General features: G+C 49.5%; 50 protein-coding genes (2 of these 50 only partly in view). 32 read left to right on the top strand and 18 right to left on the bottom strand.

Annotated features, from left to right (window positions below; all coding sequences use genetic code 11):
- Window positions 1-719, top strand: the 3' portion of a protein-coding gene (locus tag BMW93_RS21755; RefSeq protein ID WP_143061701.1) for a serine hydrolase. 1,021 nt of this gene lie to the left of the window's left edge; 719 of the gene's 1,740 nt are visible here — the last part of the coding sequence; its start codon lies beyond the left edge, outside the window; it ends in the stop codon at window positions 717-719.
- 59 nt (window positions 720-778) lie between these two features.
- Here BMW93_RS21755 and BMW93_RS21750 read toward each other — a convergent pair whose 3' ends face one another.
- The 3 genes from BMW93_RS21750 to BMW93_RS21740 form a co-directional block, all read right to left on the bottom strand.
- Window positions 779-2,296 carry a YgcG family protein gene (locus tag BMW93_RS21750; RefSeq protein WP_143061700.1) on the bottom strand — a complete coding sequence of 506 codons (1,518 nt, stop codon included), beginning with the start codon at window positions 2,294-2,296 and terminating at the stop codon, window positions 779-781.
- Between the two features lie 223 nt (window positions 2,297-2,519).
- A complete protein-coding gene (locus BMW93_RS21745) occupies window positions 2,520-3,284 on the bottom strand; it encodes a DUF72 domain-containing protein (RefSeq protein WP_229240669.1) in 765 nt (254 codons plus the stop codon).
- Window positions 3,285-3,363: 79 nt separating this feature from the next.
- Window positions 3,364-3,555, bottom strand: a complete 192-nt coding sequence (locus BMW93_RS21740) for a hypothetical protein (RefSeq protein WP_090381247.1) — start codon at window positions 3,553-3,555, stop codon at window positions 3,364-3,366.
- A 183-nt stretch (window positions 3,556-3,738) separates the two neighbouring features.
- Here BMW93_RS21740 and BMW93_RS21735 point away from each other — a divergent pair, with 183 nt between their 5' ends.
- The 4 genes from BMW93_RS21735 (at window position 3,739) to BMW93_RS21720 (ending at window position 8,134) form a co-directional block, all read left to right on the top strand.
- Complete coding sequence (locus BMW93_RS21735) at window positions 3,739-4,452, top strand: DUF3891 family protein (protein ID WP_177194165.1); 714 nt, start codon at window positions 3,739-3,741, stop codon at window positions 4,450-4,452.
- A 106-nt stretch (window positions 4,453-4,558) separates the two neighbouring features.
- On the top strand, window positions 4,559-5,716 hold the full coding sequence (locus BMW93_RS21730) for an alcohol dehydrogenase catalytic domain-containing protein (protein WP_090381240.1): 1,158 nt from the start codon (window positions 4,559-4,561) through the stop codon (window positions 5,714-5,716).
- A gap of 74 nt (window positions 5,717-5,790) precedes the next feature.
- Window positions 5,791-6,948 carry a glycosyltransferase family 1 protein gene (locus BMW93_RS21725; RefSeq protein ID WP_090381238.1) on the top strand — a complete coding sequence of 386 codons (1,158 nt, stop codon included), beginning with the start codon at window positions 5,791-5,793 and terminating at the stop codon, window positions 6,946-6,948.
- Window positions 6,938-8,134: an amine oxidase gene (locus BMW93_RS21720; protein WP_229240667.1), complete on the top strand. Its 1,197-nt coding sequence runs from the start codon at window positions 6,938-6,940 to the stop codon at window positions 8,132-8,134. The genes BMW93_RS21725 and BMW93_RS21720 overlap by 11 nt, the downstream gene beginning before the upstream one ends.
- A gap of 21 nt (window positions 8,135-8,155) precedes the next feature.
- Here the strand turns inward: BMW93_RS21720 and BMW93_RS21715 are convergent, their stop codons facing one another.
- Together BMW93_RS21715 and BMW93_RS21710 are read right to left on the bottom strand one after the other, a co-directional pair.
- Window positions 8,156-8,656, bottom strand: coding sequence for a cupin domain-containing protein (locus BMW93_RS21715; RefSeq protein ID WP_090381236.1), 501 nt, complete (start codon window positions 8,654-8,656; stop codon window positions 8,156-8,158).
- Between the two features lie 24 nt (window positions 8,657-8,680).
- On the bottom strand, window positions 8,681-9,586 hold the full coding sequence (locus BMW93_RS21710) for an AraC family transcriptional regulator (protein WP_090381235.1): 906 nt from the start codon (window positions 9,584-9,586) through the stop codon (window positions 8,681-8,683).
- 186 nt (window positions 9,587-9,772) lie between these two features.
- Here BMW93_RS21710 and BMW93_RS21705 point away from each other — a divergent pair, with 186 nt between their 5' ends.
- The 14 genes from BMW93_RS21705 to BMW93_RS21635 all read left to right on the top strand — a co-directional run bounded on the left by BMW93_RS21705 (window position 9,773) and on the right by BMW93_RS21635 (window position 25,359).
- The gene (locus BMW93_RS21705) at window positions 9,773-11,356 is read left to right on the top strand and encodes a carboxylesterase/lipase family protein (protein WP_090381513.1); all 1,584 of its coding nucleotides are present in this window, start codon (window positions 9,773-9,775) and stop codon (window positions 11,354-11,356) included.
- Between the two features lie 143 nt (window positions 11,357-11,499).
- Window positions 11,500-12,366: an aldo/keto reductase gene (locus BMW93_RS21700; RefSeq protein ID WP_090381511.1), complete on the top strand. Its 867-nt coding sequence runs from the start codon at window positions 11,500-11,502 to the stop codon at window positions 12,364-12,366.
- A gap of 107 nt (window positions 12,367-12,473) precedes the next feature.
- Complete coding sequence (locus BMW93_RS21695) at window positions 12,474-12,875, top strand: nuclear transport factor 2 family protein (RefSeq protein WP_090381232.1); 402 nt, start codon at window positions 12,474-12,476, stop codon at window positions 12,873-12,875.
- Between the two features lie 128 nt (window positions 12,876-13,003).
- Window positions 13,004-13,723: a carboxymuconolactone decarboxylase family protein gene (locus BMW93_RS21690; RefSeq protein WP_090381230.1), complete on the top strand. Its 720-nt coding sequence runs from the start codon at window positions 13,004-13,006 to the stop codon at window positions 13,721-13,723.
- A 15-nt stretch (window positions 13,724-13,738) separates the two neighbouring features.
- Complete coding sequence (locus tag BMW93_RS21685; RefSeq protein ID WP_090381228.1) at window positions 13,739-14,215, top strand: (2Fe-2S)-binding protein; 477 nt, start codon at window positions 13,739-13,741, stop codon at window positions 14,213-14,215.
- Between the two features lie 23 nt (window positions 14,216-14,238).
- Window positions 14,239-14,892, top strand: coding sequence for a hypothetical protein (locus tag BMW93_RS21680; RefSeq protein ID WP_090381225.1), 654 nt, complete (start codon window positions 14,239-14,241; stop codon window positions 14,890-14,892).
- 7 nt (window positions 14,893-14,899) lie between these two features.
- Window positions 14,900-17,056, top strand: a complete 2,157-nt coding sequence (locus tag BMW93_RS21675; protein WP_090381223.1) for a molybdopterin cofactor-binding domain-containing protein — start codon at window positions 14,900-14,902, stop codon at window positions 17,054-17,056.
- Between the two features lie 9 nt (window positions 17,057-17,065).
- On the top strand, window positions 17,066-18,064 hold the full coding sequence (locus BMW93_RS21670; protein ID WP_090381220.1) for an aldo/keto reductase: 999 nt from the start codon (window positions 17,066-17,068) through the stop codon (window positions 18,062-18,064).
- A gap of 550 nt (window positions 18,065-18,614) precedes the next feature.
- Window positions 18,615-18,827, top strand: coding sequence for a hypothetical protein (locus tag BMW93_RS21660; RefSeq protein WP_090381216.1), 213 nt, complete (start codon window positions 18,615-18,617; stop codon window positions 18,825-18,827).
- A 335-nt stretch (window positions 18,828-19,162) separates the two neighbouring features.
- Window positions 19,163-19,618: a (2Fe-2S)-binding protein gene (locus BMW93_RS21655; RefSeq protein WP_090381213.1), complete on the top strand. Its 456-nt coding sequence runs from the start codon at window positions 19,163-19,165 to the stop codon at window positions 19,616-19,618.
- A 30-nt stretch (window positions 19,619-19,648) separates the two neighbouring features.
- On the top strand, window positions 19,649-21,901 hold the full coding sequence (locus BMW93_RS21650; protein WP_090381210.1) for a xanthine dehydrogenase family protein molybdopterin-binding subunit: 2,253 nt from the start codon (window positions 19,649-19,651) through the stop codon (window positions 21,899-21,901).
- 274 nt (window positions 21,902-22,175) lie between these two features.
- The gene (locus BMW93_RS21645; RefSeq protein WP_229240665.1) at window positions 22,176-22,868 is read left to right on the top strand and encodes an HAD family hydrolase; all 693 of its coding nucleotides are present in this window, start codon (window positions 22,176-22,178) and stop codon (window positions 22,866-22,868) included.
- A gap of 137 nt (window positions 22,869-23,005) precedes the next feature.
- Window positions 23,006-24,085, top strand: coding sequence for a zinc-binding dehydrogenase (locus BMW93_RS21640; RefSeq protein ID WP_229240663.1), 1,080 nt, complete (start codon window positions 23,006-23,008; stop codon window positions 24,083-24,085).
- A gap of 11 nt (window positions 24,086-24,096) precedes the next feature.
- Complete coding sequence (locus tag BMW93_RS21635) at window positions 24,097-25,359, top strand: MFS transporter (protein WP_090381205.1); 1,263 nt, start codon at window positions 24,097-24,099, stop codon at window positions 25,357-25,359.
- A gap of 50 nt (window positions 25,360-25,409) precedes the next feature.
- Here BMW93_RS21635 and BMW93_RS21630 read toward each other — a convergent pair whose 3' ends face one another.
- Window positions 25,410-25,982: a helix-turn-helix domain-containing protein gene (locus BMW93_RS21630; protein WP_090381203.1), complete on the bottom strand. Its 573-nt coding sequence runs from the start codon at window positions 25,980-25,982 to the stop codon at window positions 25,410-25,412.
- 197 nt (window positions 25,983-26,179) lie between these two features.
- On the opposite strand from BMW93_RS21630, the gene BMW93_RS21625 reads away from it, so the two are divergent.
- The 4 genes from BMW93_RS21625 to BMW93_RS21610 are packed head-to-tail and all read left to right on the top strand — an operon-like array spanning window position 26,180 to window position 33,016.
- Entirely contained in the window at window positions 26,180-29,347 is a 3,168-nt protein-coding gene (locus BMW93_RS21625; protein ID WP_090381200.1) for a TonB-dependent receptor, read from the top strand.
- 18 nt (window positions 29,348-29,365) lie between these two features.
- Complete coding sequence (locus BMW93_RS21620; RefSeq protein WP_090381198.1) at window positions 29,366-31,129, top strand: RagB/SusD family nutrient uptake outer membrane protein; 1,764 nt, start codon at window positions 29,366-29,368, stop codon at window positions 31,127-31,129.
- Window positions 31,130-31,135: 6 nt separating this feature from the next.
- On the top strand, window positions 31,136-32,032 hold the full coding sequence (locus tag BMW93_RS21615; protein WP_090381197.1) for a metallophosphoesterase: 897 nt from the start codon (window positions 31,136-31,138) through the stop codon (window positions 32,030-32,032).
- Window positions 32,033-32,044: 12 nt separating this feature from the next.
- Window positions 32,045-33,016, top strand: a complete 972-nt coding sequence (locus BMW93_RS21610) for a metallophosphoesterase (protein ID WP_090381196.1) — start codon at window positions 32,045-32,047, stop codon at window positions 33,014-33,016.
- A 222-nt stretch (window positions 33,017-33,238) separates the two neighbouring features.
- Here BMW93_RS21610 and BMW93_RS21605 read toward each other — a convergent pair whose 3' ends face one another.
- Together BMW93_RS21605 and BMW93_RS21600 are read right to left on the bottom strand one after the other, a co-directional pair.
- Window positions 33,239-34,075, bottom strand: a complete 837-nt coding sequence (locus BMW93_RS21605; RefSeq protein ID WP_090381192.1) for a hypothetical protein — start codon at window positions 34,073-34,075, stop codon at window positions 33,239-33,241.
- Between the two features lie 36 nt (window positions 34,076-34,111).
- A complete protein-coding gene (locus tag BMW93_RS21600; RefSeq protein ID WP_090381190.1) occupies window positions 34,112-34,840 on the bottom strand; it encodes a hypothetical protein in 729 nt (242 codons plus the stop codon).
- A gap of 353 nt (window positions 34,841-35,193) precedes the next feature.
- Between BMW93_RS21600 and BMW93_RS21595 the strand changes: the two genes are divergently transcribed.
- Window positions 35,194-37,692, top strand: coding sequence for a mechanosensitive ion channel family protein (locus BMW93_RS21595; RefSeq protein WP_090381188.1), 2,499 nt, complete (start codon window positions 35,194-35,196; stop codon window positions 37,690-37,692).
- A gap of 60 nt (window positions 37,693-37,752) precedes the next feature.
- On the opposite strand, the gene BMW93_RS21590 is transcribed toward BMW93_RS21595, so the two are convergent.
- The 5 genes from BMW93_RS21590 to BMW93_RS21570 all read right to left on the bottom strand — a co-directional run bounded on the left by BMW93_RS21590 (window position 37,753) and on the right by BMW93_RS21570 (window position 42,610).
- Window positions 37,753-38,439 (bottom strand): hypothetical protein, encoded by a 687-nt coding sequence (locus tag BMW93_RS21590; RefSeq protein WP_090381185.1) that lies wholly within the window; start codon window positions 38,437-38,439, stop codon window positions 37,753-37,755.
- Window positions 38,440-38,466: 27 nt separating this feature from the next.
- A complete protein-coding gene (locus BMW93_RS21585; protein WP_090381183.1) occupies window positions 38,467-40,329 on the bottom strand; it encodes a hypothetical protein in 1,863 nt (620 codons plus the stop codon).
- Window positions 40,330-40,331: 2 nt separating this feature from the next.
- Window positions 40,332-41,339 carry a S41 family peptidase gene (locus tag BMW93_RS21580; RefSeq protein WP_090381180.1) on the bottom strand — a complete coding sequence of 336 codons (1,008 nt, stop codon included), beginning with the start codon at window positions 41,337-41,339 and terminating at the stop codon, window positions 40,332-40,334.
- 2 nt (window positions 41,340-41,341) lie between these two features.
- Window positions 41,342-42,283, bottom strand: a complete 942-nt coding sequence (locus tag BMW93_RS21575) for a hypothetical protein (protein ID WP_143061699.1) — start codon at window positions 42,281-42,283, stop codon at window positions 41,342-41,344.
- 63 nt (window positions 42,284-42,346) lie between these two features.
- Entirely contained in the window at window positions 42,347-42,610 is a 264-nt protein-coding gene (locus BMW93_RS21570; RefSeq protein ID WP_090381173.1) for a hypothetical protein, read from the bottom strand.
- A 265-nt stretch (window positions 42,611-42,875) separates the two neighbouring features.
- Here BMW93_RS21570 and BMW93_RS21565 point away from each other — a divergent pair, with 265 nt between their 5' ends.
- Window positions 42,876-43,511, top strand: coding sequence for a hypothetical protein (locus BMW93_RS21565; RefSeq protein ID WP_143061698.1), 636 nt, complete (start codon window positions 42,876-42,878; stop codon window positions 43,509-43,511).
- 113 nt (window positions 43,512-43,624) lie between these two features.
- On the opposite strand, the gene BMW93_RS21560 is transcribed toward BMW93_RS21565, so the two are convergent.
- The gene (locus tag BMW93_RS21560) at window positions 43,625-44,623 is read right to left on the bottom strand and encodes a 2-hydroxyacid dehydrogenase (RefSeq protein WP_090381168.1); all 999 of its coding nucleotides are present in this window, start codon (window positions 44,621-44,623) and stop codon (window positions 43,625-43,627) included.
- Window positions 44,624-45,084: 461 nt separating this feature from the next.
- Between BMW93_RS21560 and BMW93_RS21555 the strand changes: the two genes are divergently transcribed.
- From BMW93_RS21555 to BMW93_RS21530, 6 genes are all read left to right on the top strand, one after another.
- Complete coding sequence (locus BMW93_RS21555; RefSeq protein WP_177194163.1) at window positions 45,085-47,175, top strand: HAMP domain-containing sensor histidine kinase; 2,091 nt, start codon at window positions 45,085-45,087, stop codon at window positions 47,173-47,175.
- A gap of 104 nt (window positions 47,176-47,279) precedes the next feature.
- Window positions 47,280-47,897, top strand: coding sequence for a response regulator transcription factor (locus BMW93_RS21550; RefSeq protein ID WP_090381164.1), 618 nt, complete (start codon window positions 47,280-47,282; stop codon window positions 47,895-47,897).
- Window positions 47,898-47,908: 11 nt separating this feature from the next.
- Window positions 47,909-48,547: a response regulator transcription factor gene (locus BMW93_RS21545; RefSeq protein WP_090381162.1), complete on the top strand. Its 639-nt coding sequence runs from the start codon at window positions 47,909-47,911 to the stop codon at window positions 48,545-48,547.
- A gap of 101 nt (window positions 48,548-48,648) precedes the next feature.
- Window positions 48,649-49,815 carry a tail fiber domain-containing protein gene (locus tag BMW93_RS21540; protein WP_090381159.1) on the top strand — a complete coding sequence of 389 codons (1,167 nt, stop codon included), beginning with the start codon at window positions 48,649-48,651 and terminating at the stop codon, window positions 49,813-49,815.
- Between the two features lie 31 nt (window positions 49,816-49,846).
- Window positions 49,847-51,343, top strand: a complete 1,497-nt coding sequence (locus tag BMW93_RS21535; protein WP_090381157.1) for a T9SS type A sorting domain-containing protein — start codon at window positions 49,847-49,849, stop codon at window positions 51,341-51,343.
- A 257-nt stretch (window positions 51,344-51,600) separates the two neighbouring features.
- Window positions 51,601-51,990, top strand: a complete 390-nt coding sequence (locus BMW93_RS21530) for a putative immunity protein (RefSeq protein ID WP_218147722.1) — start codon at window positions 51,601-51,603, stop codon at window positions 51,988-51,990.
- A gap of 90 nt (window positions 51,991-52,080) precedes the next feature.
- Here BMW93_RS21530 and tatC read toward each other — a convergent pair whose 3' ends face one another.
- Together tatC and BMW93_RS21520 are read right to left on the bottom strand one after the other, a co-directional pair.
- Complete coding sequence (gene tatC, locus BMW93_RS21525) at window positions 52,081-53,019, bottom strand: twin-arginine translocase subunit TatC (RefSeq protein WP_090381154.1); 939 nt, start codon at window positions 53,017-53,019, stop codon at window positions 52,081-52,083.
- A gap of 363 nt (window positions 53,020-53,382) precedes the next feature.
- Complete coding sequence (locus tag BMW93_RS21520; RefSeq protein ID WP_090381502.1) at window positions 53,383-54,483, bottom strand: alkene reductase; 1,101 nt, start codon at window positions 54,481-54,483, stop codon at window positions 53,383-53,385.
- A gap of 99 nt (window positions 54,484-54,582) precedes the next feature.
- Between BMW93_RS21520 and BMW93_RS21515 the strand changes: the two genes are divergently transcribed.
- Entirely contained in the window at window positions 54,583-54,915 is a 333-nt protein-coding gene (locus tag BMW93_RS21515) for a helix-turn-helix domain-containing protein (RefSeq protein WP_218147720.1), read from the top strand.
- A gap of 165 nt (window positions 54,916-55,080) precedes the next feature.
- Here BMW93_RS21515 and BMW93_RS21510 read toward each other — a convergent pair whose 3' ends face one another.
- Window positions 55,081-57,144, bottom strand: a complete 2,064-nt coding sequence (locus BMW93_RS21510) for a sensor histidine kinase (protein WP_090381152.1) — start codon at window positions 57,142-57,144, stop codon at window positions 55,081-55,083.
- A gap of 298 nt (window positions 57,145-57,442) precedes the next feature.
- Window positions 57,443-57,671: the 3' end of a response regulator transcription factor gene (locus BMW93_RS21505; protein ID WP_090381149.1), read on the bottom strand. Its footprint extends 419 nt past the window's final position; the window shows 229 of its 648 coding nt (coding positions 420-648); its start codon lies off the right edge, out of view; the stop codon is at window positions 57,443-57,445.

Raw genomic sequence — 57,671 nt, 5'->3', positions numbered from 1 at the left:
CGAATGATAACTCGCATATGATGGGCAGGATTGTTGATTTTATCGCTGACTATTACCACTGGGAGGGATTTCCTGTAAAAACTAAACCGGCCGCGGTAGCTGTGAATTCCAAAACTTTAAAGGCTTTCGAAGGTCGATATGAATTATTTAATAATCGAATTGTCACTTTTGAGGCTGTGGATCAGCGGCTCTTTACTTTGGAAGATGGTTTCGTTGATGAAGAATTTGTGCCGGTCGCCGATAATACGTTTACATCGACCGACCGTAATGTTTCTGTGATCTTCACTGCCGACGCCAATGGAAATGTGACCGGCTTCACACTTAAAGACAAAGGCCAGGGCTATGAGCGAAAAGTACCACGTATCGGGCCACTTGCCGATGCCCATCAAACCAATGCAGATCCTGATCCGTCGCGCACACCCAAAATCATGGCGGCTTTGCAGGCTATGGTAAAAGGGGGTAAAACATTGGAAGAAGCATCAGGCCTCACTTCGGGGGCCAAACGCGATTTTGCGGGAGGAATGCGGGAGCCGGAAACTTTGAAATCATTAACTTTTATCCATTCGGAAAACGTCGCAGGCCGGGGAATTCAACGTTATGACAGCGAGGTAAGCGAAATAGTGACCTACCAATTGAAATCCAATCAACCGGACACCTATATAATCGTCCATCTGACCTCCGACGGCCTGGTTACGGATTGCGATCTCGTTGAAAAATAGTTATTTGAAGCCAATAATGCGGCTTTGAACCTGGCGCGTGCGGCCAGCACGGTGATCAGCTACCAGCTGCTGCCCGCGCCACCACCGCCAGACGATCCACCTCCCCAACTGCTGCTTGACGAGCTGCCCGACGACCCGCTCGATGAACTGCTGCCGGACGACGAATAGGTTTGGGAGGAATTGGTGTTTGATGGACTGGTCACGACAATGACCGGAATGCTGTAACCTGTTTCGCGGTGGTGACCGCAGGCCTTACAGGTGTAGTCTTTCGTGCCGCTCCCTTCCTCATCTTTCGTTGCTTGCTTCACAATGCGGGTTCCAGTAAAGTGCATGGCTTTTGAATTACACCTGTCGCAGCGTTCGTACTTCGTCATGGACACGTTTTCATACCCCACTATCTGCATAATATGTTGGCTTTCATTCCGCCACACATCATAGTCTACGGTTTTCAGCCCCTGTTCTACCTTCTGATAGTCAGAGAGAAATGCTTCCCGCTCCTTATTTTCTATTTTGGTTAGTGCAAAGCCGTCTGATGTTTGGCGGGGATGATTCCGCATTTGATGGAGTACCTGGTTATCGAGGATTTTCTGCCAGATAAAAGGTATTGGAAAAACTACCATGTTCAGCCAGTTGTTCAGGCCGGACGCTTTCTGAAAGGAGTACCGTTCAGGTTCGGTAGCGTTCGAAAAGAGCTTCTCAAATGCATTTTTTCTTCTCCTGCGACCATCCCAGGCAACCGCACCGGCGTAGACATACATGATCGTTAATATTTGCCAGCCCTGCAACGACAATGGCCCACGCAATTCGATCACTATCCAGCCAAGAATTAACGGCATTACCATACGCAGCGTCAGCGCCCGGACCCATCGCCCTTTCGCTTGCGACACAGCCTTTTCGATCTGATCAGCAACCGGGTTTCTTTTTCTCGCTAAAAACGCAATTCCCCTGAACGCAAACAGGCAGGGAACGAACAGCAGGAAAACGACAAATACGCCAGAATCTTCGAGCGGCTTGCCGGGATCATATTTTGAGTTGTCGTATACCTCCGCTTTGGCCTCTGGTTCACTGATCAACCGTGCGATCTCTCTGGCTCCTTCGATGACCGCACCGTCGAAATTGCCGGCCTTGGCCTGTGGGACCATTTTTTCAACCTGTATCCTTTTGCAAACAGCGTCAGGTAGAATGCCTTCCAGGCCATAACCCGTTTCCATCTCTATCCGGTGCTGATCATTGACGAGCAACACGAGAAGTCCATTGTTTTTCTGCCGGTAGCCCAGTCCCCATTTTTTGAATAATGCTGTGGCAAAATCCTTGGGAACCGCCTCACCGATCGAATTGACACATACGACGGCCACTTGTGCCGTAGTGGAATCTTCCAAAGTCCTGAGTATCGAGTTGATCTGCGTGACTGCGTCGGCACTCAGGATTTGGTCAGGGTTGCTGACGTAATCCGGGCTGCTGCTTGTCTTAGGATTGGGAATTGTTTCAATCGAGTAGGTCTGTGCATAGCCGTGAACTCCCGACAGCAAAAACAGAAACAACAAACAGATCCGGGTCAGTGTAGTAGTTTGATTCATGCAGACATTTTTTTGCCGCGGCGGGCGGGCATATTGTTGATATTGTGTGATTTCCGGATCAAAACTGGCATAAAAAGTCAAACTTGTTTTGGAAGTTTGATAAACGGGGAGAATCGAATGAAAGCTGGTCGAATTGGGTTTGTATGGAGTGAAGATAAACAATTCTGAGGAGGTAGAGTGCGCCAACAACGCGTCGTAAGTGGCGGATGGATTAAAGCCGGCATCAATCCAGATTAAAATCGCTGTTCAGAAATTTTCCCAAAGTTTGAAGATTGTGCAAGGCTTCCCCCATCGTATTGTTAAAATAAACATATACGGTCTTGCCTGTACTCAACCATTGGCTGATATAACCCGCATATTCATAAAGAAGCCCCTCATCGTAGCTTCCTTTGTAATTGCCGCCAGGGCCGTGAAAGCGCAGGTATATTACATTTGCGGCAAGTTCCGGTTGCGAAGAAGGGCTACTGGCCTTGTCGTGATAAACCATCGCAAATTTGAATTTGTCCAGAAGGGCATACGTGCCCTCTTCATACCAGGAGGTATTCCTGAACTCGACTGCTACCGGCCATTTGCCGCCCGTTTCTTCTTGTAGTATCGAAAACAGCAGGGATACGCGCTCAAACGATGGTCGTTTCACGGAAGGGGGAAATTGCACCAGAATGCATCCGATTCTGGGCTGAGCAGCATTAATCACCCTCACAAACGCGGCCACATCTTCGGCCGCGAAATTTAGCCCGGTACTATGCGTGATCTGTTTCCAAAGTTTAAAAGTAAACCGGAAGTCATCGTTCACCGACTCGCGCCATTGCGCGATGGTAGCAGCCCTGGGGAGCTTGTAAAATATGGAATTGACCTCGATCGAATTAAAGATGCTGCCATACACCTGCAACCGGCTTTGTCCTTCAAATTCAGGCGGGTAGGCCGCGCTGTTCTTGTAGGGTAACACCAGTCCGCTGGTGCCCATGTAGAGGTTTTGTTGATATTTCATCGGGAAACAAAAAGCTTACTGCATTCGGGAATTTGAAGGACCGGTGGGCAATCTGAGCCAATCGGGGAAGTCAGACGGTTCACGATGGCAGGCCCGAGAGCGTATCCCTGATCTGTTGCTCGGTACCTTCGACGAAATGCTTTTCACCATTCCGCAAAATGACGAGGCTAAACCGCATGTCGGCATCCGGGACAATTTCTTCGATTTCATCACCGGAAAGCTGTACGTCCAGCGAATCATCGTCTTTTAGTTTAAATTTTGCTTTTGACATCTTATCTATCGGGTCCATTTGAAATTCCAGTGTTGTACAATTCTCATGCCGATAGCTGTCGTCGCATGGCTTAATCCTTTTGCTGGCATGCTTTCTTTACTTTCAAAGAACGCGGGCGCTTTGAATGGTAATCGGTCCCGAACCTGTGTCGGGCGTTTCTGCGCAATAAAAACAGCAAATTGTATGATCGTCAATTATACTCAACAGGGATGGTCCATCATTCTCCAACGCTCGCACGGCCTGCTCGCTGCGCAAATCTGTGCGCATTGGCGCAAAACGGATCAGCCCGCGCGTTGGGTTGAAACCTTGATCGCTACCGCAGAGCACGACGACGGGCGCGATGAGCTGGCGTTTCCGGAATTAAATGCAGCCACTGGCGGACCCAGGAATTTCAAAATGAAAGAGTTTGAACGTGGGCAATGCGACCGTTTGCTTGAAATGGCTTTTGCAAAAGGCCGGTTTGTGGGTCTTTTGACAGCCCGGCATATCCGGTTTTTGTATTCGAACGAGGCAGCCGCAAAAAGCTATTGCAGAAGCCTGAAAAGAAAAGAACTTATGTGGTGCAAGCAGGCCCAGACCACCGACAAGGAAATAGCTGCCAGTTACGAGCTTCTGGAATTTTGTGATGCGTTTTCGCTGATCATTTGCCAGGGGCTAATGCAGCCGGAAGGTCGGACGATGGAAATCAGTTCGGGGCCGGGCGGGACAAAATATCAGTTGAGCATGTCGGATGAACAGACTCTTAAAGTAACGCCCTGGCCATTTGAGGTAAAGTCTTTTCAGGTCAGTTACGAAAGCCGGTGTGTCGCGCAATTGTCTTTCAAAAATGTCGGCGAGTTCAAAGAGAAATTGCTAAATGCTGACGTGAAGCTGCATAAACTTCATATCGCTTCGTGAACGGTCAAGGCTTTGGCGACAGTTGCACCTGTTCCTCAGTGTTTATGTGAGAATTGGGCGGGTACGATAATTTTCAGGATGGGCGCTTTCACTAAACATCAGCAATATGAAAGCCCTGGTTTTTCATGGTAAAAAGGAGGTAAGTGTCGATGACGTGGCGGACCCGCGCATCGAGAACCCGCGGGATACGATCCTGCGCGTTACATCCACCGCTATTTGCGGGTCGGACCTGCATATTTATAACGGACTTTTCCCGCAGCCGCGCGATCTGGTATTGGGGCATGAATTTATGGGGATCGTCGAAGAAGTGGGGGCGGGGGTCAGCAACCTGAGAAAAGGAGATAGGGTAGTGGTCCCGTTTCCGATCGCCTGCGGGCACTGCCATTTTTGTAATATGGACCTGCAAACGCATTGCGAGAATTCGAACCCGGAGCATTACGGCCCGGAAGGCGGTCTGCTGAAAGGAAAGGGCGGCGGTCTTTTTGGGTACACCGACCTTTACGGCGGGTACAGCGGAGGCCAGGCTGAATATGTGAGGGTACCCTATTCGGACGTTGGCCCACGGGTCGTGCCCGACAGCCTCAGCGACGAACAAGTGCTATTTCTGACCGATATTTTCCCCACCGGCTGGGCTGCGATCGACTGGGCCAACCTGAAAGGAGGAGAAGTAGTGGTAGTGTTTGGCTGCGGACCGGTAGGGATCATGGCCATGAAAGCGGCCTGGATCCGGGGTGCAAGTCGGGTAATCGGCGTAGATATTCTTCCCTACCGGCTCGAAATGGCCAAGAAGGCGGCCAATGTCGAGATCATTAACTCTTCCAAAACCGATGCGGTTGAGCAGATACGTCAGATGACAGGTGGCTATGGTGCGGACGTATGTGTGGATGCGGTGGGGATGGAAGCCGATCGCAGCTTCGTGGAAAAGGCAATGGGGGTTGTCCGTGCCGAGGTGGGTACGATGAAAACGCTCCGCTACTGCCTGGACGCCGTCCGAAGAGGAGGCGTGGTAAGTGTTGTCGGCGTATATGGAACCCCGTTTGATAATTTTCCTTTGCACCAATGGTTCGACAAGGGGATTCAGATGAAAGGCGGACAGGCAACCGTACATAAATATATCGACCATTTGATTTCGCTGATAACGGACGAAAAAGTGGTACTTCATGACATCATCACGCATCAGGTGCCTCTCGCGGACGCCGGCAAGATGTATGAAATCTTCAATAACAAGGAAGATAATTGCGTGAAAGTGGTGCTAAAACCGTGAAAGTAAGGCCTTCTGACGCCTGATTATGCCAGACAAATTCACAACAAACTATTTTATTTTGACACTGATTACTCATGAACATCAACTTACAAAAAGACCTGCTTTGCTTTTCGCACCTCAGGTGGGATTTCGTTTTTCAGCGCCCGCAACATCTTATGACGCGGTTTGCACAACACAGCAATGTGTATTTCCTGGAAGAGCCTTTCCTGGATGCGCCGGATAAGCCGTTTATACAGTTTGAACGCAAACTTCCCGGCCTCTGGCTTTGCGTACCGCATTTGCCGGCAGATAGTTCGCCCGACGAGGTGATTGAACTGATGAAGGGGCTATTGCATTCATTTTTCGAAGGCCGCGATAGCTCCAATTTTATTTTTTGGTACTACACGCCGATGGCTTTCGAATTTTCGAGGGACTTTAAATCGGCCCAGGTAGTTTATGATTGTATGGACGAGCTTTCGGCCTTTAAGTTTGCGCCTGCCAGGATCAAGTTTATGGAGCAACAGCTTTTTACCCGTGCGGATATTGTGTTCACGGGCGGGGTTACGCTGTACGAAGCCAAGAAAGAGAGCCATTCCAATGTGCATCCGTTCCCCAGCAGCATCGATAAGGAGCATTTTCAAACGGCAAGGGGACCATTGGCCGAACCGTGGGACCAGGCGGGGATTACCGGTACAAAAGTGGGTTTCTATGGCGTGATCGATGAACGTTTTGACCAGGATCTGATCAGGGAGATCGCTGCAAAGCGGCCCGACTGGCAGATTATCCTGATCGGTCCGGTAGTAAAGATCGATCCCGCAATGCTTCCGCGTGCCGGTAACATTCATTACCTGGGCTCGAAAAGCTACCAGGAGCTACCTGCGTACCTGTCGGGCTGGAATGTCGCCCTGATTCCCTTCCTGCTTAACGAATCCACACAATTTATCAGTCCTACCAAAACGCCGGAGTACCTCGCCGCGGGACGGCCCGTGGTTTCATCAGGCATCCGGGACGTTATAGATCCGTATTCAAAGGCGAATCTGGTGAGCATTGCGCAGGGAACTGATGAATTTATTTCGGCGATCGACTACGAACTGGGCAATTTTGCTAACCCCGATTGGCTGCAAGCCGTGGATGAGTTCCTGTCGGATAAATCATGGCAAAATACTTTTTCGGCCATGCTGGCATTGATGCAATCGGCCAAATCGCAGAAAAAGGAAGTTGTTTTAACCGGCGAAATGAAAAATGCGAGTTGAAGAACCCGGAAAATGGAATAGGGCGTTTTCATCTGCCTCGCCATTCAGAACTTTCTGGATGGCCGGTTTTGAATGCGCCGATCAGCTCAATGCCAGCGGTAACCGGGTAGATATGCTGGAAATGACCGCCCATCTGGAACTGATTCACGATGACTACGCCCGGATTTCTGCATTGGGCTTGAAGACGGTTCGAGAGGGGATCAGATGGAGTGTTGTTGAAAAAGAGCCGTTCCGTTACGATTTCAGCTATGTTTTGGAAATGATCCATGCTGCAAGGGCTGGCGGGATACAGCAGATTTGGGATATTTGCCATTTTGGCTTCCCCGACGACCTGACTCCCTTCCATCCGCAGTTTACAGATCGGTTTGTGGCGCTTTGCAAAGCTTTCACGACCTTTTACATCAGGCATAACCCTGGTGAAATATTGTATGTGACACCGATTAACGAGGTGAGTTTTTTGTCCTGGCTGGGAGGAGAGGTCGGAGGGACGGTACCGTATTGTCACAACAGCGGCTGGCAGGTTAAATACGCATTGATGAGGGCTTACATCGCAGCTGCTATCGCCATGAAGGAAATCAGCGACCTGGTTAAGATAATCACAACCGAGCCGCTTGTGAACATGGTACCAGTCACCGACCCTACGCCGGAGGAACAGTTGCTTGCCGACGCCGAGCATGAGCAGCAGTTCCAATCGGTGGATATGCTTTGCGGGCGGATTTGTCCGGAACTGGGTGGGAATCCGGGGCTGGTCGATATTCTTGGTTTCAATTATTATTACAATAACCAATGGATCGTCGGGGGCTATGCATTTCTTGACTGGAATGATCCGCTGCCCGATCCGAGATGGCAACCGCTGGCCAATTTGCTCGAAGCGGCCTACCTGCGTTACGGTAAGCCGATTCTGCTATCGGAAACGAGCCATCCCGGTGAAGACAGGCCCCTGTGGATCAGGATGGTCGCAACGCAATGCGCGGATGTGATTACCCGGGGGGTACCATTGGTGGGCATATGCCTGTACCCGGTGATCGACCGGCCCGACTGGGACCATCCTCATGTATGGCATCACTCCGGCATTTGGGATACCGATAGTTCCGGAAAGTCGGCCCGCGTTCCTCATTCTGAATCAGTTGCGGCCTTGTTACTCGGGCAGCAGTTGATCAATACTTTGTTTAGTTGGAAAATTTAACGGTACATACATCAGTTGATCTCATTGTTTTTTGAGGCTTCTGTACTCCTGATCGGTCACTGGCCGTAGCCAGGTGACCCTGCCCCTGGCGGTATTGGGCGTAACAGCGATTTGCACAAACCCGACCTCGGGAGAAGCGCCGTGCCAGTGCTCGGTGTCGGGCGGACATTTTACCGAATCTCCCTTCCGAAGTATCTGAATGGGTTTGCCTTTTTCCTGGTAGTAGCCGATCCCGTCGATCGCGATCAGTCCCTGCCCGCCTGCATGCGTATGCCAGTGCGTTCTCGCGCCCGGCTCGAAAGTGACGCTGGCGACGGGGATGTTGAAGATGCTATCCGGGTCGATTAAGGGGTGTACAAAAGCAGCGCCCGTAAAATTGCTTTCCGGTGCAGGTCGTCCCTTTGGGAAAATCGCTTGCTGATCAGCGGTGACAGCCGGCTTGTCCTGGGCGCTGGCAATGAAGCCGGTGAAAACACAAACTATGCCCAGGAGTAATTTGGCCGAATTTAGCTGATATCTCATACCTACAATCTCCGTAATAATGCTCTAATTCAAATGGTTGAAGACGCGGTACTCGTTGGGTGTCTGGCCGACACGTTGTTTGAAAACCCGGCTGAAATGTTGGGGGTATTTAAAACCCAGTTCAAAGGCAACTTCGTTGATGGTTTTGCTGCCGTCGAAGATTTTTTCTTTCGCTACTTCGATTACCTTAAACTGAATATATTCCAATGCAGATTGGCCGGTTTCCTTTTTGATCAGATCGCCAAAGTATTTGGGTGACAGGTTGAGCTCGCCCGCACAGTAAGCCACCGTCGGCAGACCGATCGTCTTGGGTTTGTCCGACATAAAATAGCTTCCCAACAGCTCTTCAAACCGGCTTAGCACGCCTTTGTGGACCGTTTCGCGTGTGAGAAACTGCCGGTCGTAAAAGCGCAGGCAGTGATCGAGCAGCAATTCAATATTGGAGACGATGAGCCTTCTGCTGTGTTTGTCGATGGCGCGTTCGAGCTCGTATTTGACAGCGCCCAGGGCGTCCAGTACAATCTGCCGTTCGCGCCGTGAGACATGCAGCGCTTCATTTAATTGATAGCCAAAAAACGAATACTCGTGCATGGTCGCATTCAGGGAAGTGCCTAACAGCAGATCCGGGTGAAATACGAGGGCATGTCCTTTGGGCTGATACAATTCCCCGTCATTCTCCACGGTAAAAATCTGTCCCGGGGACATAAAAACGAGCGTTCCTTCCTGGTAATCATAGTATTCCTTTCCGTACCGAAGGTCCCCGCATACGACGTCTTTGAGGAAAATGCCGTAGCATCCCATGTATTGGCTGGTCTTGCGTCTCGGATTTGCCGTCGACAGATCTATCACCGTTACCAGGGGATGCAGGGTTTCCTGTTGGTTAAATGCATTGTATTGACTGACAGAGTCAAAGCGGATTATCTCTTCCATGATCGTGTATCATTTAGCTGATGCTAAGTTACTGTTTCAATACAGTCTGCGATAATTGCGCCAGACAAATCAGGAAAATTGGTAGACAATTCGGGAATCCGTATACCATTTGGTGCCGGGATGCGGGCGAACTTTGTGATGCAATTAAAAAATGGAAATATCCTAACTGCTCACCAGATGAAGATCATGAAATTACTACTGCCTGCATTCATACTTCTTATCACGTTTCCCCTGCGGGCGCAGCAGGAGCCCACCGTTCGTACCCTCGCGGGAACTGTCCGTGGGGCCGCCGAGGGGGAAGTCGAAAGCTTCAAAGGTATTCCATACGCTGCTGCACCGGTCGGAGCGTTGCGTTGGCGACCGCCGCAGCCTTTTCCTGCCTGGCAGGGCGTGAAGGATGCGACCAAATTCTGCGCCGATTGTGCGCAGGCCGGATGGCCGCGCGAAGCCGGCAAGATTCGTGAAAACACTTCGGAAGATTGTCTATTTCTGAATATCTGGCGGCCTGCCTCTGCGAAACCGACCTCCAAGCTGCCGGTGATGGTCTGGATTTATGGCGGTGGCTTTGTGGGCGGCGGCAGTTCTTATCCGGAAACTTTCGGCAATCAGTTTGCCAAACAGGGCGTCATATTGGTCAATTTCAATTACCGGCTTGGCCGGCTCGGGCATTTTGCTTTTCCGGCATTGACCGCCGAGCACCCCGAGGAACCAAAAGGGAGTTATGCATACATGGATCAGATTGCGGCATTGAAATGGGTGCAGCAGAACATCGCGGCATTCGGCGGCGATGCGGGTAATGTCACGATTTTCGGCGAGTCGGCGGGCGGGGTTTCAGTACATTCGCTGTTGACCATTCCGGCGGCGAAAGGCCTTTTCCAAAAAGCGATTATCGAATCGGGTGGTGGCCGGGATGGTGTCCTCACCGGCAGGCCGATCAGCAAAGAAAATGCCGACCGGTACTATCCTGTTTCCGCCGAAACTATTGGAATAAACTTTGCGGCCAAACACGGTATCGAGGGTAAAGATGCAGCCGCACTCGCAAAGCTTCGCGCACTTAGCGTGGAGGAAATTGTCGACGGCGGGCTGGAAAATAATGGCCAGGGCGGCGCTCCTATTTATCCGGGACCTATTCTGGACGGAAAACTGGTCGTTGAAACTGCGGAGGCAGCTTACAAGGCCGGCAGACAAATGCGTGTGCCGCTTATCATTGGCTCGAATAGCGCGGAAGTTCCGGCGGGATTTGTGAATGCCCGGTCTAAGGAAGAGTTGCTATCGCAATTCGAGCCAGTCAAAAAGGAAATGATCGCTGCATATGACCCGGAAGGTAAAACCGACTTCGCTGAAATGCTGACGATGGTCAATACGGACAAGGTTTGGGCGGAGCCGGCCAGGTTTACGGCCAACGCTTTCGCCGCCAAAGGGAACCCGGCCTACATTTACCTTTTCTCATATGTAGCGGATGCTATGCGGCAGCGGATGCGTTTCGGCGCGTCGCACGCGTCCGAAATCGCCTATGTATTTGACAACCTGATCGAGCGAAACGGGGTCTCAATCGCACCCAGGGATAAGGAGGTTGCCAAAATGATGAATACCTATTGGGCAAATTTTGCCAAAACCGGAAACCCGAATGGTAGTGGATTGCCGAAATGGCCGGTTTACGACCCCAGGAAGAGCGAAATCCTTGAATTCAGGCCGGACGGTTCCGCATCGGGCGGCCCCGATCCTAAAAAGGCGAGGCTGGATGTGATGGAGAAAGCTGCGGAAAAATAAAGCGGGTGCATTTCTGGCACAGTTTTCCAACCCGGTTGGAGACTGGGTCTCCGACAGGGAATATTGGTAGACAATTCAGGAATCCGTATACCATGCGGCCCGGTAAAAGGCCGGAACTTTGCGTCATCAAAACAAAAACCATCATGGAAACAGTGAAATTGAATAACGGCGTCGAAATGCCGCTCCTTGGATTCGGGGTGTTTCAGGTGCCTGACCCTGCGGAATGCGAAAGAAGTGTATTGGATGCGATCGAAACCGGCTACCGCCTGATCGATACCGCCGCTTCCTATGGAAATGAGGAGGCAGTGGGCAAAGCTATCAAGAAAAGTGCGCGGTCCGCCGCAGCGGTGAAGAGAGAGGAACTGTTCATTACGACCAAACTCTGGATACAGTCCAACGGATACGAGGATACGAAAAAGGCCTTTGAAACCTCTTTGAAAAAACTGCAACTGGACTACCTCGACTTGTACCTGATACACCAGCCATTCGGGGATGTGTATGGGGAATGGAGGGCGATGGAGGAATTGTATAAAGAAGGAAAAGTCAGGGCGATCGGCGTCAGCAACTTTCAGCCCGACAGGCTGATCGACCTGATCATCCACAACGAGATCGTACCGGCCGTCAACCAGATTGAAACGCACCCGTTTCACCAGCAGCTGGAAACGCAACAGTTTTTGATTGAAAACACCGTGCAGATCGAGTCCTGGGGGCCATTCGCAGAGGGTAAGAATGGATTGTTTCAAAACGAGCTCCTTGCATCGGTAGGCCGAAAATATGGCAAAACGATCGCGCAGGTAGTCGTGCGCTGGTTGACGCAGCGAGGTGTTGTGGCCATTCCCAAATCGGTACGGAAAGAAAGGATGGCGGAGAACTTCGATATTTTCGATTTTCAGCTCACCGCCGAGGATATGGAAGCGATTAAAGCATTGGACACCAATACCAGCGCCTTCTTTGATCACCGCGATCCTGCCATGGTCAAATGGCTCGGCGAAAGAAAATTGAATCATTAAACCAACTCTTACTACTCAAACCAATGCAAACTCAAACATTTTTTAAGTCACTTCTAAAAGCACCCATTCTTGGATTATGCTTTTTAACCTTCAACATCAATGCTTCAATGGCGCAGGACGCCGGCAATGCGGAGCAACAGATCATTTCGCTTTCCAAAGATAAATGGCAGTGGATGTCGGACAAAAATGTAGATAAGCTGGCAACCCTCTTTGACGACAAAGCCAAATTCGTCCATATGAGCGGAACCTGGAAAAAGGACGAAGAGCTGGAAATCATTAAAACGGGAAGTATTTGGTACAGGAAAGCGGATGTGCATGACGTTGCGGTAGAACTTTTCGATGACACTGCCATCATATGGAGCCGAATTACACTGGAATCCACCGTTCGTGGCTCTGAGGCAAAAGTCGAGTTTACAGTGACGGAAGTTTACAAGAAGAATGCGAAAGATTGGAAGCTGCTGGCGCTGACATTTAGCAGCGTGCGGGATACGCATGTGATTAAGCATTGATGAAAACAACCGCGTTTATGACGGAGCGTATCGATGTTGCTGCCGACGATGATCTTATCGCCGACGATCGCCTTGATAAGTTTTGAAAGAGAATGGCGTGGACTGATTTTTTAACTAATCAACTTGCTATGAAGCTGTATAACATCCTGACCATTATTTCATTACTGGTAGTCAACGAGGCAATGGCTGGCAAGAAGAATGTAGATAGCGACACGCTCGATACAAAGCAAAAAAGCATCATAACCATCTCCGCATTTACCGCAAAAGGAGATTTAATGGGTTTGAAACAAGCATTGGACGAAGGACTTACCGCCGGTCTCACCATCAATGAAATCAAGGAAGAGCTGGTGCATTTATCGGCTTACTGCGGTTTCCCAAGAAGTCTGAACGGGATCAACACGTTCAATGCCGTCCTCGATGCACGTAAGGCAAAAGGCATTGCCGATGCAGAAGGCACGCAGCCTTCGAAAGTAACGGATGTCAACAAATATGAAACCGGGAAAAAGGTTTTGGAATCACTGACCGGCAGGGCTGAAACTGGTCCGAAAACGGGTTATGCCGCATTTGTGCCCGCTATTGATACGCTTTTAAAAGAACACCTTTTCAACGACCTGTTTACCCGTGGCGTGCTTGACCACAGACAGCGGGAGCTGGTAACAGTTGCAGCTTTGACCACATTGGGAGGAGTGGAATCTCAGTTGGCGGGGCATATCGGCATTTGTTTGAACCTTGGTTTTAACAAAAAGCAGCTTACACAGTTGTTTTCGATTATCGAAATTAAAATTGGCCAAAGCGAGGCTAACGCTGGCAAGCTAATTTTAGAAAGAGCAAGTAGTGCAGGAAGATAACAAAACTAACTCACCATGGCGAAAATCACATTAAATATCAACAACAAGGAGTACCCGCTGGAAGCCGATCCGCAGATGCCGCTTTTGTGGGCGATCCGCGATCTCGCTGGCCTGAAAGGTACCAAATACGGTTGCGGCGTGGCCCAATGCGGCGCTTGTGTAGTCCATTTGAACGGGGAAGCGGTGCGTTCGTGCGTGACCAAGGTAAGCCGCGCGGTCGGGAAGCAGGTGGTTACGATTGAAGGTTTATCGGCAACAAACAACCATCCGGTGCAAAAGGCATGGCAGGAAATCGATGTGCCGCAATGCGGCTATTGCCATTCAGGGCAAATCATGTCCGCTGCCGTGTTACTGCGCGAAAAACCCGACCCCACCGACCAGGATATCGACGACGCCATGGCCGGTAACATCTGCCGGTGCGGTACGTACCTGCGCATTCGCAAGGCGATACATCTGGCTGCCGAAATGCAGAAGAAAACTTCACAGGGCTAATCCGGTCACCTTAATCTTACGTTATGAAGCGACATTCACAAGCCGGGAAGGGTGATCTCTTTTCGGTCAAGACAGCTACTGTTCTGTCGATATTGGTATTCATTATCGCCGTAGGAGCGTCCGCATTCCGCAAGGACGAGGTGGCGGTGAAGGAAACTACATTGAGCGCGATCAACCGTGACAGTGTTGAATCGGTGAAAGCATTTGCTACGGTTTATAAAGTACTGATGAGCCCGCGCTGTATGAACTGCCATCCGGCGGGTGACGTGCCGTTGCAGGGCGACGATAGTCATTTGCACGTTATGGGACCAAAACGCGGCCATGATGGCAAAGGTGTTTACGCTATGAAATGCGCCAACTGCCATCAGGAAACCAATACACCCGGCCTGCATACGCCTCCGGGCAACCCGGATTGGCATTTGCCGCCTGCGGATATGAAAATGGTTTTTCAGGGAAAAAGCGCCCACGAGCTTGCCAAACAGCTGGTTGACAAGAAAAAGAACGGCAACAAGGATATCAAAAAGCTAATCGAGCACGCCGACGATGGATTGGTGCTCGCAGGCTGGAATCCGGGAGAAGGACGGATGCTGCCACCGGTAAGTCACGCTGAATTTAAAAAGGCATGGTTGACTTGGCTCAACAAAGGTGCATACGCTCCAAAGAAAACTTCAAACTAAATCCACCATGGACAACCAGACATTATCCAGAAGGAATTTTCTCAAAACATCCGGCATGACCGGGGCCGTGCTCTCATTGGGCTTTTACTGGCCGGGTAATGCCAAATCCGCGAAGATCGTCAATGCTGCCGAAGCCCAAAACTTTGGGGTGGAAATGAACTCCTGGGTGCATATCGATACATCGGGCAAGGTGACGATTTTCGATCACCGGGCGGAAATGGGCCAGGGATCTTACCAGGCCGTTCCGCAAATTGTGGCCGAAGAATTGGAAGTGAATTTGAATGAAATCAATGTTGTTTTTGCCCAGGGCGATAATAAGAAGTACGGAAATCAGGTCACAGGGGGCAGCTCCACGGTTCGGGGTTCGTATAAAAATCTGTTGAAACTGAGTGCCACAGCCCGCGAAATGCTGATTCAGGCAGCCGCTGCGAAATGGGGCGTCGATAAAGCGGAATGTTATGCGGAGGGTGGGAATGTGATTCATAAGCCATCCGGGAAACGGTTCCATTACGGCGAACTGGTCGATGCGGCGTCCAAACTGGAACCGCCGAAAGAGGTCATCTTGAAAAAACGCTCCGACTACAAGCTGATCGGCAAGCCGCTGCGCCGGTTGGATACACCGTTGAAAACCAACGGAAGCGCAATTTTCGGATTGGACAAAGAAATCCCGGGTATGATGTACGCGGCGGTTGAAAGGAATCCCCGGTTGCGCGGAAAAGTAAAAAGCTTCGACGACACTAAAACCAGGCAAATACCGGGTGTAAAGCATGTTTTTAAAGTAAAAATGGGTGTTTTTAATACCTATCGTGAAGGCGTAGCCGTCGTTGCGGATTCTACCTGGGCGGCTATTCAGGGCAAAAAAGCATTGAAAGTAGAATGGGACGATACAGGTTTTGAGCATTTAGATACAGAAGAAATTTACAAACGCCAGCGCGAAGCATTACAAACGCAGGAGGGGTTGGCATTTAAAAAACAAGGCGAGCCTTCGGAGATCATCGCGAAAGCGGCTAAGAAAATAGATGTTACTTACGAGACGCCCTACCAGTACCATGCCGCCATGGAGCCGCTGAATTGCGTGGCCCATTACCAGGACGACAAGCTGGAAATCTGGGGGCCCATCCAGGCGCCGGAATGGGTGCAGGACTACATCAGCAAGGAAATGTCGATTCCCAAGGAAAAAGTGATCCTGAATATGACATTTCTGGGCGGGGGCTTTGGCCGGAAGGCTTTTATGGATTATCCGCACGAGGCTTCCGTGATTTCAAAGGAAATTAAGGCGCCTGTTCAGGTTGTATGGACGCGGGAGGATGATGCCACACAGGGGCCCTTTCGCCCGGGCATTACCTATCGGTGCGAGGGCGTCGTCAGTAATGGCGCAATTGATGCATTTAAAGTAAAAATGGCCGGGCAGAATAATGCGCATTGGCGTGGCGGCAAGAAAGATGTGCCCAACGGAAGCGCGTCGGAAGGCTTTTTGAAACCGTATATGGATTCGATCAAAAACCTGGCGATCATGGATATTCCATTTGAAACACCGATCCCGACGATGTGGTGGCGGTCGGTTTACGCTTCTACGAATGGTTTTGCTTACGAAAGTTTCCTGGATGAGCTGGCTTTGGAAGCTGGCAAAGACCCGTTGGAATTCAGGCGCGCGCATTTGAAAGAAGAGCGTTTGCACAAGCTGATCGACAAAATGGAAGAAGTATCCGGCTGGAAAAACCGGAAGAAAGGCGAAGGTTTTGGCACGGCGATCACCGAATGTTTCGCCAGCACGGTAGGTCATGTGGTAAAAGTGTCCAAAGCTCCGAATGGCGGCGTAAAAATTGACCAGGTGTGGGTGGTGATGGATTGTGGCTGGTATGTCAACCCGGATACGGTCCGTGCGCAGGTCGAAGGATCGGTGGTAATGGGACTGGGCGCGGCCACCATTCATGAAGTGAAGTTCAAAGACGGCATGGCGGTCGATAGCAATTTCAGCACCTACCAAATGCCCCGCATTACCGACATCCCGCCTATTGAAATACACATTATGGAAAACGACGCGGATGCAGGCGGCGTGGGCGAACCGGGACTGCCAGCCTTTGCACCAGCTTTGACGAATGCGATTTTCGATTTAACAGGAAAGAGGATCAGGAGGCTGCCGTTTAGTTTGGCGACTGTTTAATGAAGCAAAATGGAAAAAAGACAATTAGGAAATAGCGGTCTGGAAGTTTCGGCCTTAGGCCTGGGTTGCATGGGACTGAGCTTCGGCTACGGCCCTGCCGCTGATAAAACGGCTGCGATTGCATTGATAAGAGTAGCGTTTGACAAAGGCGTCACATTTTTTGATACGGCAGAAGCATACGGCCCATTTACCAACGAAGAATTATTGGGAGAAGCCCTGGAACCGTTTCGCGATCAGGTGGTGATCGCCACCAAATTCGGTTTCGAAGGCGGCGACTCGAAAGCCGGGCTCGATAGCAAGCCCGAAACCATCAAAGCATTTGTGGAAGCATCCCTGAAAAGGCTCAGAACGGATCGCATCGACCTGTTATACCAACACCGCGTCGACCCCAATGTCCCGATTGAAGATGTTGCCGGAACTGTAAAAGACTTAATTCAGTCTGGGAAAGTAAAGCATTTCGGATTATCAGAAGCCGGTGCGCAAACCATTCGCCGGGCGCACGCCGAACAACCCGTTGCGGCGCTTCAAAGCGAATACTCATTATGGTGGAGACAACCGGAAAAGGAAATCATACCGACGCTCGAAGAACTGGGAATCGGTTTCGTCCCATTCAGCCCGCTCGGCAAAGGGTTTCTAACCGGTAAAATCGACGAAAACACCACCTTCGACAAATCGGACTTCCGCAATGTAGTCCCACGCTTTACCGCCGAGGCGCGGAAGGGTAATCAGGTTATGGTGGAATTGCTCAATCGAATTGCAGAGCAAAAGGGCGCCACCGGGATGCCGGCCACCCCCGCGCAGATTGCATTGGCGTGGCTGCTGGCGCAAAAGCCGTGGATTGTGCCGATTCCTGGTACTACTAAATTGCATAGGTTGGAAGAAAACCTGGGCGGGGCTGCGATTGAGCTGAGTGCGGAGGATTTGCGTGAGATTGAAGAGGCAGCGGCGGAGATTACGGTGCAGGGGGAGCGGTATCCCGAGGCGTTGCAGAAGCGGGTTGGGAATTGAGATTGGGGGATTTTTGGGTAAAACAGCCAAGAATCCTCGAAAAGCGATAGATAAAAGCGAAACCCGACTTAGCAATTACGGTTGTGCCGCAGGAAGATATTATTGTGGAAAAGATTTCGGTACGCATCAAATTAACTAGCCTTTTTTACAAAGTGTCAGTAGTAAGGTCGGTTCTTTTTGATACACGCACTATGGTTAAAATAGATCTAGGGAAAACCTACGAATTGTTAAATGCCTTCCTTCACCGTGAATACACAAAAATGGAGTTTTTGTCCCCGCAAACGGACGGAACCGTCAGAGTGATGCGCGTTGAAATCATGCCGCATCCAGATCCACTTCTAGCCGGAGTCTGCAATCTGGCAATGGGACCACTGATGGAAGATGGAGAAATTGACGATCAAATAAGGCTCAAACACAAGGATCGGGCTGTTTTGTACTCCACGCTAGTATTCCAGATCCCGCCACGAGCTTTATCGCTATTATGTTGTTCACCTGAACCGATAAGGTTCTAGCTATTAAGAAAATCAACTATAATCACTATCTTGAAGCTATGGAAGATAAAATCCGGGAGAAATTAGCTCATTTACAAGATCTTGCCCAAAAGTCGGTAGCGCCAAAAACGGCCAAGCAAAGACCTGCCAAGCCCGATTCGCTTTCAACGGTAATACACACGAAAAGGGACGCGGACTTGTTCATGGCGCAACTCGATGCCGTGGTAAAAGTCGCGCGCGAGGAATATTTGGAGTCGAAGGAAACGAAGTAAAAGGGCTATTGCAGCTCTAACTCCTTGCAGGCTAATCGTAAAGACAGTAATAGAAATAGTGATTCCCGCAACGACTACAAATATCCAAATTGGGATGTTTGTCTGGTAGGTGAAGCCTTCCAGCCCACTCGCGTGCTTATCAATGCTTACCTCACATTAGAGCCCTGCGGTCTATTTCTATCGCAGATCAGGAATATTGGTAGAAGAATCAGGAATTTGTATACGGCCTGTTCCAGAGAAAAACAGGAACTTCGCAGGCTGCACTTCTGCCGGTGCGTTTCCGGTTTCACGAAGTGACGAATCAAACGTCTTTCTAAACCGAAAATACAACCACCATGGCTACATATAATCTTAAAATTAACGGTAAAGTCCGGCAGGTGAATGTCGATCCGGCGACGCCGTTGCTCTGGGTGCTGCGCGACCATCTGAATATGACCGGTACCAAGTATGGTTGCGGTATTGCGCAATGCGGCGCGTGTACGGTCCATCTGGAAGGTAATGCGATCCGTTCGTGCCAGCTGCCCGTTTCGGTCGTCGGCAAGCAGGCGGTTACCACCATCGAAGGACTGTCGGAAAAGGGTGACCATCCCGTGCAGAAAGCGTGGCTGGAACACGATGTGGCCCAATGCGGCTACTGCCAGGCGGGGCAGATCATGCAGGCGGCGTCCCTGCTGAAAAACAATCCGAAACCCACAGACGAAGAAATCGAGGCGCAAATGAGCGGGAATATCTGCCGGTGCGGCACTTACCTGCGTATTAAGGAGGCCGTGAAGTCAGCGGCCAAAAAGTAGTGATCCTGAACCTTAAACAAGAACCTCACCATGAACAACGATAAAACTGCATTAAACAGGCGCTCGTTCCTGAAAGCCTCGCTGCTGTCCGGCGGAGGGATGTTGATGACTGTGAGCTGGTTATCCGGTTTTAAGTCGGCCGACAAATCCGAGGCGCTGAACCTGCCGGAGCAATGGGCGCAGCTGAATGGCTACATTCACATCACACCCGACAATAAGGTCAAACTCATTTGTCCCAACCCGGAATTCGGCCAAAATGTAATGACTTCCCTGCCCATGATCGTGGCCGAGGAGCTGGATGTGGATTGGAAAAACATTACCGTCGAAATGGGGCCGCATGACAATGCTAAACTGGGCGCACAGTTCACAGGCGGGAGCAATTCGGTGCGGATGTACTGGAAGCCGCTGAGGCAAGCCGGTGCGGCGGCAAGGCAAATGTTGCGCGAAGCTGCGGCCCAGACCTGGAATGTACCAGCCGGCGAAGTAACCGCCAAAGCAGGCGTGTTGTCGCATTCGAGCGAAAAAACAGCCAAATACGGCGATATGGCCAGCAAAGCGGCAACATTGCCAGTGCCGAAAGACTTGGAGCTGAAAGCGCCGAAGGATTTTACGATTGTCAGAAAGGCGAAGAAAAATGTAGAAGGGCAAAAGATCGTAACCGGCAAACCGCTATTCGGACTGGATTACCACGTGGACGGCATGCTGATCGCGATGATCCAGCACCCGCCCGCATTTGGAATGAAATTGAAATCGTTCGATGCGGCGGAAACGCTTAAAATGCCGGGTATCAAGGATGTTTTCAGTCTGAAATTGTATGAGGATGGATTTGAACAGGCGGGTTTTGACACGCGTAGCTTTAACGACCTGCTCGTTGTGGTGGGTAATACCACGTGGGAAGTAATGAATGCGCGTAAAAAGCTGGTAGCAAACTGGGAGCCTGCCGGGGATGTGAAAGACACGATGGGCGGAAGGAATGGTAAAAGAGAGGTGATCGTTCCGGGAGCGCTCGAAAGTACGACTACCCAAATGCAGCAAATGCAGGAGTATGCCCAAAAACCTGCCCAGCAGTTGAGAAAGGACGGGGACCCTGAAACGGCTTTCAAAAATGCCGCGCAGGTGATCGAACGCACGTACAATGCGCCGTTCCTGGCCCACAACTGCATGGAGCCTATGAACTTCTTCGCCCATGTGACCGACGAAAAAGCATTACTTGTAGGACCTTTACAAGCCCCCGGCTGGACGGAGCCTACGCTTGCGAAGCTGCTCAACCTGCCTCCCGAAAAAATTGAAATACAGATGACCCGCATGGGCGGAGGATTCGGCCGCAGGGCTTACGGGCATTATCTCTCGGAAGCAGCCCTGATTTCCAGAAAAGTCAAAGCGCCCGTCAAGCTCATGTACACGCGCGAGGACGATATGACCTACGGCATTTACCGCCCGATGTACACCGCCACTTACCGCGCGGCATTGGATGCGGACAAAAACCTGATTGCTTTTCATGTGAAAGGCGGGGGGATACCCGAACACCCGGTTCATGCCAATCGTTTTCCCGCCGGGGCAGTAGATAACTACCTGGCCGAAGGCTGGCAAATCGCTTCCAATATCACGATCGGCGCGTTTAGGGCACCCCGTTCAAATTTCAATGCCGCGGCAGAGCAATCGTTTCTCGATGAAGTAGCCGAAGCCGCAGGCAAAGATCCGATCGAGTTCAGGTTAGCGCTTTTAAAAAGGGCCAAGGAAAAACCAGTTGGTAAAAACAATGAATACGACGCCGACCGATACGCCGGTGTGCTGGAACTGGTGCGCGACAAATCCGGCTGGGGCAAGCCGGGTAACGAAAAATACAATAGGGGAGTGGCTGCTTATTTCTGCCACAATTCCTATGCGGCCCACGTGGTGGACATGGTCACCCGCGACGGGCAACCTTATGTGGAGCGGGTATTCAGCGCGATGGATTGCGGCATCGTCATAAACCCGGACGCGGCCACCAATATGGTGCAGGGAGCCGTGGTGGATGGCATCGGTAATGCATTTTACGGCGCTCTCACGCACAAGGACGGCGTGGTTCAACAAACCAATTTCAACAATTACCGCATTATCCGTCACAACGAGGCGCCCAAAAAGATCGAAGTCCATTTTGTCCAAAATGATATAGACCCGACGGGATTAGGCGAGCCGCCGTTCCCACCCGTATTCGGCGCGGTGGCTAATGCATTGTATAAGAATAAGGGTAGGCGGTTCTATAATCAGCCTTTCCAGTCGGAAATGGAGAAGGTGATTTAGGTATTGAAAAATAGGATCATTGCCCGGGCTAAGGTCTGCCGCGGGCTACAAATGAAGAGGTGATGCTTGATAGCTCACCTCTTTGTCGTTTTCGGTGTCAACCGCTGAGCTGGTAGGACGCAAATGTGTGTAGTGTAAGTCCCATACGCGACCAAGTAGAAGTTAAAATAATTTATTAACAAATGTTTAGTATTTATAAACAAAATCGATGATATTTGTTCGGTACTGAGATCTTAAATTTACGCTCAGCATAATTAAACAAATCGTATACGCTATGATAAAAATGATAGTTTTCGACATGGCCGGCACGACGGTGGACGAGAATAATGTTGTATACAAGACGCTCTTGGCCGCTATCAACGACGCAGGTTTAAGTTTCACGCTCGACCAGGTTTTACAAGTCGGCGCTGGTAAGGAAAAATTGGAGGCAATACGCAGTGTAATGTCGCTGCAAAACATCATCAACGAACCGTTGGCCAGGGAGATCTACGTGAATTTTCTCTCAATGCTCGACGACGCATATCGTTCGCAGGCAATTTTCGAACAGCCAAATGCGTCGGCGGTTTTTCGGAAATTACGTGAAAACAATGTGATTGTCGTTTTGAACACGGGCTATAACCGCGCAACGGCCGAAGCGCTCATCCTGAAAATCGGGTGGCGGCAGGGGGTGGACTACGACCTGCTGGTTACAGCCTCCGAGGTAACCAGGAACCGCCCCGAACCTGATATGATACTTCTCGCGATGCAACATTTCGGGATCACCGATCCGGCTTCCGTGATGAAGGTAGGGGATTCGACGGTAGATGTTCTGGAAGGACGAAATGCCGGATGTCGTATCAATGTCGGTATAACGACAGGCGCGCATAGTTTGGAAGAGCTTAAAACCGTTTCTCCGGAATACATCATCAGCAACCTGAATGAACTGTGGGAGATCGTCGCCGTTGAGTCGGTGATCGAACCTGCTTAGCTTCGGCGTAGTTATCACGAAACCAACGACGAGAAAACAAAAATTAACAAATTCTTAAACATTAGTTTAGTATAAATAAACAATTGTTTGGCATTTTTGCTATGCAGTTAGAAAAGACACCAGCTGGAATTATGGATATGGGAAGCCTTTTAGTCTTTACGGGAGCGGGAGAAGATCTGCAACTTCAGGCAATGGAATTGCCGGCAATCGGTGAGGGAGAGGTTTTAATAAAAAATCTGTACACAACCCTTTGCGGAAGTGACCTTCATACCTTTTGCGGGTTGCGGACCGAGCAAACGCCTACCATTCTTGGCCACGAAATCGTGGGCCGGGTGGTGGCTGTTGGGAAAGGGCATACCGGTTTGGATTACTCAGGTGCGCCGCTGGTACCCGGAGATATCGTTACATGGAGTATATTTTCGTCAGATCCGGAGTCGGACGAGGCCCGGCGGGGGATGCCGCAAAAAGCGGCTGGTCTGTTTAAATACGGACATACGCAGGTTACTGAAATAGACAGTTTTCATGGCGGGTTGGCAGAGTATTGCATTTTAAGAAGAAACACGATCGTGTTGAAAATTCCCGCCGGTGTTCCATTGAATATAGCGGCGACTATCAACTGTGCGGTGGCGACTGTGGCAGGCGCGCTCAGGTTGGCGGGTGAGGTCCGCGGTAAGCGCGTGCTCATCACAGGCCTGGGACTTTTGGGAATGGTTTGCGCCGCCATGTGCAAGGATAAAGGGGCAACTCAAATATATACTGCCGACATCAATGAAAAGCGATTGGCGCAGTCACGTGGCTTCGGAGCCGATGTGGCCTATTCGCTGGCCGAAGACCAGGCTGGTCATGGCAATGCCGCACGCAAGCCATCCGGGGTCGATATCGTTTTTGACATGAGCGGGGCGCCGGATGCCATGGAGGCAGGCATTGCCGCACTGGGGATCGGCGGCACGGCCGTTTGGGTGGGCGCCGTTTTCGCTTCGAGAAAGGTAAAAATAGACGCGGAACAGGTTGTACGCCGTCTGGTCACTATCAAGGGACTACACAATTACAACTATGAGGATTTCACCAATGCCGTGGAATTCATGGGCCGTAACCATAATGTGTTTCCGTTTGAAACGGTGGTTGGCAAGGAATTTGAGCTGGAAAACGCCCAGCAAGCTTTTGAATATGCAGTTGAACATAAACCTTTGCGCGTAGGTATTCGCATTGGGAGCTAAAACGGGTAGACATGAACAAGCCATTCAGGCGACAACAATGGAAAATGCTGCTGCTGACGATGGCGTGCTACCTGTTTTTCTATACGGGCCGGCACAATTTCGGCTGGGCAGCACAAGGGATGGCGACCGAATTCGATGTGCCTTTCGCAACTATCGGGTGGATCAGCTTTGCCATGCTCGTGGGTTATGCCGTTGGTCAGCTTGTCAACGGAAACCTTGCGGACCGTTTCAGTGCCCGCCTGATGGTCCCATTGGGGGCTTATCTGTCAATTGGTGCCAATATCGCGATCAGTTTTGCCGAAAGCCTTGAAATGGTGATGGTACTTTGGGCATTGAACGGCTTTTTTCAATCGATGGCCTGGGCGCCCGGGGGGAAGATTATTTCCAACTGGTGGGGTAAGGAGGAAAAAGGTAAGGCGTTTGGTTTCTATACGATGGCGGCAGGCTTGTCGTCCGTTGTGACCTACCTGCTTTCCATTGTGATCCTGCATCAGGACCTCGAATGGCGTATGCTTTTTCGCCTGCCGGTTCTGTTGCTTTTGATTACCGCCACCCTCTTTCTGGTGCTCATTAAAGACAAACCTTCCGATCTGGGCTTCCCCAATCCCGACGAAGCGGACGCGGCGGCCAGTACCGGCAGGGATAGCAGAACATGGCAGGACCGGTACCGGATGGTGCTGAGGAACAGGAGCTTCCTGCTGGTTACCCTTGCGTTTGCTTTCGAAAGTATGGCCAGGTACGGCTTTATTTTCTGGGTGCCGGTGCATTATCTGGGGACAAACTGGAAGGACAACCCGCACAACCTTTGGGTAACATTTCTCTTGCCGGTAGGCATGGCGGCAGGTGCGGTGTCGTTTGGGAGTCTTTCGGACGGGCTTTTCCAGCGCAACAGGATCGCTTCGATCCGCGTCGGAATGCTGGCCAGTGCCGCCATCGCGCTGGTGATCTATTTTGCACCGGCGGGTAACATGGCGCTGCAATCGATCGTGATGCTGCTTGCAGGCTTTTTTGTGTACGGCCCGCAGGCCAACTTCTGGACATTGTGCCCTGAAATGCTCGGTAACGAGCGCACCGGTACGGGTATCGGACTGATGAATATGACAGGTTACCTGTTTGCCGCTTTGGGTGAACCCCTGTTCGGTAAGCTGATCGACATTACCGGCAACTCGGCCTACATTTTCCTCGCGATCGCCTGCATATGCGTGCTTTCAGGGGTCATTATTTCAACAGTCAACCCTTCGGCACGCCCGGGTAACTTGGCCATAAGCGCTTAGGAAACCATTAAAATATTAATGCGTATACACAAAAGGGTTACTTTGTCTCGCTATGACTTCTGATCAAAAAAATACAAAACCAGGAGTGTGCAGTCACCGGAAGCAACATTCTTCGGAACATGGGGCAGTCGGCCGTCAAAAAAGATAGAGTCCCCCTCTTCGAGTATAAATGTCTGACTGTTAACGTGGTATTCAGTAGATCCCTTCATTACAAAAATGAATTCATAAGCATCGGTGGTAACCTCTTCGCGATAGGAATCGCCGGATAGTTCAAGCAAGGCGAAGTCGATGGTACTGGCCGGGAGATTTCTCATCATCATCCGTTTGTAGCTGAAACCCTTGGCGTCTTCTTTTTCGAATGGAATGTAGTCCGCCTTACGGTTAACCAGAATGGTAGGTTCAAGGAGGCTGAGCCCTTGAAAGAATTCACTGACCTCAATTTCAAGGGATTGAATGATAGCCAGCATGACGGGAAACGATGGAATAGTTCGCCCGTTTTCGATTTGAGAAACCAGCCCCTTACTCACACCCGACTTATCGCCAAGCTCTTGCAGCGTCATTCGCTTGTCCAGGCGTTTTTGTTTGATGCGTCGGCCAACTTCTAAAATAAAAAATCCTTCCATGGTATTGCTTGCGGGTTATCGGGGTTTAGAGAAACGCGTGTTTACAATAAATAAATTATGTTTAGTATATATTAACAAAATTTCATGGTAATACTTGGTTGTTCAATAGTATTTTACATATATTGAACAAAAGTTTATCAATATTAAAATCTCTAACTCTTAACTAACATTTTTGCAAACCTACTTAATTCCTAACTATGAAACGTTTTTTACGACTTTTCTGGCTGTGTTGCCTCATTGGGCTGGCTGGTTCAAAGACGATCCTGGCGCAGCAGGCGCGGGTCACCGGCACTGTCAGGGACGCAAAGCGAAATCCCGTTCCCGGCGTAAATGTGGTTTTGTCGGAAACGACAAACGGGACTACCACTGATGCGGAGGGCAAATTCAGCTTGGCCGTGCCGGCGCTGAATGGTAAGCTGGTCTTTTCGTCGATAGGCTATGAACGTCAGGAAATTGAAATGAATGGCCGTTCGAACTTCGAGGTTCAATTGGTCGAATCGGCAGCGGTGCTCAATGAAGCGGTTGTAGTTGGCTATGGTACGCAAAAGAAAGTCAATCTGACTGGTGCTACTGAACAAGTCGGCAGCGAAATCCTGGAAAATCGCCCGGTTACGAGAATCAGCCAGGCATTGCAGGGTGCGGTGGGCAACCTGAATATCTCGACCGGTACTACTGGGGGGGCGCCTAATGCTACCCAAAGCATCAACATTCGCGGTTATACCGGTCTGGGTACCTCCGGTTCGCCCCTTATTGTAATCGACGGAATCCAGGGCGGCGATCTGAATTCCATTAACCCGTCTGATATTGAGTCCATTACGGTGTTGAAAGATGCGGCATCATCGGCGATCTATGGGTCCAGCGCACCTTACGGGGTTATTTTAGTGAATACCAAGCAAGGGAAAAAAGGGAAGGGGGCAAGCATTACCTACAACAACAACTTGTCGTGGGCCCAGCCGATCAACATGCCCAAAATGCTGAACTCGCTTGATTTTGCCAATATGTACAACGAGGCGTTTACCAATGCCGGTCGCGCACCGATGTTCAATGACGAGACGATTCAGCGGATCAAAGATTACCAGGCCGGGAAAATCACTACGGAAACCGTCGCAAGCCCGGTAGCCGGCAGTAACGGCTGGGAGACCTGGGCGTCCAGCAATGCCAACCATGATTGGTTCAAACTTTACTTCAAAGACTTTGCGTTCAGCCAGCAGCATAATGTAGGCGTAACGGGCGGTTCAGAAAAAACGACCTACTATGTGGGCGGCGGATACAATTATCGCGGCGGGATGTATAATTTTGGTCACGATACCTACAAGCGCTACAACATCCGGGCAAACATTACTTCGGACCTGACGCGCTGGCTGGGGTTCAGTTTCCGGAGCAGCGCTTCCCGTCAGCTGTTTGATACCCCCAATCTTTACGGAAGCAAGACGGGCGGCGGTAATGAAGCCTATATGCACCAGATCGCCAGAAAATTCCCGACAGTCGCATTGTTCAACCCCGACGGAAACTATTCCTCGACCAGCGACGTGTTGCTGCACACGGAAGGCGGACGGAACAAAACGGTAACCGACCAGGTGATGCTTACCGGCGAGTTTAACGTCAAATTCACGAAGGACTGGACGGCAACGGCCAATTACACGCTCGACGGAAGTTTTTACGACAGCCAGTCGCACCAGAAAACCTTGTATGAATTTTTGCCGGATGGCAGCAAGGCGGTCATCGGAGGTACTTCCCCGAGCTCGTTTTCAAGGGCCAACGAGCGGAATTTTCATCATATCGTAAATGCATTTACTACGTACGAGAAGCAGTTGGGCGGGCATTATTTCAAATTGCTGGGTGGTTATGTGCGCGATCTGACGGAGTTCCAGGGCTATTCGGCTTCCAATTCGCTTCTTTATTCGGATAACATTCCGTCGTTGAGCACATCTTACGGAACCTCCCCGTCCATTGGAGATAACATTCGTAAGCTGGCGTCCGAGGGCTTCTTCGGAAGGGTCAATTATAACTTTAAAGAAAAATACCTGCTGGAAATCAATGGCCGGTATGATGGGACGTCGCGCTTTCTGAAAGATGTGAGATGGAAGTTCTATCCGGGCATTTCCGCAGGCTGGAATATCGACAGGGAGGCTTTCTTCGAGCCGCTGGCCAAAACCGTTAATGCATTCAAAATCCGGGCGTCCTACGGCTCGCTGGGCGACCAGTATTTCCTGGATGTGAATGCACCCAACTGGTATCCGTTTTATCCAAGCCTGAGCATCACAAGGCCTACTTCCACATCCTGGCTATTTGGAGCAGGACAGGAAGCGGCTGTAAATTACCCGACATTGGTGAACCCGTCGCTCACCTGGGTTACCACAACTTCCACCAACATCGGAACCGACATTGCGCTCCTTAACAATCGGTTGACGACGTCATTTGACTGGTACGTCCGCAAAGCAAATGATTTTGCCGGACCTTCCCAGGCACTGCCTGCTATTTTGGGCGCATCTCCCCCCACGGCCAACAATGCCGCTATTGAAACACGCGGGTTTGAGTTGTCAATCGGCTGGAACGATCATATCGGCAACGTCCGCTATGGACTGCGGGGCGTTTTGAGCAACTACTCGGGTAAAGTGGTTAAATATCCGAACCCTACCGGGACATTGTCGAGCTACTACGAAGGCCAGAAAATGGGTGAAATATGGGGTTACGAGACAGTAGGCTTGTTCCAGACCGACCAGGAGGTAGCCGAAGCGCCTTCGCAGGTTTTCCTTTCTTCCGCCGCCTGGACACCGGGAGATGTGCGCTACGCCGATTTGAACGGGGACGGGAAAATTGATGCCGGTAATAGCACGCTGGCCAATCCCGGCGACCGGAAAGTGATCGGCAACAGCACGCCCAGGTATTCTTACAGTTTCACGGGCGATGTAGCCTGGAAGGGGTTTGACCTGCAAATCTTTCTTCAGGGAATCGCGAAACGGGACGTTTTCATTGGTTCCAACTACTTCTTCGGGATCGTAGGTAATGAATGGCAAAGCTCGCCCTTCACGATACACCAGGACCGCTGGACAGCCGGGACGCCGGATGGGTACTTCCCCAAGTTCTATATGAGCAGCCAGAATGACAAGAACCAGCAGACGCAAACCAGGTATCTGCAAAATGCGGCCTATTTGCGCATTAAGAACCTGCAACTCGGTTATTCCTTGCCTGCGTCTGTCATGAAGGCGATCAGACTGGAGCGCATTCGCCTGTACGTGAGCGCCGAAAACCTGGCGACTTTCACCAAGCTTGTCAAGACGCTCGACCCGGAGCTTTCGATTGGCTCGGGTAAGATCTATCCGTTACAGAGAACATTCTCCGCTGGCCTGAACGTCACATTTTAAACCCCTTTCCGAATCAACATGAAAAAGCATTTTATAGCAATCGTATTTTTTGCAGTCGCGGGCTTGCTGGCCGGCTGTAAGGATGATTTTCTCGACAAAATCCCGGAAACAAGCATCAGCGATGCCGAATACTGGAAAACAGCCAACGACTTACAGTTGTATGTGAACAACTTCTATACCGCATTTCCTTCGACGATCGGCGCCTATGGGACGATCGGGATATATGGCTACGATGCCGATGAAGGCAGCGACAACATGATTTACACCGGCTACAACACCGCCCTGAACGGCGAACGAATTGTGCCTTCGTCCGGTGGGGGATGGGCTTACGGGGATTGGTCGGCATTGCGCAGTATCAATTATTTTCTGGCCAATTACGATAAGGCGGAAGAGAGCTGGGACAATAAAAAGAAGTATGTAGGGGAAGCGCTATTTTTTCGCGCATACTTTTATTTCAGTAAACTAAAAGCTTTCGGTGATCTGCCATGGGTTAACAAACCATTGGACCCGACATCCGCCGAGCTCAAAATAGGGCGCCTCTCTCGCGCCGTAATCGTGGACTCGCTCATGAACGACCTGGACAAGGCTGTGGATTACCTGCCAACCAAATCGAAGGCCTCCGCCATGCGCATCAACAAAGAAATTGCGCAGCTTTTCCAGGCACGGATTGCTATGTATGAGGGCTCCTGGGAAAAATACCACGCAGGTACGGCATTCGGGGTAACGGGTTCCAATGGCGAGAAGTTTTTGCAGAAAGCGGCCCGGGTGAGTGAGGCACTTATAAAAGGCAATGCGGGTTATCAACTGCAAACGACACCTGGCGAAGACGGTTATTGGAAGCTTTTTAATCAAACCGACTATTCTGCCAGCACGGAGATCATGCTTTGGCGCAAATTTGACCTGAACCTCAATGGAGGCCACTACTGGCACCGCTATACCAACACCGGCGCAGCGCGCGGGCTAACCAAAGACCTGGTCGACAGCTACCTGTGCAAGGATGGAAAGCCTATTGAAACAAGTCCGCTTTACAAAGGCGACGCAACCTTGCAAACCGTTGTCTCAGGTCGTGACCCGCGCCTGGCGCAAACCCTGTACGTGGCCGACGGCAAGCACATTATCACCAATAATCGGCCTGGCGGCGCGGCACCTGCATTGTTCGAAACGCCGTCGTTCTCCGCTGCCAACGAGAACAAACCCGCGACGGGTTACCAGGTATATAAAGGGCATAATCCGGATTACAACCAGCAACTGGACCGCGGAACAACCGGCCTGATCCTGTTCCGGTATGCGGAGGCGCTTCTGATTTTTGCCGAAGCAAAGGCGGAGCTCGGTACGCTGATGCAGGCAGACGCTGATATCAGCATTAACCTTTTAAGATCGAGGGTGGGCATGCCCACCCTCACTTTGGGCGCATTGCCCGCCAATCCCAACCCGGAATTCCCTGCGCTTAGCCCTTTGATCAACGAAATACGGCGTGAGAGAAGAGTAGAGCTGGCATGCGAGGGTTACCGCCACGACGACCTGTTCCGCTGGGCGGCCGCCGATGAGAAAATAGTGGGCTGGAAACCGAAAGGAGCCGTATTAGCACAATGGAAAGACATCGTGCCGGCCGAGCAACTGGCGACTTACCCTGTTGATGAGAAGGGATATATCGAATTTTATAAAACTATTTCAGGGATGAGCAGCGGCTACAAGTTCAATGTAGGAAGAGATTATCTGGCACCTCTACCTCAGGATCAAATGGTTTTAAACCCAGATATTAAACAAAACCCAGGTTGGTAATTATTGATGAAAAGGAGAGATTTTTTGATTAGTGGAACCCTGGCGACCGCGGTAAGTGGCTCGCCGGGGATAGCGGCGGCTGACGGTACATTTCTGAAAGCCAGGCCGGCATTGACGGTTGCGCACATTACAGACGTGCATATCCGGCCGAAGGATGATATTCCCGAACGCTTCAAAAGGTGCCTGGAAGAGGTTAAAAAGCATAAAATGGACTTTGTTCTCAATGGGGGAGATTCCATTCACGCCGCCGATTACCAGGATGTCACCCGCGAAAGCATGCTCAAACAGTGGGCTACCTGGGATGAATGTATCAAACCTTTATCGGGAATCCCGATTTACAGTTGCATCGGAAACCACGATCCCTGGTGGCACGCGCCTTCGAAGGAGGACGAAATGTATGGGGTTAATTATGCAGCCAAACGTGTGGGTATACCGCACAGATATTACAGTTTTGTCAAGAAGAACTGGCATTTCATCATTCTCGATGGTAATAATGCAGGAGTTAAACTTGACGATAAGCAAATGGCCTGGCTTGAAAATGAACTGGATAGCGTTCCTTCCGGTCATCATGTTCTGCTGATGTCGCACTTTCCGATCCTTTCGGTAACGGCCGCATGGGCAGGCGGACAGCATGGGGACCATGTAGCATTGCGAAAGTTATTTTACAAGCATAAGGACAAAGTCAGGGTTTGTTTATCCGGGCATAATCATTTGCTGGACAGTAATGTGTTCAACAACGTCCATTATTTCTGCAACGGCGCTATGAGCGGTTATTGGTGGGAAAAGGGCGACGAGCATTCCGCCGGGCCTTATTATTACCAGGAGACCGCGCCGGGCTATGCCATCCTCAAACTTTATGAGGACGGAACTGTCGAAAACCGGTATTACGAACACAACATTTAAACTTGCAAAATTATGAGACGTCGATTATTCCTTCGTGCCGCGACGCTATCACCCGTTTCTCTGGCAGGAATAGGCTCTTTCGTTAAGCCGAAAGAACTGATTCGCTTCGGCATTTGCACAGACCTGCATTACGATCTGATTCCCGACGGAGCCGAGCGATTAACCGCCTTTGTGGATGCCATGAACCGGCAGAAGGCAGATTTTATAATCCAGCTTGGGGATTTTTGTGTGCCAAAGCCCGTCAACCAGCCCATACTCGATGTTTGGAACAAATTTTCAGGTCCCAAATACCACGTGATAGGCAATCACGAAACCGACGGTGGCTTTACGCATGCCCAGGTGATCGACTTTTGGAAAGCGCGGGGTGCTTACTATTCGTTTGATGCAAACGAGTATCATTTTGTGGTTTTGAATGGGAATGAAAAAAATCCGGACGGGACTCAAAAAGGCTATCCCCGGTACATCGGGGCTGCTCAAAGGGAGTGGCTGGCCCAGGATCTGGCCAAGACAAAACTACCAGTGATTGTCTTCTGCCATCAAGGCCTGGATAACGACGTAGCGGGCATAGAGCAGGCCCTGGCGATCAGGCGTATTTTCGAGAAAGCGAACGAGCAGGCTGGTCATTTAAAGGTGCGGATCGTATTTAGCGGGCATCACCATCAGGATTATCTAAATGAAATAAATGGAATACAATACGTGCAGATCAACAGTATGTCGTATTTCTGGGCAGGTGAGAAAAGGAATACCACGCAGTATAGTGACGACCTGGTAAAGAAGTATGGGCACCTGTCGTCCATGCTCAGGTACAAAGATCCGCTTTGGGCGACGGTCACCATTTTTTCAGACGGTCGGATAGAAATCGGTGGGACGCGATCGGATTTTCTGGATATGTCCCCGTCCGACGTGAACCTAACGGAGGCGGAAAGTATTTATCCGGTTGTTTCCGTGGTTTCAAAACGGCATTTTTCGCTGCCAAAGGTTTAAATTGTATAAAACCAGGTGACTGAACATCATGTCACCTGGTTTACCTAAAAATCTTTCCATAAACCTCTTCGCCGATTATTCAGGACCAGATTTTGCCTCCGCCAGGACCTTCTCCCCGGCCCGGCCGATCTTAACAGTCGTGCGCAGCTTGCGCGTGAGATAGTCGTTTCACAATGGACCTTAAAACCGCGCGCATTTTCGCCATGCGGGTCGGGCCTGTGATTATTTGCTGTACAAAGGGGATCTTTTCAAAACATATTCCAGCGCATTCTGGTAAGCATCCTGTGTTTTGAAAAATGATTTACGGGACTGGCTGAACATGCTGTTGCCTTTGTCGTTGTAAACGTTCAGGTTAATGGTCGTTTCGTAGTTTTCAAAATTGTAAGAGTTCGCCGAGCTGTACCCGGAGCTCTTCTGCTCGTTCCGGTTTCCTTTGCTCTTGTCGCTGTAAGACGCATTGGCCAGGGTCTGTTGCGCTACTTTGGTCAGTACGACGGTTCCGTCCACGACGAATTCGACACCGAGGATATTACAGATATCATCCATCGTGAACCCTTCAATATTTTCTCTGGTTACACCTGCCTTGATCAGCTTTGCATTGGTCGTGCGGGTGTCCATCACGCTGAGCACGCCCGCGTGTTTGCTTAAAAAAGTAAAGCAGTAGGCTTGCACCACGTTGCTCATTTCGTCGGCCGCCTTTTGTCCTTCCCTTACAAACCCGAAAGGCAGGATCGCGATCTTGTTATGATGGTCCGACAATGCGCTGTTACCGGCAGGACCTGATTGATTTTTCTCGGATGAGGAGCTGAGTTGTGGCTTGTTGTATACTTCGACCCTTCCGCTTCCGTAAGTAATTTTCAATATGTCGGCTTTCTTGATCGAATAGGAAAGCGTTTCTCCTACGTAGGTGAATTTAATGGCGTCGTCGGTGATCTCGGTCACTTTCCCGGTCAGCTCGTCGCCGTTCAGTTGTAGTACCACATCATTTTTCGCGCCATTCTGCGCCTGGGAAGCAACTGAAAGAAGTATCAGGATTAGTAAGGTAAATAACTGTTTCATTGGTTTTGAATTAAGGTTGAGTTTCATTGGTCGTCATTACATTTCCGCCATCTCGCGGATTCCCACGTAATTTTCGATTACATACATGTCGGGAAGGGAAATGCTGGGGCCTTTGGCTACGCCGCAGCGAATGAAATATTCCTGTCCTTTCTGAATGTCGAGGGTAACCGAGTCCGTTTTTTTGGTCTTTCCCACAAAGCGGTGCTTTCCAAAACTGGTGACCTTGTATTGGAACTGATGGCCGTTGGACGATTTACCAATGCTCCCCTGGTCGTCCATTTTGATGTTGTAGGAGATGATGGCCCCGTCATAACTCTTCGGCCGGTAGAAATGCACGATGGCGTAATCGGCATCCTTCGGCAGGCGGCTCTGGTTGGCAACTTTCTGCTCGTTGGCAAGTTTTGCCAGCTGCGCATCGTCCGTGTTCTTGTAAAGCTTTGCGTTTATATGGTAGCAGCCGTTACCCATCACCGGCCTTTTAATCTCCGTGAAATGAATGACGTTCGCGCCCGATTGCTTCGCGGTAAAATGCGCGTAGTTCATCAGGTTCTTGTAGCCGCAGTTGCTGGAAAACAGGGAAGCGCCCATTTGAATGTCCCGCACGAATTCCGATTTCTCCGGAATGGCCTCGTCAGGTTGCAAGGTGAATATGCGAATGCTGTCAGCAAGCGGATTGGCCCGAAAACCGGCAGTGGTCGAGGCGGTCTTCTGTGCGCATTGGGAGAGAATAAAGCAAAGGGAAAGCAGGGGGAGAATTCTTTTCATGGAGACGGCGTGATTTTAAAGACTTTTTCGATATGCTTCCGAAAACCGGCTGCTCAATTCGTCGATTAAGCAGTAATTCGAAGTTAGCAGCTACACGTGATAAAACAACAAAAAATACAATTTTTCTTTTTCGTCGAAAGGATTAAGCATGTGTACGCAAATTGTAGAATTATCTTTAAGTTGCTTGCTAAAATTTAATTTCATAAATTAATAACCCATATGATCAAAATAGTATACAAATTGGCAAATATACAGCATATCTATGTTGTACAGGAAATCTATTGAATTTGTATTATTCTAATGTTATTTTAATTTCATTCTAATAACTACCACCGCTCCCCTTATCAAGTTTCATGAGCGAACGATCCATTCTCAGACAGGTCTCCAACCAATTCGCCTTAACGACTGGTATTGCCTTGCTGGTAGCACAGGCTTTTCTTTTTGCCGGTGGGGCGGCTTTCGGTCAATCGCTTCCGGATTCTGCGACCAACAAGCCATCCGATTTTTCCTTACGGGCGCAGCGGGCGATAAGAAAGGTGGCCGAACAGAGTAAAAGAAAATACCAGGACGAAGCCGTGGCTTTCGGGCAGCAGCGAACGCTCGATCAGATTGAAAAGGAAATCCAGGCAGCCAAATTGTTTATCAGGAGCGAGCTGGATACGAGCTCGGTTTCCGGGGAAATCACCAGGGCCAGGCATTCCTTCGAGGTGGTCCGGAAAGGCATTTCTACCGGTAAGGATGAAATTTCGACACACAGGAATTTGACAGTGTCGTCGGCCATTCTTACGCAGTTGCTGCGCGACATGCGGGAAAGGAAAACGCGTATCGATAAAATGGCGCAGCGGATGGTCGGTCACCGCTACCGGCTCGACTCGCTTTCGACCGATTCGCTACTTTACACATTATCAGCAGATTCTGCGACGATAATGGCCTATGTGAAGAAACTCACCATTTCTAACTTGTCTATCAAGCCGGCAGATTCTCTGATAGACAAGACCATTTCGGATTTGCAAGTAATGCAGTCGGCGCTCGATCCGCTCGTTTTCGAACTCAGCCTCGCCCAGGAGGGCCTGGAATCCGAGAAGCAACTGCTTGCAGCAAGGCTTTTTACAAGGGAACTGCCCGATTTATGGGTTACTGCCCACCTTGCCGGTTTCGTGGAAACGGTCCGCTTTTCTTATGCCAAGCAATCGATGATCTTCGAGTTCTACCTGGCCAACTATGCCGGGCGCTTCCTGATCCTGCTCGCTGCTTTGGTGATCAGCAGCGTCTTTCTCTATTCCCTGCGAGCGCGCTACCGGGAACACCGCCCGCCCGACGGCCCGGCCGAAAATACCCGCGTGCTGGCTATGCCGCTGCCGGCTTCGGTGCTGATCGTGATTTCCTTTTTCCAGTTTGTGTTTGTCGATCCGCCGTTTGTTATCAGTGTTTTGTTATGGTTTCTCTCCATCGTCAGCCTCACGCTCATATTCAGGGGATACATTAGCAGTTATTGGATGCGGTTCTGGTTCACAATGAGCTGGTTATTCCTGATCGTTTGTCTGGACAATATGCTGTTGCAAGCTTCAACTGCTGAAAGGTGGCTGATGTGCGTCCTCTCCGGCGCAGGGATGTTGTATGCCCTGACGATCCTTCGGGGCGACCAACTCGGGACTTTAATGGAAAGCTATATCGTGTACGCGATCCGTTTTTTCGTGGTTTCGGAGTTTTTTGCGTTGATATTCAATATCATAGGCAGATATAATTTGTCGAAAACACTGATGGTAGGCGGGTATGTTGGTTTGATCATCGCTATTCTCTTCTTGTGGGCCGTCAGGATGATCGACGAGGCGCTTCGGCTGGCCAATTCGGTGTACAAGAGCCCTGACCGAAAGCTGTTTTACGTCAATTTCGATAAGCTGGGTAACCGGGCCCCGGCGCTGCTGTACGTACTGCTTTGCCTGGGCTGGATTATTCTGGTAGGGCGTAACTACTTCGAATTCAAGCAGATCATCAGTCCATTTAACCTTTATATTACGGAAACCAGAAACATCGGGGATTACGAATTCACGATCCGCGACCTGCTCTTGTTCATCGGGATCAGCGGCGCGTCGGTACTGCTTTCCCGGATCGTATCGTTTTTCGCTACGGAGCCGGGCATTCAGGCGTCCGACCGTACGGGCACGGCTGCGTCCATTGCTGCTAACTGGTTGTTACTCATCAGGATCATCATCATTACTGCGGGGATATTACTCGCATTTGCGGCATCGGGCATCGCATTGGACCGGCTGACGATCATCATCGGGGCGCTGGGCGTCGGTATCGGATTGGGCTTGCAAAGCCTGGTCAGTAATCTGGTGAGCGGGCTTATTATCGCATTCGAGCGGCCCGTGAGCGTAGGAGATCAGGTGGAGGTTAACGGCAAATTTGGGACGATGAAATCGGTGGGTTTCAGGAGCAGTGTTATTTCGCTGGCAGACGGCGCCTGCATGATCGTTCCCAATGGCGATCTGCTGAGCCAGCACCTGATCAACTGGACCATGGGTAAAAACAAGCGACGGCAGATCCTCAAAGTAGGTGTGGCTTACGGCACTGATCTCTCTTTGATCAAAAAGCTTCTTGCACAGTCGCTTACGGGCAATGACAACATTATGTCGCGGCCACCGACTACCATTATTGCAAAGGAGTTTGCAGCCAATTCCATTGATTTTGAGGTGACATTCTGGGTTCGCAATATGGATCAGTCCGCATTCGTGCAAGACCAGGTGATCAGCCGCATCGACACGCTCTTCCGGGAGAATGGTGTCGTTATACCCGTTCAGCAAGCGAAAGTCAACGTTGTCATGCCGCCATCGGAAAATCATAAAAAATAGCCCCGCCTTTTCCGGCAGGGCTATCCATTCTTACATAGCGTCATATTGCAACGCACCGCGCTACTTCTTAAAATTCGAATATTCGAGAATGGTCGTAGTAGCCACTTCCTGCCCGAGCAGCTTGATCGTCATGTTAATATTGTCCTTTTTGGGGAAGTATTTCTTCTCGGTTTCATTCCAGGTCAGTTCCGAATAGCTGTTCAAAACCGGTACATTGAACGTTTTGACCTTCAATGGTTTTTCGTTAACAGACTCAGCCTTAATTATTTTGCCTGTTTTTGTATCAATGGTCAGGTAGCTTCTGCAATCCTTGATAAACGAGTTGTCCGCGACCAGTGAAGCCGGGTCGAGTTTAAAGCTGATGACCAGTGTACCGGGTTCGTCTTTCTCGACTTTGTAGGAGCTGTCATCGATTTTCGCGGGAGGATAAGGCTGTTTGCCGTGCTCCTTTTTGAAACGCTTGATTTCGGTTGTGCTTGGCTCCTGGTCGTCCGAAGAAATGACGGTCCAGCGGTCTTCTTCGGGCTTGGAAGCATCGTAATGGCCCAGAATGACCTTTTCCGACCCTTCCGTGGCCACGGTCTCCTTCAAATCATAAGAGTAATCGGTAGGTTTTACCCTCAGTTTTTCATCCAGCGCGCTCGCGTCGAGATTGTGCTTTGCGAGTGCACTGATAGCCGCGTCTTTCTGCGCGATGGCCTGGTGTCCGATGAACAGCACAAGTGCCTGAATCAGGATTTTTTTCATTGCTTTAATGGTTTGAAAATGTTGCTGTTACTTTCTAAGCCAGGCTTCATGAAGGTCTTTTCGGCCTGGATCGCCGAAACGAAAACTGTCGGCATCCTCATAATTTAGCTTGACGGAGCCTTTCAGCTCGATCTCCTGTCCTGCACGGTTCACTTTGACTGAAACCGGACTTCCTTCGTCGAGGTCATAGCCCAGGTAAACAATCGAATTAAGATCCTTCGGGTCGATGGGTATCCCATTGAATTCCAGGAAGATGTCATTGTCTCTGATCCCCAGGTTTTGATAGAATTGGTTCGATTCGTCGGGAACGGAAGCCAGGACGTGCGTATTGGTCGAATCGGTTTTGATGTAGGCAACGTCCTGGCTTATAAACACGATGGGTTCCGGGAATGGCACCACTTGCTTTTTAAGCCCGACTTTCGCCAGAAAATCCGCATAAGGAATGCGCTCGCCGTTCACGACATGGGTTTTCAGAAAGTCGCCTGCCGCATTGCCGGCAATTTGCGTGATGACGGGAATCAGTTCGTCATCGTCGAAAGGCTTGTCGGCCCCGTACTTTTTCGACAGCTCACCCATTAGCCAGAGAAGGCCTCGTTGCCCCTGAGTTTGCTCGCGGATCACGATATCCAGGCACATGGCGATGAGCGCGCCTTTTTCATAAACATTAGGGTATTGGACCTTCATTTTCGGTTCGAGCACGTTGCGGCTCATTTCCGTAAATGACAGTTTATCATTGTAATTGTGCGAATTTTCGATTTTTCGCGCCATTAAATCGTAGAATTCGTTGTCGTTGATAAGGCCCTGGTTTACCTGGAAAAGGTTTGAGAAATATTCCGTAATACCCTCGTAAAACCACAGATGCTGGCTCATCTTAGGGTTGTTGAAATCGAAGTAGTGGATTTCCTTTGAATGGACTTTCAGCGGCGCAATGGTATGGAAAAATTCATGGCTGATCACATGGATCAGGTCCCTGGCCTTCATGGGTTCGCGGAAAACGGCGGAAGTGGAGGTGTTGTGTTCCAATGCGCCAATGCCTTTCGCATCGTCGTCGCCGCCCGACGAAATGTAGGAAAGCACCGCATACTTCTTAGTGTCGTTAATAGGCCCCAGAAACCGTTTTTGTGCTCTTACCATCTTTTCGAGATCGGGCCGAAGGTCGCTCGCGTGCGTCTTCCCGCGCCGTGAGTATACGCCCAGCAGCACCTGCATGTCGTCGACGCGGAAGGCGGCGGTGTCCGCGGGCGCATACATGATAGGGTGATCTACTACTTCCGGGTACCGCGGCAGGTCGAAAACGTCGGTGTTGGCCTTATTGTCGCGGTCCACCATCGCCGTGGTGCCGTAGAGACCTTCCGGGTGGGAAATGCTGATGCGATAAGGCTTTTCGAGTTGGTCGGTAAAATAGCCTACAAAACCGGCCATATTGAGGAGGAAGTACTTCCCGGCGTCGATATTAGTCCCCGCGGGGGAAAAAATCGTTTTGCTTTTTTCGGAAAATGGATCGCCGGAAGTCTCGTTATCGAAGGTGTCGTTGACCAGGTAAGAGAGATACGCAAGCTGCCGGGCATTGTCGATCACAATGGTATTGGAATCGGTCCTGGTGATTTTGAGTTCGCTTCCGTCTTTCTTAAATGCCTTAATATCATCTATATACCTGCCATAATCGGCAATCGCGTAGGTGCCGGGGATGATCTTTGGGAAATGGTAGGCCACTGTGCCGGATTTCTGCCGCGGTGGCATCACTTTCACCCGTACGCGGTCGGTGTCTACCTTTTCGAGATCAATGGAAACCTGCACGGCATCTTTGGAAATGCCGTGCGGGGTTTTGCTTACGGAACAGCTGCACAAGTACAGCAATCCAAGCGATGGCAGGAGCGAAGAGGCTTTCATCTTTACAGTAATTCCTCGATAGCACGCTCGATGATCGTATCCTTTGTTTTATTGTTCCAATCAAACGATGCCGGAATGTCGGCTGGAACACCTGCTTCGAATGCATTGCTTTTATCCAGCGTGAGTGCCTGGGAAATCGAGAAACGGTAAGTCCAGCCGTTGGGAAGCTGGCCACCATTTGGCAAGCCCAGTCCGCCGCCGGTTTTATCGCCGATCAGTACCACATTGTCCAATGCCTTGGTTGCCAGGGATGTAAACGACGCGGCGCTAAAAGTGCCGCGGTCAATCAACACGGCAATTTTTTTGGTGTACCTCACGCCGTCATAGGGTTCGACATAGGCAGCTTGCGGTTCGGAAAAGTCGTTGTGTCCCGGGCCGTTTTTGACGCGCACATAGTACACAAGCGTTTTTTGATCGATAAACCGGCTAAGCAGCTCAAAAACGTCGGTTACCGCGCCTCCGCCGTTTTCGCGCAGATCGAGGATGAGGCCCTTGGTATCTTTGTAGCGATCGAGCACAAAGTCAATATTCTTTTTGTCGACCGTTCCGGTGAATGCGGGGAACCGAACATAGCCGATCTGGCCGTTCGCAATGAAATCATGCGAGAATGGCCCGGATACATGGTAGTTTCGGGGAAGGTAGTTGTCCTGGACAAACCGCCAGTCGAAGTTGTCGGGTCCGTCCCGAAAAACCTTGTAGGACGAAATGTTGAAGTTGGAGACCAGGTTGGTATGGTCGTCGCGAAGCTCGTTGAGCATGGCACCGAGCACATTAAAGAGCGAGTCATCGGACATTCCCTGGTAGATTTTAGCCGAATACCGTGTCTTGACCTCATCCCAATTAATGCCTTTCAGTTCGAAATAGGCATATTTCTCATTGCATTGGTTCCAAAGGTATTCGAAATTTTTCATCGGGTCCTTCGACTCTTTTTCCCCGTCAAAAAATGCGGACTCGCATCCCGAAAATAGCAGTATGCTGAATATAGTCAGTAAAAGTGTATTCCGTTTCATGATCAGTTGTTTTTAGTGTTGAAGAGCAGTGCTACGCGAAGCGTGTGACTCGCCATTTCGAAATCGGCATAGTCCTTTCTGGTCTTGTAGGCATCCCAACCGTAGGAGAACCGCCACCCGTTTTTGTTTTTCAACCACAATGTATAATCAAGGCTCGTACTGAGCGCGTTAACCCCAAATGCCTTGAAGCGATAGTCATCCAGCAAGCCTTCCAATCCCGACTTGTCGATGACCTGGCCTATGCCCAGGTACGAGTAACCGTTCCGGAACGAAGCACTAAGAAGGCTCGCATTGACTTTGAATGACAGGCTTTTCTTCTTCGGTTCTTTTCCGCGGCGTCCGGTGGCCCGGGTGATGTCCCTGGTCACTTTGAATGTTCCAAAGATGATTGGGAACGCTTCGATACCGACCGCGCTGTTCATCAGTGCCGGATTGACGCGTAAGTTACCCGTCAGGTTTGCTTCCGTACCCGCTTTGAAGTTCCACTTTTCGGCGCTGTTTCTGAATATCTGGTAAAGACGTGCATGGTGAATGGAAATCGTCGTAACCTTGCTTTGCGCTTCGTGCTCGTTGTAATCGCTTGTTAATGTGCCTCTTAGTACGGAAACGCCGGTAGAGATGTCGCGTGAGGGGCCCAGTCTGGACAATGCTCCGGACATCCGGCTTGTGGTTCCTTCGTAAAAAAGCGGCGAGGTGGCAAAATCGCGCAAGCGGCCCAGGCCCGTGCCGGGCGAGATCTCTATGTATTTGGAATTGCCCAGATAGGACGACTCGCCAACGTTTTGTGCATTTCCCCGATAAGGTCCGACGGCCATCAGCGATATTGACAAAATTGCAAATGTGCTGCGGTTGATGAGCCGCATCAGTTTTTTTCCTGCGCCTGGCGCTTGCCCGGGGGGCAGTTTGCTTGGAGGAACGGTTGATTGTCGATGTAGTAGTTGCATAAGCGTATGGGGGATTTGGTTTTTGGAATGGATAATAGTGTGTTTATTATCAGTCAGTTGTGTTTAGTTTGGGGAGAACAGGGCGGAATACGTTCCTTTAATATCTGCAGTAGAAGGCCGGGTAGGGTAGGCTTCGGGTTTCTTCTCGGGTGTTACAAGGGAAAATCCACTATTACCCGATGCCGAGACGACGGGCGGGGCGATCAAAGCCGAGTCCGGAAGTTTGATCCCGAGAATGTCGGCCTCCATGTTTTCAGCTTCCAGTCTGACACACCCGGCAAGCCATAAAATCAGCAAGATGGCGATCGCCAATTTTGTATTTTTCATGGATTTTAGTGACTATGAATGCCGTTGAGAAGTGAGCGTATTAAATCGGGAGTATTATTGCAATACTAAACATTTTTTTAACAGACATAAATTATTTTTGTCAAAATAATTTGTAAAAATTATAGAGTTCGACTTCATTTAGGTTAAATTATTGAACAAATGGAAAGTCATCGGCCATACATGGATTTTTGTGATATTGAAAAAGTACAATTATATAAACTGATTTTTGACTCCTGATTTTGGTTTTTTTAACACTTCCCTGAATATGATGTCTTCTAAAATTTATCTTTTGTTTATCCTCGTACTGATCGGCTTTACGAGTTGTAAGAACGGGGATGGGTCTCGCACAGAAAGTAGCGGTGAGGCAACTCCAACCGAAGGCGCAACAACGAAAGTTGGCACGGATACTGATTCATCCGGTTCCATTTCGGGATCTGTCTACGAGAAAAATGCGTCAGACGCAGCCACAGCTAACCTGATCAAAGGAGTGTTACCGGTAATACTGGAAAAAGAGTTGGTTGGGGCCGATTCATCTGCACGCCGCTTTGTGTATTACGGGACCGATTTGAACGGTGACGGAAAGCGTGAGCTTTTGGTGGGCTTCACCGGGATGAATTGGTGCGGGTCGGGTGGTTGCACGGCGTTGCTGTTGTCTTCGGAGGGCAAGCTGATCACGCATTTCACGGTCGTAAAGTTTCCGTTCACAATCCTTGATCAAAAGACCAATGGCTGGAAAGACCTGACCGTGTACAGTGGGGGAGCGGACAGGCTCTTGAAATTCGATGGAAAGGGTTATCCGAAGAACCCGTCCGTCGCGCCGAAACTTGCAGAAGATCCTGGTGAGCAGCTGGAACAGGCGTTGACCTTCGCTACCAAACCGTACCTCTGGTTCACCTTTTAGATGCCCGTTACTCGATTAGCCGAGCATCCGGGGTTACCGGCACACGAGGACGACGAGTATTTTGATTTGCTGGCAAACACGTGATTCTCCAAAGTATAGCCCTCGGAAAGCTTTCAGACCAGTATGGCATTGCTTTGCGCGGGTTCTTCCCCTTGCCGGAGGCGGTCGATGTTATGGAGCGTGACCTGAGCAATTTTAGTCAATGCTTCGTTGGTGAAAAATGCCTGGTGGGCCGTTACGAGCACATTCGGGAAGCTCATCAGGCGTTGGATCGTGTCGTCCTCGATAATGCTTTCTGAAAGGTCTTTAAAAAATAGCTTTTCTTCCTGCTCGTACACGTCGATCGCCAGATTGCCCAGGTGCCTGCTTTTCAGCGCGTCGATCGCATGGGCCGTATTGATCAGTCCGCCGCGGCTGGTGTTGATCAGTGTCACGCCCGGCTTCATCATGGCCAGCGTACGGTCGTTGATCAGGTAATGCGTGGCGGGGTTGAGCGGGCAATGGAGTGAAATCACATCCGCCGCATTCAGCACCGCCTCCAATGGCAGGTACTCGATCCCGGCCGATTGAAGTTGCACATCGGGTAGCAAATCATAAGCGATAACCCGGCAGCCGAAGCCTTTCATGATCCGGCAAAAAGCACTCCCGATTTTACCTGTGCCGACCACACCGATCGTCTTGCCGTACAAATTGAAACCGAGCAACCCGTTCAGAGAGAAGTTCTGTTCACGTACGCGGTTGTAGGCCTTGTGCGTCTTTCGGACGAGCGTCAAAAGCATGGCTACCGTATGCTCGGCGACCGCCTCGGGCGAATACTCGGGTACGCGGCATACGCGTATGCCATGCGAGCGCGCCGCTTCCAGATCCACATTGTTGAAACCGGCGCAACGTAAAGCGATGATCCTGACACCCTTTGCGGCGAGTACCGAAATGACTTCCGCATTCACTTTATCGTTGACAAACACACAAACCGCCTCATGGCCGTCCACTACGTTCACGATATGCGGGCCCAGATGCGTATCCAGGTACTCGATTTCAAAACCGTAGGACTGGTTATGCGTGTCAAAAAAGACTTTATCGTAGGGCTTCGTTGAAAAGAACAGGATTTTCATACACGTTGAAATCGGTGATTTTGGCCTTGGTTTCGTACCCAACATATCAAAACATTCGCATACAACAAAGGTTAGCGGGAGGTGGGATGCTAAATCCTTAGCGGATACCCGGCTGCACACGCTCTTCACCCAACTCAGACTAGTAGTTTATTATACATGGCATCGAAATTATTCGATAGTCTATCACTTTTCGTCGAATTCAGTACATTCACCGAAATATTCAGCTAGGGTGCATCGTCCCTTCGAATGCTTTCCAGTTCCTGTGACGCGATTTTATTAACTGCATGTACTCAACAATACGCTCTAATCAACAGCAATTCAAACCCATTTTAAGTATTTGGTTTTTTCTGTTCTCCATCGTTGCATATTCTCAGCCAAACGTCCATATACGGCATTTTACTACGAAGAATGGTTTACCGCATGATAATGTCAAGGACCTTTCAGTCGATTCAAAGGGATTTGTGTGGCTTGCTACGGAAGGTGGCTTGACCCGTTTCGACGGACGTAACTTCCGTGTTTTCGGCAAAGATCACAAAGCAGCTTCTTCCAACGCTGTATGGACCATCTCGCCGGGGCGCAGAAATAGCAGTGACCCAAGTAAATTAGATGTCGCCTATGTGACCTTCGCGACCGGCAACAGAGCGAACATCAGGGATGGTAAGGTGTATCCCGTAGGGGATGAAGTACTACTGCGCGATGAAAAGGTACACGCGCTCCGCGCGAAGGATAAATTTGATTTTGTCAACGGATTGCCGGAAAGATGGGGAAGAGTCATCAATGCGGATCAATCGACGATGGTCGCAAGTAATTTTGGCGACGGGGAGTTTTATCTGTGCGGCCCCACCGCGGTCGCTTACTATCGAGATTGGCAGCGCCGGTATCAAGTGCCAAACAAGATTGGTGAGCGAATGAATTACTTCACATTAGGGGGCCGCTTATACTATTTGAATTCCAATAAATCATTCACCCAAATTTACGACAACAAGAAGTCGCTGTTTTCCATCGGGGGCGATCTCACCGGCAATGAGAGCTACGCAAAAAATAAAACACCGGTCAAACTTTTCTGGAATAACAAAACCGCACAGGCATTCTTTTACATTGACGGTCAGGTATTTGAGATAACTCAGCAACCAGAGGGCACGCTTACGACGCGGCTGCTCATATCTTATTCAAGCTTCGACTCGGACAGCATAGATATCATTTATCATGACCGAAAAAATAGAAAAGTTTTCCTGGCCGGCGGGAAAGGTTTATTCGTAAAAGACCTCACACAAGCCGACAACATTGGTCCGGCAGGCGAGACACGCCCTGCCGTTTCCCCCTCACAGAACGCTTCTTCCTCAACAGGTGATTTTGTGCTTGACCAAGTGGTTGCTGGTGATCGCGTAATAGAACCAAACCACGACACCATCCGGCTTTCCAAATCAGTTAATCTCGAAGTCTTTCTTTCCGCCGCGTATTTTGAAGACCAGGGAGACCTGAATATGACGTACTGTCTGGCCGAACCTGACCAGGAAACTTCTTCCCTGAAATGGCAACAAATTAAGGAACAAGACGGCAAACTCATTATCCGATATCCAAGCCTTCCATCGGGCATACATAAGCTCATTATCCGTAGACAAACTGATCTGCAAAAAGGCATTTACAAGACTAAGGAAATCGTCATATCCATCCCCAAAGCCTGGTATGAACGCACGTGGCCACAAATACTGTCCATCGCCTTACTACTTATCCTTGGATTTTTGATGTGGCGGATGCGCTTCAGACAAATAGAGCACCGAAACAGATTACTGGAAATACAGGTGTCCGAACGCACCGATGAGCTTCGGCAGATCCTTCTGACGCTCGAAATATCGCGTAACGATCTTATGCAACAATTTCATTTGCAGTCACGGCTGCTCACTTCCATGGCGCATGACCTTCGGTCTCCGCTTTCGTCGGCCGTACTCGTTACCAGCGAAGTCGGTCGGCTACTTGGCCGGCAGGAGATCGATAAAGCCGTGCATCTCAACAGCCAGCTTGAAAATGCCATAAGGCTGATCAAGCAATCAACCGACGAGCTTTTGACTTACATGAAAGTACAAGTATACAATACAGAGGTAAAAATGGAAGAAATCGCCCTGGCCGGTGTCGTTGATAGAAGTTTCCATTTGTATGCAAAGACTGCCCGGGCAAATTCCAACATTTTTCAAAATAATGTGCCCCAGGACGCAAGGGTTTTCACAAACCCTCAACTGCTGCATATCATTATCCGAAACCTGACTGATAATGCCAACAAGTACACCGAGAATGGCACCATCTACGCTGAATGGTCAAACGTCAACGGGGCTGTATCCTTATCGGTCCGGGACACCGGCTCAGGTTTGCCATCTGCCATTGTCGAATGGTTTAGACAAGACGGGCCATTGGCGGCACCGGACAAGCTCAGTGGTTTAGGTTTGATCATCGTGAAAGAACTCGCACCGTTCGCCAAAGTGAGGCTGGGCATGCGGAGTGGAAATGACGGTACAAACGTTACTTTGACGTTTTCTGACCAGACCCATTTCATGTAAATACAACCCTACAAATATGTAGTTGTAATAACAGCATAGCACTACAAATTACTAATCATCGACCACCTACATTTGTGTACGATGTGTCGAAATAGTATTCTATAATGGAAGTTCTTTTGATTACCGATAGTCCATTGATTGTTTCAGGCCTGCGCTCTGTAATACTTGATACTATACACACTACCCGTTTTACCGAAACAGGCTCACTAACCCAAACCCTGATGATTTGCCATGAAAAGACATTTCAGCTTGCGTTTATCGACCTTGCAGGCCTGAACGCTACGGATCTCGATCTGATCGCCGCAATCAAGAAAGCAGCTCCTGACATGATCATTTGGGTAAACCTTAGATCGGACTTTACGCTAATGCGATTGTTGTTAAAGGGGGGCGTCAACGGGCTGTTTTCCAGCAATTCGTCTTCAAAAGAGTTTAGAAGCGCATTGCTTGATGCCAATATTGGCAAAAGGTTTATCAGTGAACAAGTTCAGGAACAGCTCGTATCCGCTGTTATAGGCGATCTTTCCTTCCCGGCACTCACGGCCCGCCAGGAAGAAGTGGCCGACCTTCTTGCCGCCGGGTTAAGCCGCCGGCATATTGCGGAGAAAATCCATGTTAAACCGGCGACGGTCACACACTACCGACAAATTATTTTCAAAAAACTGGGCATTTTATCATTAAAAGAACTTCGTCTCAAACGAAAGCAGACTGACCCGGTAAACTGATTTTGTAATTCATGAAGAAAGTGTTGATAGTCGAAGATCACTTCCTGACCAGTACCGGACTCAGGATCCTGATGAATGAAATAGTGGAAGGAGCGGAAATCTACGAATCGGTTTCATTCGAGGGGGCTATCCAGGCATGCATTGCCCTGGAAATTGACCTGATCATTCTTGACATCGATATTCCGGGCGGTACCGGCGCGGAAATGATTACCCGGTTTAAAAGCATTCGACCGCAAGTTAAAATTTTGGTTTGCACGGGTTTTGACGAAAGTGAGTATGCGATTGAATACATAGCGGCCGGCGCTTACGGCTTCGCTTCAAAATCATTGGAACGGCCTCAAATGCGCCTCGCGGTTGAGACTGTGTTAAACGACAAACGTTACGTGAGCGAAACTGTTCAGCAACAACTGTTGGAAGGAATTTTTCAAAGAAAAGGTGAAGCAAGCATGTCATCTAAAGTGCCGCTGCTTTCAGTTCGTGAGGAAGAAGTCCTTAAACTGATACTGGAAGGTAAATGGCGTAAAGAAATAGCCTCTATACTGAACATTAATCCAAACACGGTAAGCACTTACAAGGCCCGGATACTCGAAAAAATGAAAGTCAATTCGATATTCGAGCTCGCCCAAAAACTCCCTCTAAAAAGTAATTGATCACTCGGGCAAGACTGCGCCCACAGGATTATTGTGCCTAAAAAATTATGTAACCATTAGTTTACTTAATATAATCATTTGTTTATTTAAAATCTTTACTCATGAAAAAGACTACGTACTTCGCAGCCGCAATTCTTGTACTGGCCGGCACTGCCGCCATCGCACAAACAGGAAACGTTGGTATTGGAACGTCAACTCCCGGAAGCAAGCTTTCTGTCAACGGAAACGCGGCAATCGGACAAAACTTTTCAAATTCAGCCGCACCGGCCAATGGCGCAGCGGTTGAAGGCCAATTCTCGGTAGGGACAACTACACCGGTCGGAGTGGTCGAAATTGTGGCCGACAATAAAGGTGCCGCTGCCGGCAACGACCATTATTTCAAGGGATTTGGCAGCTCCAAAGCGCCAGCGATGTTTATGATGTCAGCGAACGGTACGTATGCCGCGCCAACCCCATTGGCCAACAACGATATTATCGGTGGTGTATATTTCAGCCCATACCTAAATAACGGTTTCCACGCAACAAATTCCAGTATTCTAGGTATTTATAAAGGTAATGGTGAAGGGCAGGAATCAGCTCTTGCGTTTTTCACCACCGGTGTACAGGAAAGAATGAGAATTAATCAAGATGGCAATGTGAGCATTGGCGTAGTTGAACCATTGGAAGCTTTCAGCTCGGTTGCCAGACTTTCTACTCAAACGTCCTCATCAGTCGGCCACTACATTAAGTCAACCAGCGCCGACCTGAACGGCCTTCTTCTGCTGGAAAAAGAAGGGGCGCCTGTGAACGTAGACAACTTTGTCATTTTCAGGGCAAACGGCGCCAATCTCGGACATATATCTTCCAACGGGGGCACCGGTGTTGTCTATAACACGACTTCGGATGTGCGCCTGAAAGAAAATATCCGTAGCACGAAGTTTGGCATACAGGATGTGATGAAGATCCAGGTAAGTGATTACAACTACAAAACGAACAAGACCTCACAACAAACCGGCTTCATTGCTCAGCAGCTTTATACGGTTCTGCCCAGCGTGGTGACCAAAGGCGGCGCCGACGTTTCACAACCCTGGACGGTCGATTACAGCAAGCTGACACCGTTTTTGACTAAGGCTATTCAAGACCAGCAAGCTGAAATCGAGGCTTTGAAGAAAGAAAACGCCACCCTCAAAAGTGGTATGGCCGGCCTGAGCAACGAGCTTAACGGATTGAAAGCCAGCGTGGAAAAGCTGATCGGGAATAGCACTGCCGACCAATCAATTGCGAAGTAATCTTCCTTTCTCTTTTTCAACTGCATTTACTATGAAAAGAAAACACATCAACCTAGCCGTCGGCGGTTTGCTGCTACTAAGTTTGCAGCAAACCCGTGCCCAGGTTTTCGTTGACGGGACCACCTTTAATAATTTCGGCTACGTCAGCAATTACGATACGCATACAGAAGTAACCGGTGCAGCAGGCTCGGCTTACACGGCGGCATTTGGCGCTATATTCGATCATTTCGAATCCTCCGCCAATACCCTGCGGGTGAATGGCCCGTACGATGCTAATGGCGGCGGCGGCAGCACCGATAATTTCAACGGTCCGCTGGGCTCCCCCGGGACACAGGAAGTGAGTGGCACGGTTGCTCCAAACTTCTCCAGTTTGGTATTAAAAAACGGCTCCACAAGCTTGTTCAACATTACTAACACCGCAGGGGCAAACGTCTTTACCCAAGCCGATTTCCAGAACGGAATCACCACAACCGTCCGTGCCAACACATCTGCCGGCGAGCTGCGATTCCAAAATGGTGCGGTGTATTCGGGGGGTAATACTGATAACCAACATGTCGACGGTTATGTGGGCAAAGTCGGAAACCAAGCGTTTAGCTTCCCGGTTGGCAGCGGCACCGATTCCAGAATACTGACAATGTCAGCACCTGCAACTGGTGCGGCACACCTTTCGACTGCTTATCAAACTACAAATGTCGAAGATGCGAATTCGCTCTCAACACCACTTCAATCTGTATTCACCGCTGGAAGCTGGGATTGGGTGGCTGCGAACCCAACCGACGATGACGGGTTGATGATCACTGTTTCAATGCCTGATGCATCGACCTTTGCAACAGCCGCGAATTTACGTCTGATTGGTTGGAACGGATCAAGCTGGATAGATCTGAGTGGCGCTGCCAATGCCTCGGGGAACACGGAAGGCAGCACGATTAATGGCACGATTCCGGCTGGCGTTAATATTTCCCAAATCGGTATTGGATCGATCGTCGCATTACCTGTCACATTGATTGCATTCGACATCGCAACCGAGAATCAGACGGCAATTTTGTCGTGGTCGACAAGCATGGAGACTAACAGTGAGTCTTTTGAAATCCAGCGAAGCATTGATTCACGCAACTGGAATGCGATTGGCTCTGTCAAGTCCCACGGCGAAAGCAGTTCTGTGAAAACCTATGCATTTACGGATAACGCCCCGTTGCAAAACAAGAACTATTATCGTCTGAAAATGATCGACAACGACGGTACTTTCGCTTATAGTCGTATCCGGACTGCTGAATTCACAAATGGTATGTTGACATTGTGGCCCAACCCTGCCATTGATAAAATAACAGTACGCACGGGTAATGCTAAATCGGTATTCCGTATTCAGATTATTTCATCGGCCGGAATCGTCGTTTCAGAGCGTAGTCTGGATGCCGGTTTTGAAAGCGATCAGGCGCTCGACGTGACAAATTTAACGAGCGGCATATACATTCTCCGATTGACTCAAATCGACGGTTCAGTTAACACGCACCGCTTTGTAAAGAAATAAGATGTCATGGAGAACACGGGCATTCTAAGATGCTCTCGTTGACTACCCAAAACACCTCCCGGACTTCCGGGAGGTGTTTTGGGTAGTTTTCCGTCATTGGAGGCAGGCGGAGCGTAGCATAATGTTACATTTCCAACCCATTTGTCGGGGGTACTGAAAAGATGGCCAGGCTGCCGGGACTTTCGCTACATATTAATAACTTTCGGATTATGCGAGACACCAGATTTGTCGCACAGCATCGTGGAGGGCCCTTAACCATGCAGCAGCATCGTGATTTATTGCAGTGGGCTTCCGGCTGTGTAAAACATTCACTAGCACTTAATGGCGAGCAATCCAATCCTTCCTTATTAGAAATACTTGGGACCGGTAATGCCTGGGCGCAAGGCAAGGTATCTGTTGGCGAGGTGCGGAAGGCAGCATTTGCGGCTATCGCAATTGCTAAACAACTCGACGACCCTGCGAAGATTGCCCTGACTCGGGCATCAGGACATGCTGTTGCTGTCGCGCACATGGCCGATCACGCTCTTAAAGCTGCGGATTACGCTTTAAAAGCGCTACCGGAACATGAAAGGGTTATGGAGCAGCAGTGGCAGAATGAGCAGTTACCCGACTCCATAGCATCGCTTGTATTGTCCGCCAGAAAATAGGGCGGGGTAGAGGGAAACTTCTCAGATTTACACGGCGTGGCCCGCCATTTTTTGAAATAACGAGCCAGCCGTATCCAGATTTTTAAACGTTTACGCCCGATGAACCGCCTGGTAGCGATAGCGGCCAATAAGAAGTTTGAAGAAACCAAATCGTACAAATAGCAAAAACAGGTTAATGATCTGGTCTACACCGGTTTCTTTTAGCCTGGTGCGCTCTACGTAACGGGAAACAAATATGCTGACCTCGTACAGGCCCACAAGCGGCAGGGCAACCAGCACCTGACTGTAAATCTCGGGTGAAGGAGTGATAATGCCTGCTACAATCAGAATCCCGATCCAGGCGTGCCTGCGGTAAGTCCGCATGAAAGAAGGAGTGAGTATTCCGACCTTTGAGAGAACAAATACGACAATGGGCATTTGAAATATAAGCGCGCAGCCCAAAGAAAGGGTTGCCAGTACTGACAGATAAGAGTTAATATCAAACTCGTTCTTTAAGCCGGGAGCCACCTGGAAATTGGCCAGGAAGTTGATTGACAGTGGGGAAACGATATAGTAGCCAAAAAGAAGGCCCGAGAAAAAGAGAAGCGAAACAAAGAAAACAGCTCCCCTTGCAGCCCGCTTCTCTGCCGGATGGAGCCCGGGTTTGATAAAGCGCCATAACTCCCAAAATGCGTAAGGGAAAGCGAAGCACAATCCGATCACCACAGATGATGTCATTGCCAGGGTAAACTGGTCGGAAATGCCGAGGACCTGAAGCTCGAAGTCAAGCTTTTGCACGCACAAATCCGCATAGCCGGTCAGATCTGCAAGTCTGCACATCATGCGGTATGTCCAGAAGCCGGCAGATTTCGGCGCCAGGATTATCTCTTCAAAAATAAAAGTTCTGTAAGTGAAGGCGATCACGGTGAATACGCCGATGGAGAGTACCGATCTGATAATATGCCACCTTAGCTCTTCAAGATGATCCAAAAAGCTCATTTCTTTGCCTGCTCCGGCAGGGTTCTCTTCAAAGTATTGGTCTAAGGGCATAATAGATCTGGTTTACTGGGAATGATTTGGAGTTGTAATCTATTTAATTACATAACGATTTCAAATGCATAAGTTAGGGAATAAAATAATCTAATAAGTTGTTTAAGAAAGGACTTTACTTGCGAAAAAACAGGAGCTTATCAGGGGTGGTCAAAATGCTTGGCAGGCTTTCAACAATGTTGTATAGAATCTGCAGGTAGTATCGACAAAGAGTGATCGCACCGAGCGAAACATCAATAATGTTTATGGAGAAGAACATGGAGCTCCGCTTGATGGACTTTTTGGAGAGTTGAGTTGTAATAACCAACACGTATTATCTGCCCAGAACTCGATCTCTAATTTTTGTTTGCCGTCCATAGTTTTTTATGTTGTTTTAAAAGATTGAACATCTAAACCAGGATAATCCGTATAACCTTTCTCATCACCCCCGATATACATAGTAGCGCGATCGGGTTGATTGAGCGGAGCATTTAATTCAAACCTTGTTGGAAGATCCGGGTTTGCCAGGAATAAGCTTCCAAAAGACACGAATTGAGCTTTGTTGTGTTGTAAAATATCTTCTGCCGATTCTCGGTTGTATCCTCCGTTCGTGATAATCGTTTTGTCGGTCAAATGAGCAAAACTTTCGAGCGGATTTTTAGGGTAATGCGGCAGTTCATCCAAAGGAAATAAGGCCTGCATTAAATGGATATAAGCCAATGGTTGCTCGTTCAGTTTGCTGATCAGATGGCCGTATACAGCACTAGGGTTACTGTCCAGCATATTGTTTACCACGACACTTGGAGAGAGTTTGATGCCTGCTCTTGCTGGGCCGACAACCCCGATGATTTCTTTCATCGTTTCCAAAATGAAACGGCTTCTATTCTCTATACTTCCGCCATAATCGTCTGTCCGCCTGTTCGACGACTCCATTAAAAATTGATTGGGGAGATAGCCTAGCGCCGCATGTAGTTCAATCCCGTCAAATCCGGCATCCAAGGCGTTGATAGCGGCAGATTTATAATCCTGAATGATCTGTTTGATATCAGATACCGAGAGTGCTAACGGAACCTCATATGCTTTCTGCCCGCGGGGAGTGTAGGCTTCTTGTACTTCAATTGCCAGTGCCGAAGGTGCCACAGGAAGGTGTCCTTTTCTATTGAGCGAGTGGGCTACCCGGCCAGCATGGTTCAACTGGGCAAATATCTTTCCACCGGCCCTGTGAACGGCATCTGTTACTTCTTTCCAGGAATTCACCTGCTGCCGAGAATAAATTCCTGGTGTGTTGGGCATTCCAAGCGCTTGTTCGCTAATGTTTATGGCTTCCGAAATAATAAGCCCCGCCCCGGCGCGCTGCCCATAATATAAAACCGCCAGTTTGTTGATGACGCCGTTTTCATCTGCCCGGCTTCTGGTCATGGGTGCCATCACCATTCTATTTGTCAGCTCCAAGTCGCCAATAGTACTCTTTTCTAAAATTTTCATTTGCATAAAATGTAAAGTGATTATGCAAAGTTTGCCCTCATTACTTTACTTTTGCAAGTAGTTACACTTATGGGAAGTAATACCAAAAAGTACTGTTTTATGGATTATCAAGGAATTAAGCCGGAGAAAAAAGATAAAATATTTTGTACCGTGCAGAACGCGCTGGACATAGTAGGCGGAAAGTGGGCATTCCCAATCATCAACGCCTTGATTGCAGGAAAACGCCGGTTTAAGGAATTGGAGCGGACAATACCAGGCATCAACACCAGAATGCTTGTAAAAGAGTTGAAGTTGTTGGAACAACATAAGCTCATCACCCGTGAGGCATTTGCGACGGTGCCTCCGACGGTAGAATATTCTTTGACGGAAAAGGGAAGGAAATTAGAGCCTGTACTCCTTGCCCTCAATCAGTGGAGTATTGAGTGTTTATGAGAATGTAGCTGTAAGTTTCGTGCCCTTACGGGGACATTTTGGGGTAGGGCCTAGCGCTGAGGCGGTAGAAGGTGCCACATTCTCATTGATCCGGGATTTTCGCACTCTGCAGTAACGCATGGTGGTCTTGATGCTTTTATGGCCTGGCGTCTTGCATTGATCAGTTCATAAGTGAAGGTCATGGCTGCACGGAAGTGGTATTCTCACAGCCATAGCCGTGTTTTTGTGGCGTTCTGAAGACCATTTTGCCGTGCCGCCGAGTTTTTCGGCCCGTTCACAAATAGATCTGAGTCCCGCTTTACCCGTTGTCCCCTCCACAGAAAATCCGCGTCCGTTATCGCTCACTTCGATAACAACCGAGTGATGGTCGTCGTACAGCAGAATTTCGGCACGAGTTGCCCTGGAATGCTTGACGATGTTGGTAATCGCTTCCTTTACGATCATCACGAGCGTTGTCTTGATCTCCGGTGACAGGATAGTACCACTGAGGTCGCCATTCAGGCTAAAATCAATACCCGATCCTGAAAACAGGAGCTCCACCTGTACGGAGAAGCGTTTCCAGAAATCGGACGAGTCTTTTTCCAGGTATAGCTCGTGTGACTTGCCACGGGCTTTATAGTAACTGGCTTCCAGCATTTTCGATATGGCCAATGCCTGTTCCTTTTCTCTCAAATCGTGCTTTTCGTCAGCCGTAAGCCTCAAATACGTAAATGTTGCACCAATAGAAGACGAAAGGTCGTCGTGCAGCTGTTGACCGATGAGTCTCCTTTCGGCGTCCACGGCACTTTCAATCTGGGAAACCTGCATTTGCATAGCCTCATCAATCCTTTTGACTAAATTTCTTGTCCTGATTTGACCGGCACGGTAACGCCATAGGATAAATGCAAGCACCAGCAGGATTGAAGTGATTGCAAAAAGGAATATCAGGCCGTTCCGGTTTTGAAGTTGTTTTAAATAGGCGATTTCATTTTCCCTGGTTTTGGCCTTGTGGACCTGTTCCATTTCCAGCGCCCGGCCGTCTAAGTCGAGTTTATGTTTCCGGTCTGTCAGTCGTATTTGCAGGTTGAGATACTTTAATGCATTTCGGTAGTTGCCTTTTGTCAGTTCATAGTTGTACAATTCATTGAGCGCTTCCATAACGATGCTTCCCGTACTGGTCTGAAATAGTAAGGATTGGAGGACTTTCACTCCCTCGATAGTCTTGCCGAGTTTCATCAGGCTCAGTCCTTTGGTGACGATTGCTTCTTCGCTCATGGATGTTCTCAGGAAATCAGGATAGATCAGAAGTGCGGTGTCGACGTTGGCCAGTGCATTTTTGTAATCCCGGTCGCGATAGTTGACCATGGCAACGGTTACGAAGGATGAGGATTTGGATAGTTCTATGTGTTCGTCCGGCTCGGACATTAATCTTTGATGGATGCCGCGAATGCTGTCCGCAAATTGCCTTTTACCCGTACTTGTGAGCATGTCAAAAAACAGTTGCTGGCGGGTCTGGATGATACCCAACAGGAACATGTTGTCCATATGATTATTGGTAGGAAGCAACCTTGCAACTTGGTAGGCGCTGTCTTCATATGCCAATGATTGCTCCGTAAGCGAAAGTGTCTGGAACAGCAAGGACAATGTATTGTAGGCGTAAGCTTTCATTTGGACCTGCTTTTGCTTCTCGCTAAGGTTACGTAATTGTTGCAGATTATAGTAAGCATCTTTATAGAGGTCGTTCTCGATTTGAAAATGGGCCTTGATCAATAAAACCAGCATCATGGGGTAGCTGTCACCGGGCCGACGCGAATATTCTTCCAGAAACAAATTGCAATATTTTAGCCCCGAACCGGCATGTGGCGACCGGTATGGAGAATGCTCGTCTTTGAGGGTTGTCTTGTTATTGGTATGGTTGGCGTAGCTGTTATACAGGTAGATACACACAGAAAACAGGAAGTTCTGCCGCTGGAAATTATCCTTGATACTACGGTATTTCGGTGCTAAAAAATAACACAGGCTATCGGTCTCGTCGTATTCTCCATGCCCCAGGCCTTTCAGGCCAAATGTGCGCAGAAAAATGGGTTGTGCCTCGGTCAAAGTCACGTGGGCACGATCAGCTGGTCTCATTGAGTCTGGCAACAATCTGTGCAGCTTTACACTGATCTGGGCGTTCACCATCCCGGGTATGAGGCAGAAAATCAGGATCACCAATCGGTGATCATAACGGGTGTTTATGAGGGCCTTCATTTTCGGATGCGTTAATTTTTATTTCTGCGGATCCCTCGCAATAGTGGTTCGGGAATTTGAGAATTTATTTTTCCTAATGTAAGATGACCAGCCATTGCGCACAATACCCTGAACGAGGTATTGTGCCGGACCTCTGACAGGGATAGATTTGCTTTTTGGCATAAATGCCCCGCATTCAGATCCCTGTAAAATTATGAAATACTTGAAGTGCGTATATTCCATTCCGGTAGAAAGGGCAGGTAGTTTCAGGGGATGTTTCAAAATCCTTAAAATGAGAGCGTATTGAGAGCGAAATCGCTCAATCGGAAGTGATAAGCCCCGATTTTAGTCCATATGCCACGAGTTCCCTCACCGTATGAAACCCGGATTTGGCCAGCAGGTTTTTCTTGTGGGTCAGTACCGTGTGCTTGCTGATATTGAGCCTGTCGGCGATTTGTTCGACGGTGTGTGTATTGGAAAAACATTTCAGTACTTCCAGCTCGCGCGGGGAAAAAGCGATGTTCGTATCCGGCTCCGTCTCCAGAATG

It is taken from the genome of Dyadobacter sp. SG02 (genome assembly GCF_900109045.1).
GTDB lineage: Bacteria > Bacteroidota > Bacteroidia > Cytophagales > Spirosomataceae > Dyadobacter.
The sequence above is the reverse complement of the archived record's forward strand: the minus strand, read 5'-3'. Positions and strand labels throughout refer to the sequence as shown.

Excerpts from the sequence above, each read along its gene's own strand:
- BMW93_RS21625 (WP_090381200.1), top strand. The coding sequence starts at position 26,180 with ATGAAACGTTTTTTACGACTTTTCTGGCTGTGTTGCCTCATTGGGCTG.
- BMW93_RS21715 (WP_090381236.1), bottom strand. The coding sequence starts at position 8,656 with ATGAGATATCAGCTAAATTCGGCCAAATTACTCCTGGGCATAGTTTGT.
- BMW93_RS21735 (WP_177194165.1), top strand. The coding sequence starts at position 3,739 with ATGATCGTCAATTATACTCAACAGGGATGGTCCATCATTCTCCAACGC.
- BMW93_RS21685 (WP_090381228.1), top strand. The coding sequence starts at position 13,739 with ATGGCGAAAATCACATTAAATATCAACAACAAGGAGTACCCGCTGGAA.
- BMW93_RS21630 (WP_090381203.1), bottom strand. The coding sequence starts at position 25,982 with ATGGAAGGATTTTTTATTTTAGAAGTTGGCCGACGCATCAAACAAAAA.
- BMW93_RS21730 (WP_090381240.1), top strand. The coding sequence starts at position 4,559 with ATGAAAGCCCTGGTTTTTCATGGTAAAAAGGAGGTAAGTGTCGATGAC.
- BMW93_RS21655 (WP_090381213.1), top strand. The coding sequence starts at position 19,163 with ATGGCTACATATAATCTTAAAATTAACGGTAAAGTCCGGCAGGTGAAT.
- BMW93_RS21640 (WP_229240663.1), top strand. The coding sequence starts at position 23,006 with ATGGGAAGCCTTTTAGTCTTTACGGGAGCGGGAGAAGATCTGCAACTT.
- BMW93_RS21635 (WP_090381205.1), top strand. The coding sequence starts at position 24,097 with ATGAACAAGCCATTCAGGCGACAACAATGGAAAATGCTGCTGCTGACG.
- BMW93_RS21565 (WP_143061698.1), top strand. The coding sequence starts at position 42,876 with ATGATGTCTTCTAAAATTTATCTTTTGTTTATCCTCGTACTGATCGGC.
- BMW93_RS21510 (WP_090381152.1), bottom strand. The coding sequence starts at position 57,144 with ATGAAGGCCCTCATAAACACCCGTTATGATCACCGATTGGTGATCCTG.
- BMW93_RS21560 (WP_090381168.1), bottom strand. The coding sequence starts at position 44,623 with ATGAAAATCCTGTTCTTTTCAACGAAGCCCTACGATAAAGTCTTTTTT.
- BMW93_RS21530 (WP_218147722.1), top strand. The coding sequence starts at position 51,601 with ATGCAGCAGCATCGTGATTTATTGCAGTGGGCTTCCGGCTGTGTAAAA.
- BMW93_RS21570 (WP_090381173.1), bottom strand. The coding sequence starts at position 42,610 with ATGAAAAATACAAAATTGGCGATCGCCATCTTGCTGATTTTATGGCTT.
- BMW93_RS21520 (WP_090381502.1), bottom strand. The coding sequence starts at position 54,483 with ATGAAAATTTTAGAAAAGAGTACTATTGGCGACTTGGAGCTGACAAAT.
- BMW93_RS21740 (WP_090381247.1), bottom strand. The coding sequence starts at position 3,555 with ATGTCAAAAGCAAAATTTAAACTAAAAGACGATGATTCGCTGGACGTA.
- BMW93_RS21605 (WP_090381192.1), bottom strand. The coding sequence starts at position 34,075 with ATGAAACAGTTATTTACCTTACTAATCCTGATACTTCTTTCAGTTGCT.
- BMW93_RS21750 (WP_143061700.1), bottom strand. The coding sequence starts at position 2,296 with ATGAATCAAACTACTACACTGACCCGGATCTGTTTGTTGTTTCTGTTT.
- BMW93_RS21745 (WP_229240669.1), bottom strand. The coding sequence starts at position 3,284 with ATGAAATATCAACAAAACCTCTACATGGGCACCAGCGGACTGGTGTTA.
- BMW93_RS21690 (WP_090381230.1), top strand. The coding sequence starts at position 13,004 with ATGAAGCTGTATAACATCCTGACCATTATTTCATTACTGGTAGTCAAC.
- BMW93_RS21680 (WP_090381225.1), top strand. The coding sequence starts at position 14,239 with ATGAAGCGACATTCACAAGCCGGGAAGGGTGATCTCTTTTCGGTCAAG.
- BMW93_RS21660 (WP_090381216.1), top strand. The coding sequence starts at position 18,615 with ATGGAAGATAAAATCCGGGAGAAATTAGCTCATTTACAAGATCTTGCC.
- BMW93_RS21585 (WP_090381183.1), bottom strand. The coding sequence starts at position 40,329 with ATGAAAGCCTCTTCGCTCCTGCCATCGCTTGGATTGCTGTACTTGTGC.
- tatC (WP_090381154.1), bottom strand. The coding sequence starts at position 53,019 with ATGCCCTTAGACCAATACTTTGAAGAGAACCCTGCCGGAGCAGGCAAA.
- BMW93_RS21695 (WP_090381232.1), top strand. The coding sequence starts at position 12,474 with ATGGCGCAGGACGCCGGCAATGCGGAGCAACAGATCATTTCGCTTTCC.
- BMW93_RS21540 (WP_090381159.1), top strand. The coding sequence starts at position 48,649 with ATGAAAAAGACTACGTACTTCGCAGCCGCAATTCTTGTACTGGCCGGC.
- BMW93_RS21700 (WP_090381511.1), top strand. The coding sequence starts at position 11,500 with ATGGAAACAGTGAAATTGAATAACGGCGTCGAAATGCCGCTCCTTGGA.
- BMW93_RS21610 (WP_090381196.1), top strand. The coding sequence starts at position 32,045 with ATGAGACGTCGATTATTCCTTCGTGCCGCGACGCTATCACCCGTTTCT.
- BMW93_RS21650 (WP_090381210.1), top strand. The coding sequence starts at position 19,649 with ATGAACAACGATAAAACTGCATTAAACAGGCGCTCGTTCCTGAAAGCC.
- BMW93_RS21720 (WP_229240667.1), top strand. The coding sequence starts at position 6,938 with ATGCGAGTTGAAGAACCCGGAAAATGGAATAGGGCGTTTTCATCTGCC.
- BMW93_RS21550 (WP_090381164.1), top strand. The coding sequence starts at position 47,280 with ATGGAAGTTCTTTTGATTACCGATAGTCCATTGATTGTTTCAGGCCTG.
- BMW93_RS21615 (WP_090381197.1), top strand. The coding sequence starts at position 31,136 with ATGAAAAGGAGAGATTTTTTGATTAGTGGAACCCTGGCGACCGCGGTA.
- BMW93_RS21545 (WP_090381162.1), top strand. The coding sequence starts at position 47,909 with ATGAAGAAAGTGTTGATAGTCGAAGATCACTTCCTGACCAGTACCGGA.
- BMW93_RS21535 (WP_090381157.1), top strand. The coding sequence starts at position 49,847 with ATGAAAAGAAAACACATCAACCTAGCCGTCGGCGGTTTGCTGCTACTA.
- BMW93_RS21675 (WP_090381223.1), top strand. The coding sequence starts at position 14,900 with ATGGACAACCAGACATTATCCAGAAGGAATTTTCTCAAAACATCCGGC.
- BMW93_RS21670 (WP_090381220.1), top strand. The coding sequence starts at position 17,066 with ATGGAAAAAAGACAATTAGGAAATAGCGGTCTGGAAGTTTCGGCCTTA.
- BMW93_RS21575 (WP_143061699.1), bottom strand. The coding sequence starts at position 42,283 with ATGCAACTACTACATCGACAATCAACCGTTCCTCCAAGCAAACTGCCC.
- BMW93_RS21595 (WP_090381188.1), top strand. The coding sequence starts at position 35,194 with ATGAGCGAACGATCCATTCTCAGACAGGTCTCCAACCAATTCGCCTTA.
- BMW93_RS21645 (WP_229240665.1), top strand. The coding sequence starts at position 22,176 with ATGATAAAAATGATAGTTTTCGACATGGCCGGCACGACGGTGGACGAG.
- BMW93_RS21705 (WP_090381513.1), top strand. The coding sequence starts at position 9,773 with ATGAAATTACTACTGCCTGCATTCATACTTCTTATCACGTTTCCCCTG.
- BMW93_RS21710 (WP_090381235.1), bottom strand. The coding sequence starts at position 9,586 with ATGGAAGAGATAATCCGCTTTGACTCTGTCAGTCAATACAATGCATTT.
- BMW93_RS21590 (WP_090381185.1), bottom strand. The coding sequence starts at position 38,439 with ATGAAAAAAATCCTGATTCAGGCACTTGTGCTGTTCATCGGACACCAG.
- BMW93_RS21515 (WP_218147720.1), top strand. The coding sequence starts at position 54,583 with ATGGATTATCAAGGAATTAAGCCGGAGAAAAAAGATAAAATATTTTGT.
- BMW93_RS21725 (WP_090381238.1), top strand. The coding sequence starts at position 5,791 with ATGAACATCAACTTACAAAAAGACCTGCTTTGCTTTTCGCACCTCAGG.
- BMW93_RS21620 (WP_090381198.1), top strand. The coding sequence starts at position 29,366 with ATGAAAAAGCATTTTATAGCAATCGTATTTTTTGCAGTCGCGGGCTTG.
- BMW93_RS21600 (WP_090381190.1), bottom strand. The coding sequence starts at position 34,840 with ATGAAAAGAATTCTCCCCCTGCTTTCCCTTTGCTTTATTCTCTCCCAA.
- BMW93_RS21580 (WP_090381180.1), bottom strand. The coding sequence starts at position 41,339 with ATGAAACGGAATACACTTTTACTGACTATATTCAGCATACTGCTATTT.